General features: G+C 56.6%; 60 protein-coding genes (2 of these 60 only partly in view). 13 read left to right on the forward strand and 47 right to left on the reverse strand.

Annotation, left to right across the window (positions count from 1 at the left end; genetic code table 11):
• Positions 1–358, reverse strand: partial view of an MFS transporter gene (locus DBY73_RS11680; RefSeq protein ID WP_112011301.1) — the 5' end (the start) only. It extends 845 nt beyond the left edge of the window; the window shows 358 of its 1,203 coding nt (coding positions 1–358); the start codon lies at positions 356–358; its stop codon lies off the left edge, out of view.
• Positions 359–523: 165 nt separating this feature from the next.
• Between DBY73_RS11680 and ushA the strand changes: the two genes are divergently transcribed.
• Positions 524–2,176: a bifunctional UDP-sugar hydrolase/5'-nucleotidase UshA gene (gene ushA, locus DBY73_RS11685; RefSeq protein WP_112011302.1), complete on the forward strand. Its 1,653-nt coding sequence runs from the start codon at positions 524–526 to the stop codon at positions 2,174–2,176.
• 110 nt (positions 2,177–2,286) lie between these two features.
• Here the strand turns inward: ushA and ybaK are convergent, their stop codons facing one another.
• The 25 genes from ybaK to DBY73_RS11810 form a co-directional block, all read right to left on the reverse strand.
• A complete protein-coding gene (gene ybaK / locus DBY73_RS11690; RefSeq protein ID WP_112011303.1) occupies positions 2,287–2,766 on the reverse strand; it encodes a Cys-tRNA(Pro)/Cys-tRNA(Cys) deacylase YbaK in 480 nt (159 codons plus the stop codon).
• Positions 2,767–2,966: 200 nt separating this feature from the next.
• Positions 2,967–3,761 (reverse strand): TraB/GumN family protein, encoded by a 795-nt coding sequence (locus DBY73_RS11695; RefSeq protein ID WP_112011304.1) that lies wholly within the window; start codon positions 3,759–3,761, stop codon positions 2,967–2,969.
• Between the two features lie 50 nt (positions 3,762–3,811).
• The gene (gene copA, locus DBY73_RS11700) at positions 3,812–6,310 is read right to left on the reverse strand and encodes a copper-exporting P-type ATPase CopA (protein ID WP_112011305.1); all 2,499 of its coding nucleotides are present in this window, start codon (positions 6,308–6,310) and stop codon (positions 3,812–3,814) included.
• Positions 6,311–7,963: 1,653 nt separating this feature from the next.
• Positions 7,964–9,688, reverse strand: coding sequence for a hypothetical protein (locus DBY73_RS11705; RefSeq protein WP_112011306.1), 1,725 nt, complete (start codon positions 9,686–9,688; stop codon positions 7,964–7,966).
• A gap of 3 nt (positions 9,689–9,691) precedes the next feature.
• A complete protein-coding gene (locus tag DBY73_RS11710; protein WP_112011307.1) occupies positions 9,692–10,234 on the reverse strand; it encodes a hypothetical protein in 543 nt (180 codons plus the stop codon).
• A complete protein-coding gene (locus DBY73_RS11715; RefSeq protein ID WP_112011308.1) occupies positions 10,206–10,928 on the reverse strand; it encodes a hypothetical protein in 723 nt (240 codons plus the stop codon). Before DBY73_RS11715 ends, DBY73_RS11710 begins: the two co-directional genes overlap by 29 nt.
• Positions 10,918–11,502 (reverse strand): tail fiber assembly protein, encoded by a 585-nt coding sequence (locus DBY73_RS11720; RefSeq protein ID WP_112011309.1) that lies wholly within the window; start codon positions 11,500–11,502, stop codon positions 10,918–10,920. The genes DBY73_RS11715 and DBY73_RS11720 overlap by 11 nt, the downstream gene beginning before the upstream one ends.
• Positions 11,502–13,181 carry a phage tail protein gene (locus DBY73_RS11725; protein WP_112011310.1) on the reverse strand — a complete coding sequence of 560 codons (1,680 nt, stop codon included), beginning with the start codon at positions 13,179–13,181 and terminating at the stop codon, positions 11,502–11,504. The genes DBY73_RS11720 and DBY73_RS11725 overlap by 1 nt, the downstream gene beginning before the upstream one ends.
• Before the next feature lie 10 nt (positions 13,182–13,191).
• Positions 13,192–13,785: a phage tail protein gene (locus DBY73_RS11730; protein ID WP_112011311.1), complete on the reverse strand. Its 594-nt coding sequence runs from the start codon at positions 13,783–13,785 to the stop codon at positions 13,192–13,194.
• On the reverse strand, positions 13,778–14,962 hold the full coding sequence (locus tag DBY73_RS11735; protein ID WP_112011312.1) for a baseplate J/gp47 family protein: 1,185 nt from the start codon (positions 14,960–14,962) through the stop codon (positions 13,778–13,780). The genes DBY73_RS11730 and DBY73_RS11735 overlap by 8 nt, the downstream gene beginning before the upstream one ends.
• A complete protein-coding gene (locus tag DBY73_RS11740) occupies positions 14,955–15,290 on the reverse strand; it encodes a DUF2590 family protein (RefSeq protein WP_112011313.1) in 336 nt (111 codons plus the stop codon). The genes DBY73_RS11735 and DBY73_RS11740 overlap by 8 nt, the downstream gene beginning before the upstream one ends.
• Positions 15,287–17,362 carry a phage tail tape measure protein gene (locus DBY73_RS11745; protein ID WP_112011314.1) on the reverse strand — a complete coding sequence of 692 codons (2,076 nt, stop codon included), beginning with the start codon at positions 17,360–17,362 and terminating at the stop codon, positions 15,287–15,289. Before DBY73_RS11745 ends, DBY73_RS11740 begins: the two co-directional genes overlap by 4 nt.
• 1 nt (position 17,363) lies before the next feature.
• Positions 17,364–17,543 (reverse strand): hypothetical protein, encoded by a 180-nt coding sequence (locus DBY73_RS11750; RefSeq protein WP_112011315.1) that lies wholly within the window; start codon positions 17,541–17,543, stop codon positions 17,364–17,366.
• Between the two features lie 8 nt (positions 17,544–17,551).
• Complete coding sequence (locus tag DBY73_RS11755) at positions 17,552–17,821, reverse strand: putative phage tail assembly chaperone (RefSeq protein WP_112011316.1); 270 nt, start codon at positions 17,819–17,821, stop codon at positions 17,552–17,554.
• Positions 17,822–17,923: 102 nt separating this feature from the next.
• Complete coding sequence (locus DBY73_RS11760) at positions 17,924–18,307, reverse strand: hypothetical protein (protein ID WP_112011317.1); 384 nt, start codon at positions 18,305–18,307, stop codon at positions 17,924–17,926.
• Complete coding sequence (locus tag DBY73_RS11765; RefSeq protein WP_112011318.1) at positions 18,307–18,645, reverse strand: M15 family metallopeptidase; 339 nt, start codon at positions 18,643–18,645, stop codon at positions 18,307–18,309. Before DBY73_RS11765 ends, DBY73_RS11760 begins: the two co-directional genes overlap by 1 nt.
• Positions 18,632–18,943, reverse strand: coding sequence for a holin (locus DBY73_RS11770; protein ID WP_112011319.1), 312 nt, complete (start codon positions 18,941–18,943; stop codon positions 18,632–18,634). The genes DBY73_RS11765 and DBY73_RS11770 overlap by 14 nt, the downstream gene beginning before the upstream one ends.
• Positions 18,944–18,947: 4 nt before the next feature.
• Positions 18,948–19,403, reverse strand: a complete 456-nt coding sequence (locus DBY73_RS11775; RefSeq protein ID WP_112011320.1) for a phage protein — start codon at positions 19,401–19,403, stop codon at positions 18,948–18,950.
• The gene (locus DBY73_RS11780; RefSeq protein WP_112011321.1) at positions 19,400–20,548 is read right to left on the reverse strand and encodes a DUF2586 domain-containing protein; all 1,149 of its coding nucleotides are present in this window, start codon (positions 20,546–20,548) and stop codon (positions 19,400–19,402) included. The genes DBY73_RS11775 and DBY73_RS11780 overlap by 4 nt, the downstream gene beginning before the upstream one ends.
• A gap of 2 nt (positions 20,549–20,550) precedes the next feature.
• Entirely contained in the window at positions 20,551–21,207 is a 657-nt protein-coding gene (locus DBY73_RS11785) for a hypothetical protein (RefSeq protein WP_146745764.1), read from the reverse strand.
• A gap of 35 nt (positions 21,208–21,242) precedes the next feature.
• Positions 21,243–21,719, reverse strand: coding sequence for a phage tail protein (locus DBY73_RS11790; protein ID WP_112011323.1), 477 nt, complete (start codon positions 21,717–21,719; stop codon positions 21,243–21,245).
• Positions 21,716–22,189, reverse strand: a complete 474-nt coding sequence (locus tag DBY73_RS11795) for a head completion/stabilization protein (protein ID WP_112011324.1) — start codon at positions 22,187–22,189, stop codon at positions 21,716–21,718. The genes DBY73_RS11790 and DBY73_RS11795 overlap by 4 nt, the downstream gene beginning before the upstream one ends.
• A 102-nt stretch (positions 22,190–22,291) precedes the next feature.
• Positions 22,292–22,996, reverse strand: coding sequence for a phage terminase small subunit (gene gpM / locus DBY73_RS11800; RefSeq protein ID WP_112011325.1), 705 nt, complete (start codon positions 22,994–22,996; stop codon positions 22,292–22,294).
• A gap of 2 nt (positions 22,997–22,998) precedes the next feature.
• Positions 22,999–24,021, reverse strand: a complete 1,023-nt coding sequence (locus DBY73_RS11805) for a phage major capsid protein, P2 family (RefSeq protein ID WP_112011326.1) — start codon at positions 24,019–24,021, stop codon at positions 22,999–23,001.
• A gap of 28 nt (positions 24,022–24,049) precedes the next feature.
• On the reverse strand, positions 24,050–25,111 hold the full coding sequence (locus DBY73_RS11810) for a GPO family capsid scaffolding protein (protein ID WP_112011327.1): 1,062 nt from the start codon (positions 25,109–25,111) through the stop codon (positions 24,050–24,052).
• Positions 25,112–25,286: 175 nt separating this feature from the next.
• Here DBY73_RS11810 and DBY73_RS11815 point away from each other — a divergent pair, with 175 nt between their 5' ends.
• Genes DBY73_RS11815 through DBY73_RS11825 form a run of 3 tightly spaced genes read left to right on the forward strand, consistent with a single transcriptional unit; the run spans position 25,287 to position 28,488 of the window.
• Positions 25,287–27,104, forward strand: coding sequence for a terminase family protein (locus DBY73_RS11815; protein WP_112011329.1), 1,818 nt, complete (start codon positions 25,287–25,289; stop codon positions 27,102–27,104).
• Positions 27,101–28,165 (forward strand): phage portal protein, encoded by a 1,065-nt coding sequence (locus DBY73_RS11820; RefSeq protein ID WP_112011331.1) that lies wholly within the window; start codon positions 27,101–27,103, stop codon positions 28,163–28,165. Before DBY73_RS11815 ends, DBY73_RS11820 begins: the two co-directional genes overlap by 4 nt.
• Before the next feature lie 56 nt (positions 28,166–28,221).
• Positions 28,222–28,488 (forward strand): ogr/Delta-like zinc finger family protein, encoded by a 267-nt coding sequence (locus tag DBY73_RS11825; protein ID WP_112011379.1) that lies wholly within the window; start codon positions 28,222–28,224, stop codon positions 28,486–28,488.
• Between the two features lie 28 nt (positions 28,489–28,516).
• On the opposite strand, the gene DBY73_RS11830 is transcribed toward DBY73_RS11825, so the two are convergent.
• From DBY73_RS11830 to DBY73_RS11865, 8 genes are all read right to left on the reverse strand, one after another.
• A complete protein-coding gene (locus tag DBY73_RS11830; RefSeq protein WP_112011332.1) occupies positions 28,517–29,209 on the reverse strand; it encodes a DNA adenine methylase in 693 nt (230 codons plus the stop codon).
• 211 nt (positions 29,210–29,420) lie between these two features.
• A complete protein-coding gene (locus tag DBY73_RS11835; protein WP_112011333.1) occupies positions 29,421–32,075 on the reverse strand; it encodes a replication endonuclease in 2,655 nt (884 codons plus the stop codon).
• Positions 32,068–32,991, reverse strand: coding sequence for a DNA cytosine methyltransferase (locus DBY73_RS11840; RefSeq protein WP_112011335.1), 924 nt, complete (start codon positions 32,989–32,991; stop codon positions 32,068–32,070). Before DBY73_RS11840 ends, DBY73_RS11835 begins: the two co-directional genes overlap by 8 nt.
• Complete coding sequence (locus DBY73_RS11845) at positions 32,988–33,215, reverse strand: hypothetical protein (RefSeq protein ID WP_112011336.1); 228 nt, start codon at positions 33,213–33,215, stop codon at positions 32,988–32,990. The genes DBY73_RS11840 and DBY73_RS11845 overlap by 4 nt, the downstream gene beginning before the upstream one ends.
• Positions 33,215–34,189, reverse strand: coding sequence for a Dam family site-specific DNA-(adenine-N6)-methyltransferase (locus DBY73_RS11850; protein WP_112011338.1), 975 nt, complete (start codon positions 34,187–34,189; stop codon positions 33,215–33,217). Before DBY73_RS11850 ends, DBY73_RS11845 begins: the two co-directional genes overlap by 1 nt.
• Positions 34,190–34,258: 69 nt before the next feature.
• Complete coding sequence (locus DBY73_RS11855) at positions 34,259–34,642, reverse strand: hypothetical protein (RefSeq protein ID WP_181573231.1); 384 nt, start codon at positions 34,640–34,642, stop codon at positions 34,259–34,261.
• A gap of 22 nt (positions 34,643–34,664) precedes the next feature.
• Positions 34,665–34,886 (reverse strand): phage filamentation protein Fil family protein, encoded by a 222-nt coding sequence (locus DBY73_RS11860; RefSeq protein WP_112011341.1) that lies wholly within the window; start codon positions 34,884–34,886, stop codon positions 34,665–34,667.
• A 14-nt stretch (positions 34,887–34,900) separates the two neighbouring features.
• On the reverse strand, positions 34,901–35,377 hold the full coding sequence (locus DBY73_RS11865) for a hypothetical protein (RefSeq protein WP_258458467.1): 477 nt from the start codon (positions 35,375–35,377) through the stop codon (positions 34,901–34,903).
• A 122-nt stretch (positions 35,378–35,499) separates the two neighbouring features.
• Between DBY73_RS11865 and DBY73_RS11870 the strand changes: the two genes are divergently transcribed.
• The 3 genes from DBY73_RS11870 to cueR all read left to right on the forward strand — a co-directional run bounded on the left by DBY73_RS11870 (position 35,500) and on the right by cueR (position 37,388).
• The gene (locus DBY73_RS11870) at positions 35,500–35,799 is read left to right on the forward strand and encodes a helix-turn-helix transcriptional regulator (protein WP_072203328.1); all 300 of its coding nucleotides are present in this window, start codon (positions 35,500–35,502) and stop codon (positions 35,797–35,799) included.
• Positions 35,800–35,868: 69 nt separating this feature from the next.
• The gene (locus DBY73_RS11875) at positions 35,869–36,891 is read left to right on the forward strand and encodes a tyrosine-type recombinase/integrase (protein ID WP_112011342.1); all 1,023 of its coding nucleotides are present in this window, start codon (positions 35,869–35,871) and stop codon (positions 36,889–36,891) included.
• An 86-nt stretch (positions 36,892–36,977) separates the two neighbouring features.
• Positions 36,978–37,388, forward strand: coding sequence for a Cu(I)-responsive transcriptional regulator (cueR, locus tag DBY73_RS11880; RefSeq protein WP_112011344.1), 411 nt, complete (start codon positions 36,978–36,980; stop codon positions 37,386–37,388).
• Here the strand turns inward: cueR and DBY73_RS11885 are convergent.
• On the reverse strand, positions 37,385–37,837 hold the full coding sequence (locus DBY73_RS11885; RefSeq protein ID WP_112011346.1) for an NfeD family protein: 453 nt from the start codon (positions 37,835–37,837) through the stop codon (positions 37,385–37,387). The genes cueR and DBY73_RS11885 overlap by 4 nt on opposite strands.
• A complete protein-coding gene (locus DBY73_RS11890) occupies positions 37,834–38,748 on the reverse strand; it encodes an SPFH domain-containing protein (protein ID WP_112011348.1) in 915 nt (304 codons plus the stop codon). The genes DBY73_RS11885 and DBY73_RS11890 overlap by 4 nt, the downstream gene beginning before the upstream one ends.
• Positions 38,749–38,883: 135 nt before the next feature.
• On the opposite strand from DBY73_RS11890, the gene fetA reads away from it, so the two are divergent.
• Positions 38,884–39,555: an iron ABC transporter ATP-binding protein FetA gene (gene fetA / locus DBY73_RS11895; RefSeq protein ID WP_112011350.1), complete on the forward strand. Its 672-nt coding sequence runs from the start codon at positions 38,884–38,886 to the stop codon at positions 39,553–39,555.
• Entirely contained in the window at positions 39,548–40,330 is a 783-nt protein-coding gene (gene fetB, locus DBY73_RS11900; protein ID WP_112011351.1) for an iron export ABC transporter permease subunit FetB, read from the forward strand. The genes fetA and fetB overlap by 8 nt, the downstream gene beginning before the upstream one ends.
• A 70-nt stretch (positions 40,331–40,400) precedes the next feature.
• On the opposite strand, the gene DBY73_RS11905 is transcribed toward fetB, so the two are convergent.
• From DBY73_RS11905 to tesA, 3 genes are read right to left on the reverse strand one after another with little or no spacing between them, the layout of a single operon-like run.
• On the reverse strand, positions 40,401–41,255 hold the full coding sequence (locus tag DBY73_RS11905; protein WP_112011352.1) for a co-chaperone YbbN: 855 nt from the start codon (positions 41,253–41,255) through the stop codon (positions 40,401–40,403).
• Between the two features lie 59 nt (positions 41,256–41,314).
• A complete protein-coding gene (locus tag DBY73_RS11910; RefSeq protein WP_112011353.1) occupies positions 41,315–42,124 on the reverse strand; it encodes an SDR family oxidoreductase in 810 nt (269 codons plus the stop codon).
• The gene (gene tesA / locus DBY73_RS11915; RefSeq protein ID WP_112011354.1) at positions 42,105–42,737 is read right to left on the reverse strand and encodes a multifunctional acyl-CoA thioesterase I/protease I/lysophospholipase L1; all 633 of its coding nucleotides are present in this window, start codon (positions 42,735–42,737) and stop codon (positions 42,105–42,107) included. The genes DBY73_RS11910 and tesA overlap by 20 nt, the downstream gene beginning before the upstream one ends.
• Between tesA and ybbA the strand changes: the two genes are divergently transcribed.
• The 3 genes from ybbA to DBY73_RS11930 all read left to right on the forward strand — a co-directional run bounded on the left by ybbA (position 42,708) and on the right by DBY73_RS11930 (position 47,133).
• On the forward strand, positions 42,708–43,394 hold the full coding sequence (ybbA, locus tag DBY73_RS11920) for a putative ABC transporter ATP-binding protein YbbA (RefSeq protein ID WP_112011355.1): 687 nt from the start codon (positions 42,708–42,710) through the stop codon (positions 43,392–43,394). The genes tesA and ybbA overlap by 30 nt on opposite strands.
• Positions 43,391–45,805, forward strand: coding sequence for a putative ABC transporter permease subunit YbbP (gene ybbP, locus DBY73_RS11925; protein WP_112011356.1), 2,415 nt, complete (start codon positions 43,391–43,393; stop codon positions 45,803–45,805). Before ybbA ends, ybbP begins: the two co-directional genes overlap by 4 nt.
• 182 nt (positions 45,806–45,987) lie before the next feature.
• Complete coding sequence (locus DBY73_RS11930; protein ID WP_112011357.1) at positions 45,988–47,133, forward strand: autotransporter domain-containing protein; 1,146 nt, start codon at positions 45,988–45,990, stop codon at positions 47,131–47,133.
• Between the two features lie 108 nt (positions 47,134–47,241).
• Here DBY73_RS11930 and mnmH read toward each other — a convergent pair whose 3' ends face one another.
• From mnmH to ppiB, 5 genes are all read right to left on the reverse strand, one after another.
• Entirely contained in the window at positions 47,242–48,312 is a 1,071-nt protein-coding gene (gene mnmH, locus DBY73_RS11935; RefSeq protein WP_112011358.1) for a tRNA 2-selenouridine(34) synthase MnmH, read from the reverse strand.
• Positions 48,313–48,395: 83 nt separating this feature from the next.
• A complete protein-coding gene (gene purK, locus DBY73_RS11940) occupies positions 48,396–49,463 on the reverse strand; it encodes a 5-(carboxyamino)imidazole ribonucleotide synthase (protein WP_112011359.1) in 1,068 nt (355 codons plus the stop codon).
• Entirely contained in the window at positions 49,460–49,969 is a 510-nt protein-coding gene (purE, locus tag DBY73_RS11945) for a 5-(carboxyamino)imidazole ribonucleotide mutase (RefSeq protein WP_112011360.1), read from the reverse strand. The genes purK and purE overlap by 4 nt, the downstream gene beginning before the upstream one ends.
• 118 nt (positions 49,970–50,087) lie before the next feature.
• A complete protein-coding gene (lpxH, locus tag DBY73_RS11955) occupies positions 50,088–50,810 on the reverse strand; it encodes a UDP-2,3-diacylglucosamine diphosphatase (protein ID WP_112011361.1) in 723 nt (240 codons plus the stop codon).
• 3 nt (positions 50,811–50,813) lie between these two features.
• Entirely contained in the window at positions 50,814–51,308 is a 495-nt protein-coding gene (ppiB, locus tag DBY73_RS11960; RefSeq protein WP_000256009.1) for a peptidylprolyl isomerase B, read from the reverse strand.
• 174 nt (positions 51,309–51,482) lie between these two features.
• On the opposite strand from ppiB, the gene cysS reads away from it, so the two are divergent.
• Entirely contained in the window at positions 51,483–52,868 is a 1,386-nt protein-coding gene (cysS, locus tag DBY73_RS11965) for a cysteine--tRNA ligase (protein WP_112011362.1), read from the forward strand.
• A gap of 90 nt (positions 52,869–52,958) precedes the next feature.
• Here cysS and DBY73_RS11970 read toward each other — a convergent pair whose 3' ends face one another.
• The 3 genes from DBY73_RS11970 to DBY73_RS11980 all read right to left on the reverse strand — a co-directional run.
• Complete coding sequence (locus DBY73_RS11970; RefSeq protein WP_112011363.1) at positions 52,959–53,486, reverse strand: metal-dependent hydrolase; 528 nt, start codon at positions 53,484–53,486, stop codon at positions 52,959–52,961.
• A gap of 73 nt (positions 53,487–53,559) precedes the next feature.
• Positions 53,560–54,576, reverse strand: a complete 1,017-nt coding sequence (malI, locus tag DBY73_RS11975) for a Mal regulon transcriptional regulator MalI (protein WP_112011364.1) — start codon at positions 54,574–54,576, stop codon at positions 53,560–53,562.
• Positions 54,577–54,660: 84 nt separating this feature from the next.
• A protein-coding gene (locus DBY73_RS11980; protein ID WP_112011365.1) for a PTS transporter subunit EIIC crosses the window boundary here: on the reverse strand, positions 54,661–54,878 show its final stretch. The gene runs 1,282 nt beyond the window's last position; only the last 218 of its 1,500 coding nucleotides appear in the window; the start codon falls outside the window, past its right edge; its stop codon occupies positions 54,661–54,663.

A 54,878-nucleotide genomic window follows, 5' to 3' on the forward strand; every position in this document is an offset into this window, starting at 1 on the left:
CGGTGCCCACCAGCGCTGCCGCCACCAGCACGGCTTCGAAGCTGCCCGCCATCGCCAGCAGCACCAGCCCGCTTAGGGTGAAGCACATGCCAATCGGCAGCGACCACGGCATCGGATATTTATCCGTCCAGTAGCCCACCACCGGCTGCAGCAGCGAGGAGGCGAGCTGGAAGGTAAGGGTGATCATGCCGATCTGCACGAAGGTTAATGAAAACTCTGACTGCAGCAGCGGATAGATCGCCAGTATTAACGACTGGATCATATCGTTGAGCAGATGAGAGAGACTGATTGCGCCTAATACCTTAAAAGAGGTGCGCGACGTTGGCGGCGACGCCGGGGTTGATTCGCTGATTGCCATAAATACCACGTTGTTTTGTTATTAGAAGTGCAGGGAGTCATTATTATCCGACTAACATACCCGTCCGTGACTTTTGATGAAAGTCGCAATTCTGAAAACATATTTGTCTATTCTTATTACTCATTGTAATTTTTGCGTTTGTTTACGGGTCAGGGAGAGAGAGAGATGAAATTAATGAAGCGTGGCGTTGCGCTGGCGCTGTTCGCCGCATGGGGCATGGCAAGCCTGCCGGCGCAGGCCTACGAGCAAGATAAAACCTATAAAATTACTATCCTGCATACCAACGACCACCACGGCCATTTCTGGCGCAGCGAATATGGCGAATACGGTTTGGCGGCGCAGAAAACGCTGGTGGACGGTATTCGCAAAGAGGTTGCAGCGCAGGGCGGCAGCGTGCTGCTGCTTTCAGGCGGCGATATTAATACCGGCGTGCCGGAATCGGATTTACAGGACGCGGAGCCGGACTTCCGCGGCATGAATTTAATTGGCTACGACGCGATGGCCGTCGGCAACCACGAGTTTGATAATCCGCTCTCCGTTTTGCGCCAGCAGGAAAAGTGGTCCAAATTCCCGTTCCTCTCCGCCAATATTTACCAGAAAAGCACCGGCGAACGTCTGTTTAAACCCTGGGCGCTGTTTAAGCGTCAGGATCTGAAAATCGCGGTGATCGGCTTAACCACCGACGATACGGCGAAAATCGGCAATCCTGAATTCTTTACCGATATCGAGTTCCGCAAACCGGCAGATGAAGCGAAGCTGGTGATTCAGGAATTGCAGCAGAACGAGAAGCCGGACGTGATTATTGCCACCACGCACATGGGTCATTACGACAACGGCGAGCATGGATCAAACGCGCCGGGCGACGTGGAGATGGCGCGCAGCCTGCCTGCGGGTTCGCTGGCGATGATTGTAGGCGGTCACTCGCAGGACCCGGTGTGTATGGCCTCTGAGAATAAAAAGCAGGTGGACTACGTGCCGGGCACGCCGTGCGCGCCGGATCGTCAGAACGGCATCTGGATCGTTCAGGCGCACGAGTGGGGTAAATACGTTGGCCGCGCGGACTTTGAGTTCCGCAACGGCGAGATGAAGCTGGTGCACTATCAGCTCATCCCGGTCAACCTGAAGAAAAAAGTCACCTACCCGGACGGGAAAAGCGAGCGCGTGCTGTACACCCCGGAAATTGCCGAGAACCAGCAGATGCTCTCCCTGCTGACGCCGTTCCAGAGCAAGGGCAAAGCGCAGCTGGACGTGAAGATCGGCACGCTCAACGGCCGTCTCGAAGGGGACCGCAGCAAGGTGCGGTTCGTTCAGACCAACATGGGCCGCCTGGTGCTGGCCGCGCAAATCGCCCGCACCAACGCCGACTTTGGCGTGATGAGCGGCGGCGGCATTCGAGACTCCATTGAAGGCGGGAACATTACCTATAAAGACGTGCTGAAGGTGCAGCCGTTCGGCAATATTGTGGTGTATGCCGACATGAGCGGAAAAGAGGTGATTGAGTACCTGACCGCCGTGGCGCAGATGAAGCCGGACTCCGGGGCCTATCCGCAGTTTGCCAACGTCAGCTTTGTCGCGAAAGATGGGCAGCTTAACGATCTTAAAATCAAGGGCGAGCCGGTCGATCCTGCCAAAACGTACCGCATGGCGACGTTAAGCTTTAACGCCACCGGCGGCGACGGCTATCCGCACATCGATAACAAACCGGGATACGTCAATACCGGCTTCATCGATGCGGAAGTGCTGAAGCAGTATATTCAGCAAAATTCGCCGATTGACGTAAATGCCTATGAGCCGAAAGGCGAGGTGAGCTGGCAGTAGTGGTGTGCGGCCTGATGCCCTCAGCCCACAGGGAGAGGGCGCGAACACAAAAAAACGGTAACGTCTGTTACCGTTTTGCTTTTACCTCGCAGCGCCACCGGGCAATTTTCTCAATCCCTGCGCGCAATATCCGCGAACGTCGCATCCAGCATTTTCGCCAGATCGCTCGCCGCCAGCTCAATATCCAGCCCGCGCTTGCCGCCTGAGATGTAGATGGTGTCAAACCCCTGCGACGGGGCATCAATCAGCGTCGGCAGGCGTTTTTTCTGCCCGAGCGGGCTGATCCCGCCGACCAGATAGCCGGTCGTGCGCTGCGCTACCATCGGGTCCGCCATATCGACTTTTTTCGCGCCCAGCGCCTTTGCCACTTTTTTCAGATCCAGCTGTCCGGCGACGGGCGTTACCGCAACGGCGAGGTGTTTCATATCACCGTTGACCGCGACCAGCAGCGTTTTATATACCTGGTCCGCGTTCAGACCCAGCTTGCGCACCACTTCGTCACCAAAGTTGGTCTCGTGCGGATCGTGATCGTAGGTGTGGATCGTGAAGGGAATCTTGTTTTTTTCGAGTAATTTAACGGCGGGAGTCATAGCTATCCTTCTTACGACAGACAATTCATGCTGACAGCATACGCCTGACGTTTGTCTAAAAAATAGCACCATCTTGCGCATATAGTATTGGCAGTGATGGTCACTTTGAGCGACAATCGGCTCAACCGAAGGTCTCCTTCGGCATAATAAAAACGATGAAATTCCTCTTTGACGGGCCAATAGAGATATTGGCCATTTTTTTATTTCAGCAGCGACGGCAAGTTTCCTTCTCCGTACAAATGCAGCGCCCCAACCGCCACCACGTATCGCCCGGCCGGCAGAGCATGCAGCATCTCTCGCCAGGCCCGATTGCGCGCGTTCATCAGCACATCATACAGCGACTCGCTGAACGTTGACGGGAGCAAGAACTTTCCGTCCGACGGCGGCGCGTCCAGCCACCAGCCAATCATCGTTTGCAGCAGCCGGGCGTTGGTGTGCCAGTGGGTCAGCGTATCGTCCAGCAGCATTTTGCCATCGTCCGGCAGCTGGCGCAGGAGCGCTATCTGGCTGTCCGTTCCTTCCAGCTCAATGATGGGAAGACTGCGCGCCCTTGCCACATTCAGCAGCTGGTAATCTATGCCGTAATCACCGCGCAGACCGAGACGCTGCGCCTGCGTTGCCTGTAATACCATCGCAATTTGCCACAGCGGCAGGGCGTCTATCATGGTGAGCGAGACGCCCGTCTCATCCGCGACGCGCGTCAGTTCCGCAAGCCGGGTTTCATCAAGGCGTTCCGCCAGGGGAAGGGCGCTCTCAAGACCGGCAAACGGCGACTCGTGGCCAGAGATATCCGCCTCAACGACCAGCGCATCGGCGTGCTTCAACAGTTTAATCAGGCCGGGCGGCAGGGGGGACATATCCTGCGTACCCATGTGAATACTGCCGACCAGGTGCAGGTGTTGCCCGGCGGGGAGCGTAATATCCAGGCCGGGCCAGGCGTAACGGCGGGGGAACAGGGCGCGAAACGATGTTTTTATACGATGAAACAGACCCATACGCGCTCCATGATCGGAAAAGTTCATGCTAGCGCGTACGGGTACAAGGTTCAATCCTTCGGTCTAAACCGCAGCAGCCGGTTGGCGTTGCTCACCACGGTGATGGAGGAGAGCGCCATCGCCGCGCCCGCCACGACCGGATTCAGCAGGGTGCCGGTGAGCGGCCACAGGATCCCGGCGGCAATCGGAATGCCGAGGGAGTTGTAGATAAACGCCCCGAGCAGGTTCTGCTTCATGTTGCGCAGCGTGGCTTTTGAAATCGCCAGCGCGTCCGCCACGCCCATCAGGCTGTGGCGCATCAGCGTGATGGCCGCCGTTTCAATGGCGACGTCGCTGCCGCCGCCCATCGCAATCCCCACGTCCGCCTGAGCCAGCGCGGGCGCGTCGTTGATGCCGTCGCCAACCATGGCGACCTGACGCCCCTGGCCCTGCAGCCGCTTAATCGCGTCCGCCTTGCCGTCCGGCAGCACCCCCGCAATCACCTCGTCAATGCCCGCCTCTTTGGCGATGGCGTTGGCGGTGGTCGGGTTATCCCCGGTCAGCATCACCAGGCGATAGCCCGCGCGGTGCAGGCGCTCAAGCGCGTCGACGCTGTCCTGGCGCAGCGGGTCGCGAACGGCAAGCAGCGCGGCGGCTTTGCCGTCAACCGCGAGCAGAACCGGCGTAGCGCCCCGGGACGCCTGGGCCGTCAGTTCGCCGTCGAGCGCGGAGGTATCGATGCCGTTTTCATTCAGCAGCGCCTGGTTGCCCAGCAGCAGCGCATGGCCTTCGGCGTCACCGCTTACGCCAAGCCCGCGCAGGGTACGGAAGTTGGTCACCTCCGGCAGGGCCGCATCACCCGCTTTGTCGAGAACAGCGCGCGCCAGCGGATGGCTGGAGCCTTGCTCCAGCGCGGCGGCGAGGCGCAGCGCGTCGGCGTCTGATAAGCCAACGGCAGTCACGGACACGACCTGCGGCTTGCCTTCCGTCAGCGTGCCGGTTTTATCAAACACCAGCGTATCGAGCGTGCTGGCGCGCTGCAGGGCGTCGGCGTCGCGCACCAGCACGCCGAACTCGGCGGCGCGACCCACGCCGGAAATAATCGACATCGGCGTCGCCAGGCCAAGCGCGCACGGGCAGGCGATGATCAGCACCGTGGTGGCAATCACCAGCGTGTAGACAATCTGCGGCGCCGGGCCGAAGACGTACCAAATCGCGGCGCTCAGCAGGGCGATCCCCACGACCACGGGCACAAAAATGGCGGAGATTTTATCGGCAAGCTGGCCAATTTCCGGCTTGCTGCTCTGCGCCTGGCGCACCATGCGGATAATGCGCGACAGCGTAGTGTGGCTGCCGACCGCGCTGGCGCGGAACAGCACGCTGCCGTCCTGGACGACCGTCCCGGCATGAACCGCATCGCCCTGCGATTTTTGCTGCGGAATCGGCTCTCCGGTGAGCATCGCTTCGTCCAGCCAGGCTTCACCCTGGGTTATTTCACCGTCCACCGGGACGCGGTCGCCGGTGGTCAGGCGCAGCGTCATGCCGGGCTGAACGTCAGACAGCGGCACGCTTTTTTCACCGTCGTCGGTGACCACGCGCGCGGTTGGCGGGGTTAAATCGAGCAGTCTTTCCAGCGCTTTTGAGGAGCGCTGGCGCGCGCGCGCTTCCAGCATATGGCCTAAGTTAATCAGGCCGATAATCATCGCGCTCGCTTCATAATAAAGATGGCGCGCTTCCATCGGGAACCACTGCGGCCAGACGTTAACGCTCATCGAATAGAGCCACGCTGCGCCCGTGCCGAGCGCAACGAGAGTGTCCATCGTCGCGGTGCGGTTTTTCAGGCTTTTCCAGGCGCTGGTGTAAAAATGCCCGCCCGCGAAGACCATCACGCCGAGCGTGATCAAGCCAATCACCAGCCACAGCGTGCGGTTGTCGTCGGTGACCATCATGTTGTCACCGATCATGCCCCACACCATCACCGGAATACCGACCAGCAGGGCGACAATCGCCTGCCAGCGGAAGCGCTTCATGGTGGCGATGGCGGTTTCCTGCTGGCGCTCGCGGCGCTTGAGGTCGTCCTCAATCGCTTCTGCGCCGTAGCCGGCTTTTTCTACCGCCTGTACCAAATCCGCGGCGGAGGCGTTGCCCATCACCAGCGCAGTGCGCTCCGCTAGATTCACCCGTGCCTGCGCGACGCCCGGTACGGCCTGCAAGGCGTTCTGTACCCGGGAGACGCAGCTGGCGCAGCTCATGCCGTTGATCAGCAGCTGTTGGCTGTCATCAATATCATCCGCTGCCGGAAGCTCAGTGGTGGCCGCTGTCAGTGCTTCCGACGGGAGTGATGACTCTGCCAGCGGTTTAGCCTTTGGGTGGCTCAGCTCCGCCCCGTAACCCGCCTGCTTAACGGTATCGATCAGCGCATCCGCGCTGGCGCTGCCGGTAACCACGGCGCTATCGACAGTGACTTCAGCGCTTTCCACGTCTGGGCGCTGTTCCAGGCTTTCTTTTACCCGTTTGACGCAGTGGCCGCAGGAGAGGCCGTCCAGCGTCAGGTTGATAATGTGAGACATAACAAAACTCCCGTATAATATTCTGGTCAGTTGTTGACCGGAGTAACGCTTTTCGCTAACTGTTATAAAGGTTAAACCTTCCATCAAGGGGAAGGTCAAGCTTTTAAATTGCTGATTGAAAGGGATTTTTAAAATCAGCGTCCACATAGCGTCCACACTTCGACAAAAGTGTCCACATTACAAAGACAAAGCCTCGCAACGTAGCGGGGCTTTCTTATGCCATAAGAAAAAGAAAACTGCCGACTTTGCTTTTGCCAATAATAAAAATGCAAAAAAGGCCGCTGGTCTATGATAGCCCCAGCGGCCTTATTTACGTTTCCAGCGCCTTAGTTACAGAATGCGCGGATCAACTCTAGCAGCGCTAGTAACGCCCTGAGAGTGATGATTGCAATATCAATGAATGCTTTCACCCGTTTGCTCCTTGTTATAGGAGCACGATCTACCGACTTTCACCCTTAGGTTGCCTGTCCAGCCAGTTCCCGTCATTTGTTAGTTGATTGGTATCGTGCGCCAAGCCCAGGCACCGAATTGGCACTACCCGCATCGGCCAGGACTTACTTAAAAACAACAAAGTTTAAAAAAGATTTCCCACAAGCCAGTGTAAATCTTCATGGGCTTTTAACGCATCACCGCTAACGAGGCGATTATAAGGCGATTATTGTAGGTTTCAATCTGTTATCGGTAAGGGGGGAGATTTAAGGACAAAAAAAAACCCAACTAGTGAGGTTGGGTTTTTCTTAGTTATCATCGCTATCTAGTGTTGATAGCAGCACGATACCAATCAACTAACGGTATTAGTCTAATACTATTCCCACCCGATCACAACCTGTCACGCCGTACTGACCTGATAAACGCAAAGTGGCATTTGTCGCACCGTTCGTCATCCAGCGGGAATAACCTTTCCAGAAGTGTACGCCGGACCTTGCAGTCCTGGCAAAATCTTAAACCCAATACTTTCATGATGTTGGCCCGTCGTTATTTTTACGGTAACCCTATTGCCTGTGGCGTTGTTCGTCCAATTGCTTTCATAGATCAATTATCTGCAATTGATCGTCGCTACCGATCAAGCGAAGCGACGGAAAGGCCAGCACATGCCCCAGTTTTGAGAGACGCGCACCCGCCAACCATCGCAGATCCTTTTCTCAAAATTGCGTAACGTTTTGCAAAACGAAAGCGGGGCCGAAATGCTCCCAAAGCCTTGCGCCTCAAGGCTTCGCGGCCATCCTGAAAAAATTACCCTGAACGCTGGCGCTCATATTTGATCGTGGCGGAAAGTAAAACGATCCTTTTAAAAACATCATGTTAACCAATCGGTTAGGTGATACCGGCGCGGCAACTTTTGCAAAGTGCTGCAAATCCTTGCGCGGTGTGCAAACGCCAGAAGACCGCAGAAGCCCAGCAGCGGCGCGGGCTGGCGGGGTGCTTTGCGCAAAAATTCTTTTGCAAAATTTTTACGATCCAAATACCGCAGGCGGGTGCGGTGTAGCGCCGTTTCCGTCTCGGATCCGCTTCCGTCTGCGCTCTGTCGCTTCGTCTCTGGGGCGTGGTTGAGCGAATGCAAAAAAGGCCGAACGTTGTCGGCCTGTCGTTTTTGCTCTTGATGTGGGGCGTTCTGCGGCGTCTGGTGATGGGGTGGTTTTCGCCTGCTTTTCGTCAGGCAATCAAAGGGCTGTACTTCGCTTTTAAATTGCTCGCTTTAGTAGCCGTTCCGGTGAACTGCGATGCCTGGCCGCTGGCCCCAACACTTGGGTGCGTGTGGGCCGCGCATATCTGCGCCAGTTCGCGGACAACGTCCAGGGTATCGGTCAGCAACGTCAGGACGTTGATTTCCTCACTGCCCAGCTTAACGGATGCTCCGATCAACTGCTGCGCAGCTGCAATGCTTTTTTTAATGCCGGTGATTTTCTCTGTAAGCGCTCCGCCAATAGTGAGATCGACTTCACCCTTGATGTTGTCTTCCAGCATGCCGCCGACGTCACGTCTGACGTTCTGGCCAACACTGACAGAATTGTCCTTGCTGCAGGTCACTGTCAGGTTGCCGGACGTGCCGACGCAGTAATCCCCTTCGCTTACATGTACAACCGCACCGGCCAGAAGTGTGACCGGCCCCAGGACCGTGGTTTTATCCGTCGCCTGGATTGTCGTTTCACGGGCTACCAGCTTGCGGCGTTCATCATCGGCGGTCACTTCACGCGTCATTGACGTCTCGCTAATCGTCTGGTCAGTCTGGCGAATCCAGTCACCGGCCACGGTCACGCGCTGCGATACACCGTCGCGCTGTTGCTGCAACTGTTCGCCAGGCTTCACCGATGGCAGGTTATGCCCCTGCGGCATGATTTGGCGGACAAACGGTTTATCCTGGCGGCCCTCAACGAAGCCAACTTCAACCAGCGTGCCAGCAGGCGGAAACTGGAACATACCCGACTCACTGCCCGCCATTGGAACCGGTAGCGGCACAGCCGTGTAAACCGGAGTGTTGGCGGCGGGGTTGCCGTCCTCATCCAGCAATTGCAGATCCACGGCATAGCGGGGCCGGAAAGGATCTGCAATATTGCCCCCGGTAACGTCTTCGCTGGGCGCTTCAACTCTCGCCATTTTTGGCAAATGCAACCCGGAAGCCAGTTCTGGAAAGGCGCTTTCAATCTGTCGCTGGACGGGTGATTTTTGCAGTGGTTTACCGGTGGCCTTATTGCGGGGCAACCAGGTGATGGTCATATCGTCGTTAGTTAGCTGGACCTGGCTTAAACGCTGCCCGTTTACCTCCGCTCCCGGTCGCAGGCTCTGGATCATTGGCACAACCATTGAATTACCGGCAGCGGATGCCTGGCTAAATTCGTGCGGGATATCCACCGGCTTTCCGGCAAAAAGGCTATCCGCAGCCGCGCCGGTGAATACCGCACCGTCCGGCAACTGATACCAGACATAATCTTTAATTGAGAACGCACGGCCCAGACTCGCCAAAAGCTGATAGCCGGTTCCGCTGTGGGTAAAGTGGGGAATTGGCTTATCAGCGTAAGCCGCGCCCGCAGGTGGGGCGACGTTCAGCCCGCTTTGCTCCGTTATCCAGTCAGTGATCTGGCGTAACGTTGGATGCTGGAAAGAACATGGCCACAGCTTATCGAACACGCCGACAAGCTCACGAACGAATAAACGGCATGTGCCATTATCCGCGGGCTGCGAACGTTCAACATAGCCAGTAAACCAGCGCAGGACCAACCCGTCATAGCCAACATCAAGGCGCACCATTTTTCCGGTGTAATCCGTTTCGGTGCTGGCCGTGATGAATCCACGCCCGCAGGCGTTTAACTCCAGCACGATATTACAGTCAACAAGATGGACCGGGTCACTTGAAAGGAAAAGGCGTTTTATTGGCTTCATGGCTTACCCCAGCGCATCGTTAACAGGTTTCAGGACCTTTTCTTCAAACCAACTCATTTTGTCGGCTGGCTCGTCGGCAGCGGAAGCGCCGCCACCGCCCGCCGCGCCGGTTTGCTTGGTGCTGGCCGTGGCGTTGCCTTTTCGCGCCTGGCGCTTTTCAGGCACGCTATTTTTTTCACGCAACGTAAAACTCACCTGCCAGGCGAGACGGTCTTCCTGTGGCACGGCATCAATCTGGCCGGTGAATGTGGCTTCGCGGAAATTGATTGCGGTCGCTGTAGCATTGGCTACGCGGTAGGTTTTTAATGCTCCGCTTGTTTCGGTTGCAGAAGCTAACTGGAAAAGACGCTGTAAAACTGCCTCGTCGTCAAAGGTAACCAGCCCAGAAACGCGCAATTCTTTGGCTTTGATGCCCTGTTCAGAATTGGTCGTGCTCGATGTCTGGCCCGACTGGTCTTTTTCCTGAAATTGCATTGAAGGGGAAACAAGCATGTTTTGCATGGCGATCCCTTCACCATCAAGTGCGAGTAATGCGGCCTGGCTCATTTATCATTTTTCCCAAATCAGCAAGTGAATCGCCAATAAATAACATTGCTGCGGTGTGCACGGCAGTGGCCTGCGGAATGCCTTTTAACAACTCTATGGCCGCAGCCCGATAATTGCCGGTGTAACTGAACGACCATATTTTTGCGCTGGCTCCCTTCAGTTCATCCATTGACTGGCTAACCGAAGAAAGCAGCTGCGCGCGCGACTTCATGAAATCAATTATCTGGCTTTTTAACCCATCGGTTGTGGTGCTTACTGCGGCAGCAAGTTGCGCATCAGCAATACGCTGCGCATTTAAAGCAAGCCGGTTTGTCGCGACGGACAAAGGCGCGGCGACCGGCAGAGAACTGACTTTCGGCGGCAACTGCATTTTTACTGCGCTCAGTTCGGCGGCCGCAGCGGCCATGCGGCTAACTTGTGTAAATGCCGGGGCAGGGAAGACCGTTGCAAGCTGGCTCAGGGCTTTCATAAATGCATCATGCGTTGTCTCGGCGATCATCATCACGATGACATCGCCGCTTCCACCGGTGCTTGTTAATTTACCTGCGAGATAACCCAGCGCATTAGCCGGACTAAGATAGCCACCAGAATCAGCGGACTGACCCAAACCATAAACCCATGGGTGTGCTGGAACGATGGAGCACGTTATTGCACCAATCGCATCGGTAAAGGCCAGGCGAGAATCACGCCACATTATCAGGCTCCTCCGGCCAGATAATTTCATCACCGGTAATTTCAACACGACTCAGCAGGACGCGATATTTTTTCCACTCAGTCAGCAGGATGGATTCTTTTTCCGTTGCCATTCCCAGATCAATCGCATCCTGAAACAGTGAAATCTGTTCGCTGGCCCTGGCGAGTAGTGAAGCTTTTGTACTTATCGCAGCCTCATGCATCGCAGATTGTTCGGCTTCAACATCTTTGACCCAGGCTTTGCCGTTCCATTTTTGAAACTCACCGGCAGGTGTTTTTTTCGTAAAGAGGTCTGGCAAGGGCCCCAACTCAAGAATTAAAAAACTTTCGCCGGTTTCAGTGCTGTAAACCGTTTCGCCGCGATGGTCTTCAACCAAAGACCATGACTGTGATTCATCAGAAAACACAGCGACTTTCCCTTTGGTCGTTTTTGGCGGCGCAATGCTGGTGCAATCAGCAGGCAGCCCGGTGAAAGGGGGAATATATGCATCACCTTCCCCAATAAATTCTCGCGTGTCTGCGCGCAGGTTATAAACCCTGATAGTCCGGGCCTCTTCATTCATTTCAAATTCCATCAGGCAAGCCTCACTAAATAGTTGAATGCAATGTTTTTAACGGTCGTTTCGGCATTACCTGCCGCAGAAACAGTAATGTTGTGAGTGTGCGATCCCAGAGCGACAGAATGGGCGTGCGCCCCCATGACGACGGAATGACCATGCGCTCCTATGGCTACGGTGTGCGTATGCGCTCCGATAGCAACGGTATGCGTATGCGCACCGGCTGAACTGGTATTGACGTTGCTGTAGCTGTCCAGCTCGTAATAAGTACCCGCAGACCCTTTTCGCCCCTGGTAACCAGGCAGATTCATTTTCTGGAACGTGTGGGTATGAGCACCGGCTGAACTGGTTGTTTTTGTCCCATAGTCAAACGATGAGGATGTCTTCGTGCCCAAATCGGTGTTTGTTGTGGCCTTTGTTCCCAGGTCTGTGGATGTTGTCGTTTTTGTTCCGAGGTCAGTTGCCGCAGCCGTGGCTGTGTGGGTGTGTGACTTGTTGCCGTCCTGCTCATAGGAAAGAACGTTACGGCCCGATGCTGGCTTGCCTTTAATCGTCCAGTTACGCATGTCAGGAATAACGCCTGACGGATAGGCGACGGCCAGCAAAGGATAGGCGGCCTTATCAAAAGATTGCCCCTGCATAATGGCATAACCTGTTGGCGTTACGTCTGACGGCCAGGGGATTGGTGCGCCCACAAGATAAAATCGTGGGTCATCACCCGCAGCAACCGCTCCGGCAGACATTCCTACATCCAGCAGCGCAGCGCCTTTTAACTCCAGCGCTTTGCGCGCTTCTGGCTTTGAGGCGAGATCACTCAGATTTAACGAGCGCTGTACAAACTTGCTGCCTAAATCTGGAATGGACTGTGCCACAGGCCGCAAGTCAGTGATTGCGCCCTTGTCATCAATGCTGGCAAGCGCGAATACAAAGTGTTTCTCGCCGTTTTCAATATAATCAGCCTGCTCTGCCGCGACAGTGATTTTACTTTTTACCGCCCATTCGCTGGTAAGCGTTCCCGACCATGAAACATCGAGCCAGATTTTCGTAGGCATAGCCGGAACTGAAATATTCAGGCTGGCGGCAAGTTCGGTCCTCAACCCTGCAACATAACCCGCCCCCTTTGTCACATAAAACTGGGTTCCCGTTTTGGCAACCAGATAGCCCGCACCAAAGAACGCGGCCTCGCCATAGATATCAATGTTTTCCCGGCGCTGGCGTTCGTCCATAGAGGCCAGGCGCGCGGTAAAATCAATCTGCCAGGTTTCAGCAGGCGTAGTGATCTCGGTAGCTGATTGCGCGCCGCTGTATTCCATGAGCATGGAGCGAACCAGCACGTTCCCTTGTTGGCCGCTGGCATTTTTAATTTTGCGCTGGGTCGGGGCATGAATAATCATCGCAACTGTGCTGGTCGCTTTGTTTATCAGACCGATCCAGTTGAAATCGAAGTCGCCGACGTTTGCGCCCAGCGTCACGGAATAAACAACTGAATCAGCATTTACCACGCCGGTTTTACTCACGGCCTGCCGATATACAATTTTATCTGCTGCGGGCAACCCTTCGGTGTTGTCAATCGGCTTTTCAACGTCCAGATCGGGAATATAAGCAAAAATAAACTCGTCCAGCACCACAGGCTTATTATCCACGGCCTGCTGTGCTTTCCAGTTAACAAATGCCTGTGTAATGACGGCTTGTGACATTTTCCCCTCTCTACTTCAAACTGGCGCTAAAAGTCGCGCTAAATTCGTTTTTTACATCACCCAGCGTTGCGGGCCAGCAAACATATTCGCCCTGATACCAGCCGATATTGATATGAACCGCCAGTGAGGTGATGACCTCAAATCGATAACGGCGGCAAGTGCGGCCATACTTGCGGATAATTTCCAGCAGCAAATCGCTGTTATCCGCAATCTGGCTATCCGTCACTCTGACCGTTATGACATCCCAGTCCATCCCGTCCTGTCGCTCCAGCAGTTCGACATATCCGATCCCCAGGCGCTCAAATATGGCAATAAATCCTGCAACCTCGCCCGCCTGCTGCGCGTTTACGAATGCATAGCTAACGCGCTTGCGAAACAGGTTTAACGGCTCGCCTTTAAAACGGGTGATATCGCGTTCCCAGGCAATCAGGTTGAGTAGTGGCTCGGCGCATGTGAGCGGGTCAAACTGCCTAAGAGGCCAGGTGATCCATTCATACACCTGCAACCAGAATTTCACACAGGCGCGCAGCAGCCGCGCAGGATCGCCACGGTCCATCCATGACGGCAACTTCAACCCGGCCAGCAGCCTGGCAAATTCAGTCATTCGTGATCTCCACGGTAAGAGACGCCAGGCGCGGAACCGATAATTCACTGACAATATCGGTGAGCGAAAAACTCAGTGAATCAACTATCGGAAAAGCTTTGTGAATTTCCCGGCCCAGATTTGAAAAGGAGTAGCGCGAATACGGCCACGTCTTTTTCACGTCGTAATTGGCGTTTTCACGAAATGCACAGCGGATCAAATCTGTAACGCCGGTTTCTAAAAGTGCCAGGGCTTCCGGCTCCATGTTTTCCATGCTTTCCACATATACTTTGACCGCCAGCGCGTGGCTGGTTTCTGGTATGGCAAAACACTGTAAATCATCGCCGTGGCCGTGGTGGCCCTTGCTGTTAACGTAATCATTAACTGCATCAATAAAGGGTTGCGATGCTTCGCCGCTGTCCAGTAGCAAATAGGCATTTGCCGTACCAGGCCCGCGCGGGCCGTCATGCAAAAAGAATATGCGGTCAATACTCAGCCCAATAACACCAGCAATCATGCTGCGATAAACGGCGTCGGTATGGTAATTGCCCACCAGGTTAAACTGGTTTCGTACGCGGTCCCGAAGTTCGTCGTCGCTTTCCTCGTCTGCGCCAGGCGTGATTAACCAGTCGTCTTCATTCACGGCGCTGGCTATACCAGCTACGGCTACAGGCAAAATGCGGTAATAGCCCGGCGCCAGGTTATAGCCTGTTCCAGTGCCGGTCGCCGTGACGGCAACAAGTCCGCTTTCAGTGCCTGCGCTCAGGGTTGTGTCTTCATTCACTGCGAGCACATAAACCACCCCGTTGATACGCTCGGTCTGGATCAGCGTTCCAGCCGGAATGGCAATTTCATCTGCCGCATTCTCTTTGTAAAACCGCAGCACGCCAACGGCGGCGCTGGCTGGCTTTGCCTCAACGTTCACAGCCCAGGCGAGCAAACGCAGCATTGGCCCGGTGGCAGTCGCAACGAACATATTTCGCAGGACGATATTGATCAGCGCCTCGCGGAGCCACATCACCGGCGTGGTCACAATCGTTGATATCAGCCTCCAGAATGGGGACATTCTTGATGTGTTGGTAACGAACCCCTCCTCCTGCACGGTGCGCCTGAAGGCGGCGGTGATTTCCTCTTTGGAGGACGGCATTCCGCTGTCATTCAACACCTGCTCAAAATCAACGTCGGGCTTGTCAGTCATAATTCACCTCTGTACCAACGCTGCCGAAGTCGTAGGTTTCAGCAGTAACATAAAGCCGTGAAAGGCTCTCCTCTGTGATAACAATTGTTCCGGGGACCAGGCGTTCATCACTTTCAACCAGCAGTGATAGCTGGGTCAGCGCGTCACCGCGCATCGTCGGACTTCGCTCACCGATCAGACGCGTAGTGATGCCGCTTTCCAGAATGCTGTGGATGATGTCCTGGGTGATGCTGTCGCGGTTATTGCACCGCTGCGGCTCGTTCCCGCTGTCCAGGGTGAAATCACCCTCGGTAATCAAGAGGTCGATGTATAACGGTTCGGTACTCATCCGGCGTTAAGCTCCTGCCATTCGGCCAACTGGGTTGGAGTGATTCCATTCGGGGCGGTGATGTAGGTATCGCCCCACGTCTTACGGCTATCAACAACGGTTTTACTGTCAGATTTAACCTTGCCCATCAGGCCGCCGCGCGGGATATCCGCATTGATTTTGTTACCCGTCAGCAAGGACGGAGCGTTCATTTTTGGCGGTGCTGCAGAACCACTTTCTGACGTTGTTTTCAGGTCGATGTTGACGCCGGGGATTTTATTTAGCTTCTCAACGATCCAGTTATAGGTAGACGCAAAGGTATTTTTTAGAGCGTCAAAAAGCTTGCTGAATACGTCACCGATTGTCTGTGCAAATCCTTCAAAAGCGGCCATGGGAGAAAGGCCTGCAAAGAACGCTACTACCGCGCCCCAGCCATCGGTAATGGATTGCCAGACCTGCGCGAATACCTGGCCCACCTGCGCGGCGACATCCATCACCCAGGCAAAGGCCGCAGTGTTCATTACAGCCGCTTTCAGTTCTTCCCAGTGGTTTACGACATACCAGACGCCTAATCCCAGCAGCGCCAGCGCGGCAATAATTAGGGTGATCGGGCTTGTCAAAAACTGCATTGCAGCCCCGGCAAACATGGTCGCCGCCCCATACACCCGCATGGCAACGGCTCCGGCTTTTAACACGATATTCCAGGCAGCCAGCGCGACGCGGCAAACACCGGTCCACAGCGCAAGCAGCTTTGACTGGACCCACAACGCGGCCAGCCCGATGCGGGTTGTAAGTAAAGACGGGCGCATCATGTTTAGCGTCCATATAAGGGCTTTCCATGCGCCGCCCAGCACTTTTGCGATTGCGCTTAAACCCACCATCGTGAATCCAAATACGCCCATCACGATGTTTGTTGCCGCACCGGCAAGACCAAAGGACAACACGCCCAGCGTGATGTAACCCAGCCAGCGAGCGATGTTAGGGAACATTTCCAGCCAGCGGGCAAACTTTGCGCCCACGGCGGCAACGCGATTCATCAACGGCGTGAGTATGGGGATCAGCGTATTACCCAGGGCCACGCGCATGGCGTAGAACGTTGCTACGATACGTTCCCACGGTTTCGCCATACGTTCGGCCATTTCCTGGGCGCGTTTCATACCGTCATTGCGGCCCAGTTCCGTGATACTACGGTTTAGATTAGCCTGCTGGCCGTACAGCTTTTTGATGACATCAGCGCCACCACCAAAAGCGGCGTCCAGCGCCTGCTGCGCCTTGACATTCCCCTCAATGCTTGCCCCGTATTTGTTCTGCAATTTCTGGAGAATATCGCCCATTGGCAACATCTTCCCGGTGGCGTCAACAAAGCTCATTCCCAACTTTTCAGCGGCGGCCGGCGCGCTTCTTAAAAACTGCTCATAGATGCCGCTTGCCTCAGTTCCCAGGGTTTTGGACAACGATCCCAGCACCGCGAACTGCTCATCCATACTCACGCCGAAGTCAGACCCGGCGTTTTTGGTTCCCTCAATAAGCTCCTGCATGGTCTGCATTTTCACGCCGAAGTTTTGCACCATGTAGGCCGTTTTTCCGGCCAGTTCTTCGGCAAAGCGGACATGCCCCAGGCTGGACAGTTCCGTATTGAACCGGGATGCCATCGCACCAATATATTCACCAGCCTCCTCGCCGCTGGCTTTCACGCCTGCCGCCAGGGTATTGGCCGCGATTGTCACGCGGGGCAGGTCCAGATCGGAAAGGCCCGCCATTGCGCCCTTCATTGCATAGCTTGAGTTCACTACATCAACCGCGCCTTTTCCGTAGCGCATGCTGAATTTAAGGGCTTCGCTGGACAGTTTTTTGAGCGCATCTTCGGCCACACCTTTGGAACCTACTTCCGCCAGCGCTGCATTCATTTCGTACGCCGGACCCACTACGCCCGCAATGGACTGGGCAACACCCCAGACCGCCGCAGCACCGATTCCAATTCGTGCAAAAGACGCCTGCGATTTTTCGGCAAAGCCAGTCAGCGAGGACTGGGCCGTTTTTAACGGCCGTGTCAGCTTATCAATAAGGCTCAACGTAAAATCCAGGTGGCTCATATCAGGTTCCGTTTAGGGCAATGGCGATACCTTCCGCCGTCTTATTCGCCCTTGTTTTGGCGAAATATTCGTCCAGCCAAAGGGCGCGCGCGATGCTTTCTTCGTCGTCAGGTTCATGCGGGAGGTAGTAGCGGCGGAGGGCAAGATATTGCTCCAGCCCGTTCGTGCGTATCGCCGCCACCCGCGCCGCTAGTTTTTTACTTCGATCTCAAGCTTTGGTGAGTAAATCTCGTTAACCTTTTCGACGATCTGCATTTCGCAGCCTGGGTAATCTTCCATCAGCTTGCTCAGGGCATCCTTTGACTCAGCATCAACAATGCGCCCCAGGTAGGTCGCCATAGGGGCAACCTTATTGGTCATGGTCATTTCGTTAATCAGGTTGTTGTAGGCGGTTTTGTTGGGCTCAAAGCTCAGGCTCACACCCGCCACAGTCATGACAATTTTTTTAGACTTACTCATTTTGTTACTTCCCTTCGTTGTCGGATGATGCCCACCAGGGCGTTATGTCGTGCGGCGCATTCGGTGTAAATTTGCCGATAGGCTGTTAATGCCGCGTCAAAATCAGTGCCTGTCGGCCCTGCCAGCCTCGGCAGGTTTACCGGGCAAAGAGTCAGATGGTTTTCCTGATAAGGTTCGCTCTGTGCTGGCCGCCAGTTCGTTGAACAACCGGACGTAATCATCAGAAGCACACACATTGTTAAAAACCGGCTTAATGGTTTCTGTGCGGATAACCCGTTCCGTGTGGATCTCATTGGCTTTTAACTCCGCGATTTTCTTTTCCAGCGCTTCACCGGACCGCCGCGTGATCTCCACGACAATCTGGCGCGTTTCTTCTGTCGCCTTACTGGCGGCCAGTTGCAGCTTTGCGTTGTGCCAGTCGTGCGCCTGCCAGCCCGCTGACATGGCAGCAGTCAGGATCAGGACCAACCCCAGCAAGTTACGCATCAGCGGACCCCGTTATGCTCAAGTGAAAAATGATTGCCGTCCGGCCTGCTGAACCGACCACCCCATGCGCCGCCGATGGACTCCCAGTATTCTCCCAGCGGGAGATAGGCAGCGCTGTCGGTCTGGTATTCCCCATTGATAAACAGGTTAAAATCCACGGCCAGGCGCTGGGTATGCAGGCTGTTTGCAATGCCGCTGCCTTTTTTGGCGTTAAGCGCGGCCTGCTCTGGCGTGCGGTAGGCTTCGCCAAATGTCAGGCGATAGCCTTTTTCCTCCGCGAAGTGGATCAGATTTGCGATCATCACGGTGAAAAGCTGCTGTTTTTCACTCAGTTTCATGGCTTTTGCTTCCCCATCGTTTCATGAAGTATTCCGCGAGGCGCTTTAAACCCGCCTCAATAAAGGCGCTCCCCAGAATGCCCAGGGCGCAGGCAATGCCCACGACAACCAGTTCCGGCATATCGGGGAATTTCAGTAGTGGGATTGCGGCAAGCGGGGCCACCGCCGCCCCCAGAATCATCCGCCCGACCAGGAGGCGGGTTGTGATCTGCTCACTGCTGACCATCAGCTGCCCCAGGCCGATCACGGCCCCAATCAGCAGCAGCTTTGCCAGCAGTGACGTTTCTCCGTTTGGCATGTTGTTAACCTTTCAGGTCGCGCGTGTCGCGGGCTGACAGGTACGGAACGCCGTCAATCGCCACAAAGTCGGGGCTGGTTACCATGAATTTAATTTTCTTCGTGGTCTTACTGGCCTCGTTGGGGTTGATGTTGACGATGTCAGACAGCGCAGGAACGCAGCCGAACACCTCGATTTTTTCTTCGTCGTCTCCGGCATTGGCATAGAACAAAAAGTCTTTTGCCGGAATGCCACGCCAGGAACCGGCAGCACGGGCCACAGCGGTGAACTTTTTAAAGTTCTGCGAATCGACCTCGATTTCCACGTCCGCCGAAACGGACCCTTTTGTGTGGCCATTCGGCACGCCGCGAGTTTGTGCCACGGCGCTGTTATCGGTAATGGTTACGGTAGCGTTTTCAACGTGAATCATGACCGCGTCATAGTTCACATCAAACGAACCGCCGCTAATGCGCTCGGTCATTGGTTGCTCTCCTGTGAGGTGTCCAGTTCGATGCTGACGCCGATTTCTTTCGCGCTCTCATACGGGCGGACAATCAAATAAATTTGCACCGCAACACTGCTGGTCCAGGTGATGGTGATATCGCCGTCTTTTGGCGGTTTCACTTCGCCGGGAAACTCGACCCCGTTGATCTGCGTTGCAATTGACATTTCGCGCAGCGGCTTGCCGAAGTAAGTCTCATGCGCCGCGATGCTTCCCGGCGTGCTGTTCAGCGAGCGATCTGCGATTTTTGGAATGGCGCGCAACCGGACGCGGCGGGAAGCTTTATCCACCACGCGGACATTTTCGATCACCTGATAATCGCCGCCTTCGACGTCCAGCGTTCTTCCGTCAGCCCAATAAATCCCGTCGTAGTCGTGATACCACATTGGCACGCTGTAGCGGTTTGCCTGCAATCCCTGCAGCACGGCCAGATCTAACTTTTCACCCGTCCCATCTTCTGGCAGATCATCGCGACCCAGCGCAGTGACCGCCCCAGTGGCAACGCGGGCCGGACTATCGGCAATGGTTACGGCACGGTTACACAGGCGCCCCGCGAGGACTCCCGGTTCATTGCCCCAAAGACGCGGCACAAGCTGAACGCCTGGCGACGCGATCCCTTCCTGCAATTCGGCCATTCGTGATTGGTAATCCGCCCACGATTCCCCCTCAGACGGGCCGCCTACAGCAATGGCGAACCAGACAAAGCGCCCGAATTTGGCCTGCAACGTTTCCCGCATTTCGGTAGCGCGGTTGATCGTGGCTTTTTGGGTAGCGTCAAACGCCAGCGTAATCCCCTCAACCGATGCGACGGACTGGGCAGCCGTAACGGCATTCATCCATGCATCATCCTCGTTGTAGTCGTCGTCCGATGGGTCTGGCTCCGGCATAACATGCACATACGCGAACCAGTTCTGACCGGCGTTATTCGCGGCTGCGGCGACGATGCGTTTTAACAGGCTGTCTTTTTCGCCCAACGCTTTATCCAGATCGCTATCGGCGCTAATCGACTGTGTTTTATTAGTGTTGGTGTCGCCATAACCCACAAACAGGACGACGCGTTCGACGTCGTTCGTTGTACCGTTGTAGCGGTTTTTCTGACTAACTGTGACTGTCGGCCAGGTCATTTTTACCCCCTGATATCCTGCGCGTTGACGTCCCAGCCGAAGCCGATTGCCTGCATTTGCCGCGCTATGATTTGGTTAAATTCATCGTTACTGACCCCCAGGAAAACGCGCCCCGGAATGTCTATGGTCCATGTGCGTTTGGCCGGTGTGCCTTTCAGCTTGCGGATAACCAGCCCGGCTTGCGCCATGCTCATGGTTTCCATGATTTGTTTGCTGGACGGTTTCACCCAGCGCTTGCCCTTGCGGACCCTGTACCCCAGCGCCCGTAGCCGCTTTGCCTGACGCGGCAGCGCTGGCTGATTCGCCTGCGGTTTACGCGGGGCGTTACTCGCTTTCATCTGGATCCGCGCACCGTCCTGCTGGACCGCGCCGACCAGGCCCGCCGCGACGGGCTTATTTCCGTTGCGGTAATTGCCGCCTTTCAGATAGATGCGCACACCCTGAATTTCGGGCATTTCCCGGACGGCCAGCAGCCTGGGCAATCCCTTTAGCATCTTCCCTTTGCCGCGCTTACGCGGTGTCCACGGGGTACCGTCCGGGGCCGCCTGCTGGCGCTGGTGACGTTTAGCCGCTGCGATAACCCCCAGCTTTGCCACGCGCCATAAAAGGCGCTGCCGCTTGCGTGGAGGGAGATCGGCCTGGGCCAGCTTTTCGCGCATCAGCTTTAGCTGTTGCTGGTTTAGCTCGCCACGGATCACGACGCGTCACCGGTCTGGACAATAATTTCGGCTTCCTCCGCGACCCAGATTTCCGGGTTGACGATATCCCACGATTTATCCCTGAACGGGATAGGGCCGCCTGCCACTTCACGGATGATCACCGGGTCAGCCAGTCCGACGACCACATCAAGGATGCAGGTTCCCTCGTCGTCGAACTCCGGGTCCACGGTCGGATCGGCTAATTTCAGTTCGTCGCGCAGCTCGTTGGCGTGCTCATCCACCCAGGCCAGCACCAGGGCATAAATTAGGCCCGGCGAATACTTGCGAAACGGGAAGTTATCCCACGACAAGCGGGCGCTATACGTCAGCACGCCGATGCGGCGTTGATTATTCCCCATCGCTTTCGCACTGCGCACCAGTTCGCAATCATCCATCGAACTGGAAAACATCTGCATGGCATCGCGTGGCAGATTTGCCGTAATAAACGCCGTCAGGCTCTCAAGCTGGCTCATATCAGATGTACCCCTACGCGTGGCTGTTGAAGCATGTTGCGCATCACGTTGGCCGCTTCGGCCAGCAGATTGGCGCGGGTGTCCAGACTTTCCTGTCCTGGATGCGACTCTCGTCGCCCGATGGTGGCAAACTCGCCCAGCAAGTCGGCTTTGGCGCGGGCATAGACCGCTTTTTTGTACTGGGCCGTTAACTGGTTTTCGTTCGCCAGCTTCGCCCCCGGTACGTCGGCGGCCCGTTCGCATCCTTTCCCGTTCCAGTAGGTTACGACGTCCGCCAGTGTTGTGTTTACTTCCGCAATAGCTGCCAGCAGTGCAACGCCTGCGGTGTCTGGCGGCAGGTCTGCTGGCAGGGTGCGCGACATCTGAAATTCACCCAGATCCAAATCAGGCCAGAACGCCACGCCGTTGGTAATAGCGGTCGGCGTGACCGTTAACGGCTTGCCGCTGATACTGAAACTTGGGCCACTCATCGTTTACACCTTGCTTGCAATAGAAACGGGCTAACGGGATCCATAGCCAACAACCCAATGGGTTGATGCCTCCCCCGCGCCCGTCCCGGCTTGCGGGAGTCGTTATTGTTTTGTCAGGCCGTTAATCCGGGCGCGAATCTTGTCGCGTGCGGTCCTGACGCCTGAGTTATTGTTAAAGGCGTGCGCCTGGGCCAGCAGGGCATCGGCCTGTTCAAGCGTGTCCACATCATCCACGGCAGTGGCGCGCGGGCGGCCCCGTTCGTCGCGCAGCAGGTAAAGCCCCGCGAACTTGAACCATTTCGCGTTAATGTCTTCGTGCAAACGCCACTTTTCGCGGATGTTTTCAAACGTGCGGCTGAAATACGGCTCGATGCTGTGACCGGCCTCCGCCTGGAGCGTTGCCCACTCCAGCACCGTATCGGCCACAAAGGCGGGCATGGTACTTTTGAAGTTTTCCGGCATCGCCTGATTTTGAGTGATAGCCACGTCGGCCCAGTCCAGCGCCTGGCTCATTTCCCCCGTGTCGAACAACCAGATCACGCAGTAGACCAGGGCCGGATTTGCGAAGCGGGCATCACCGGCAAGATAGGACTCAACGGTCGGCATCCAGCGCGGCAACAACACATCGCGTTTAAATTCGATGCGGTCTTCGGTGCGCGGCAGGCTGCGGAGTTGCTCCACATCTTTTGCCAGTTCCAGCATTTGCAGGTGGAAGCTGACCGGCGACGAAGCCAGGGCTTCGCGTTTATCCAGCGCCTTTGCGGCCTTAATGCGTGCGCGGTGTTTCTGACACGGGGACATAGCCATATTTATTCGCCCCCTTCTGGTGCTGGCGCGTCAGTTGCCAGGGTAATTTTGTCGTAGGCGGCGTAAAGCTCGTCATGCTCGACGGCGTACCCTTCCATGCGCAGGTAGTTATTTTCAAAGCGCTTGCGGTCGTCGTTCCATTCGGCCTTACGCTTACGGGTTCCCTGCTGGGTGTAGATATGCAGGTTGTCCAGCGTGGTGACGATCAGGCGACCAGACGGCATAAACGGCGGGGTGTACACGGTACGGCCAGCGATCTGACGGCCAATCAACTGCGCCGCAACTTTCTCAGTCGGGCGATCAATCTTATTCATCAGCGTGGTGACGTCTGCGCCGATAAGGTCAGCGGATGCCAGCACAACCAGACGCGGATCATTGCGATATGGCTCATAAATGCAGGTGTGCACCAGATCGGTAACCGCTGCATCCAGCCCCATAAAATCAGCATTCGCGCCGCCGATAGTGACGTCGCCGGTGATGATTTGCTCGGCTGCACGGTCCTTAACAATTTTATGCCAGCCGATGTTGACGTCTTCGCCGTTCGGGTTAGCGTTCGGGTCGGTGTCTTCTGCAACGCTTACACCGTTGAACGCCACGCGCAGCATATCCAGTGCAAATTGTTCATTGCTGTTCGCCTGGATGCGCTGGAAGAACTCGTCTTCACTGCCCGCGTTAGCCCAGGTCACAAGCAGGGAATAGGACAAATAAGAACCGGAATCCGTTTCGACCAGCTTATATTCATTTCCACCCACGCCCATCGCACGCGAGAAGCGACCATCTTTTTTGCGGCCCGTGTAGATACCCACCTGGCCGGTTGTTACTACCTGGCCGGTGATCTGGTCCACGTCCAGCACGTTAGGCAGCAGGCGCAGAAATTCAGAACTTGCCAGCAGCGCATCACGCAACTTGGTTTCTTTAGGTGGTGTCAGCGAGAAGAATCGCGACGTATCCGGCTGGCCGTTGGCTTTCGCCAGGCCTGCGGCGTACTTACGCAACATCTGCTCTGCTTTTGGGGTTAATTGCATTTCGTTTTATTCCTGGAAAGAAAATTGATTAACAGAAGTCAAACGGCTTGTTGCTGCCGCCTGGCGCATTATTCGGGCGCTGCGTACCGCCGCTTTCCATCGCAGACAGCTTCGTCATGACAGCGGTCAGTTGCGTGGTCAGCGTGTCCATCTGATTACCGCCAGACTGGCGACGCGCTGAAAACTCACGGCGACGGCTGCGGCGCGGGCGTTTGGATGGGGTCACGCTGAACGCTTTCATTGCTTTAGCCAGGTTGGCTTTTGCAACGCTGAACTCCGCCGCTTTGACTTCGTCTTCCGGGTTCTCTGCCACTTCCTCGGCAAGATCGGCAACTTCTGCCGCAGCTTCGGCGATATCTGCGGCAATATCTGCCACTTCGTCGGCGGCCTGTTCTGGCGTGTCGACGTTATCAGCGTCGCCGTTAGCGGCCTCTTTACCGCTTTTGACTAAATCCAGCAGTTGCTGGACGAGGGCTTTTAACTCTTCCATTTTTTGTTCCTCGCCCTCATTGGGCTTGTCGGTGTTAGGTTCTGGTGTTGGCGTGAACTCTTTACGGGCCGAAAATAATCTCGACCAGAAAGAATCTTTTTTTTCTGGCTTGCCTGCCTGCAAATTACCCAGGCTGAAAGTTTCCAGGCTTCCGCGCTCGCCGTCCTTTTCTTCCCCAGCGAGAATAAATTTAAGCCTTTCAGTTCCGAGGCTCGCGGGAATATCCGTAACAGCCAGCCCGAAAAGATAATCGCGTCCGCTTCCGCCAAAATCCGGGATAAACTCAGCAGACGTAAAAAGTTTTTGCTCCATTCGGTTGGCATCAATAAGAAACTGATTTGGGATTAACTGGGCATATAATTTGGTGACGTCACCTTCCGTCTCAACTTTCAGCGCGTCCACAGTACCCAGATTGCAGGTAAACTCACGCTCCCCAATACCATTTTGCGGATGATGCGGCCAAATCATGGCGGTGTAAGTTTTCGGAGTATAAGTCTCTGCCGCGTCAATTAACCATTGCGCTTCAATGGTCCGACCGTCCACGGCCTGCCCCGATGTGGCGATACATAGCCAATCAGTTCGGTAACTGGGTTGCGTCATAACTGACCTTTAATAATGAAATGAATAATACAATTCGTTTGTGATGGTCAGTATTGCCAATTATTAATAATGTCGCGACCGCTTTATTTCTTATGCATTCGGTTATAAATGGATAACCACTTTTTGCCGATATTTAATTATCAGTCTGGTTAAATAATCCCGTCATAATAGCCTCATGGCTAAATATTCCGATGAATTAAAAGAAGCGGCCCGTACGCTATACATTAAAAGCTGGTCGCCGAAAGATATTGCGCAGGAATTGAATATTCCACCGCGCACCATTTACCACTGGGCTGACGTCGGCGAGTGGGCATCACTGCTGCCCGTCGAATCAGTGGAAAACGTCATCGCCCGCCGCATCGACCAGCTTTCCCGCCGTGAGAAAAAAACGGCGCTGGAACTGGAAGAACTCCGCGATCTGATTGCCCATCACGTAAAGCTCATGGCGCAGCGCAACAAGCACGCCGAAAAGCTGGCTGAGATTCAGGCCAAAAAAGCATCCTATGACGGGGAAGGCTACTGTCTCAGCAGCGCAGGCGGGGAACCAGGGGAACGGAAAGGAAAGCGCCGGTATAAGAAAAACGACGTTTCAGGGCTGACGCCTGAAATGCTCGACACCTGGGCGCGGGAACATCTTTTCGAATATCAGCTACATTGCCGCGAGCACAAAGGCGAAGACTGGCGCTTTATCCTTAAAAGCCGTCAGGTCGGCATGACCTACTATTTTGCATGGGAAGCCTTTGAAGACGCTGTCATCAGCGGTGATAACCAGGTGTTTTTCTCTGCCTCCCGCGCACAGTCGGAAATCTTCCGCGAATACATCGTCCAGATTGCGCAGAACCATTTCGGCATCACGCTGACCGGCAAAAATATCCGCCTCAGTAACGGCGCAATCCTGCGCTTTCTGTCCACGAACGCCAGCACCGCGCAGGGCTTTAACGGCCACCTGTACGGTGATGAAGTCTTCTGGATCCCGAAATTCACGCGCCTGCATGAAGTTGCCAGCGCAATGGCAACGCACAACAAATTCAGGACGACCTACTTTTCTACGCCCAGTGCCAAAACGCACCAGGCGTACCCGGTATGGACCGGCGACGAGTGGCGCGGTGATGATGCGAAGCGCAAAGGAATTGAGTTTCCCAAGGAAAGCGCCATGCGCCAGGGCATCATCTGCCCGGATGGGATATGGCGTTACATCATCACGATGGAAGACGCCGTCAAAGGCGGCCTGGGAGAACGTGTTGATATTGAACGGCTGCGCAACAAATACAACCCGACAGCGTTCGCCATGCTTTACATGTGCCAGTTTGTTGACAGTAAAGACGCGGTCTTCAAATTCTCGGCGCTGGTTGGCTGTGAAGTGGATAGCGCCACTTGGGGGGATTATGACCCTACCGCCGCGCGGCCATTCGGTAACCGTGAAGTGTGGGCGGGTTTCGACCCGTCGCGCTCCGGCGACAACTCCACCTTTGTGATTGTCGCGCCCCCTATTCACGATGGTGAACGCTTCCGCGTGCTGGCCTGCTGGCAATGGCAGGGCTTTAACTTTAGCTGGCAGGCTGACCAGATACGACAGCTTATGCGCCGGTTCAATATTACCTACATCGGGATCGACACAACCGGCATCGGGAAAGGAGTGTATGATCTGGTCAGCAAGTTTGCCCCGCGTGAGGCGAACGCCATTCTTTACAGCGTTGAAAGTAAAAACCGCCTGGTAATGAAGATGATCGACGTCGTGGAACGTAAGCGCATTGAATGGGCGAAAGACGCCATAGACGAAACCAACAAAGAGCGCGTCGAAATCCCGGCGTCGTTTATGGCTATCCGGCGCACCACAACTAACAGCGGCAACGCGTTAACGTTCGTTGCCGAACGTTCCGACGCAACCGGCCACGCGGATGTTTTTTTCGCTATCTCGCACGCCGTAATTAACGAACCTATCGATCACGAATTTGACCGCCCATCGACCTGGGCTTTTGGGAAAGCAGCATGACGACTAAGAAACAGCGGAAAGCGAAAAAATTCAGGGCTGCAACCGGCAGCAACGTTGAAACATTCACGCCCGGACGCGGCAGCGTGATCACCTTTGGCGAACCAGAACCCATCCTGACGACCGGCACCGATTATCACAACATCTGGTATGACAACGAGGCAGATCACTGGCGGCTCCCGATTGACCGGCTGGCGCTGGCTCAGTTGCCAAACCTTAACGGCCAGCATGGTGGCGTATTGTATGCGCGGCGCAACATGGTTGCCGGTGGCTATATCGGCGGCGGCCTGACGCCTGACCAGGTAGAACAAGCGGTCTTTGATTATCTGCTGTTTGGCGACGTCGCAATCCTGAAAATTCGCAATGTATTCGGGGAGGTGATCGACCTGCTGCCGCTGCCGTCGCTTTATCTGCGCTGCCGTAAAGACGGAACGTTCGCCGTTCTCCAGGAAGGGCCAGCGCTGATTTATGACCCGGAAGACATTGTCTTCTTTAAAATGTATGACCCGCGTCAGCAGGTCTATGGCCTGCCGGATTATATCGGCGGGATCCATTCCGTTTTACTTAACAGCGAAGCGACCATCTTCCGCCGTCGCTACTACAACAACGGTGCGCATATGGGCTTTATTCTGTATACCAGCGACCCAAATTTAACACTGGAAATGGAAAACGAAATCAAAGACAAGATTGCGCAGTCCAAAGGGCTGGGCAACTTCCGCAACATGTTTATCAACATCCCGAAAGGCGACCCGGACGGGGTCAAAATCCTGCCCGTGGGGGAAGTCAGCGCAAAGGATGAGTTTGCCAACATCAAAGGGATCACCGCCCAGGATATCTTTACCGCTCACCGCTTCCCCGCAGGGCTGGCGGGCATCATCCCGACTAACGGCGCGGTGATGGGCAACCCAGAAACCGCCCGCACGACCTACCGGAAAGACGAAGTTATCCCGCTACAACGTAAATTTATGAATGGGGTTAACAACGACCCGGAGATCCCGCCGCGCTTACACCTTAATTTTGACGTTGAAATCCCGTTAATCACCGCCGATAAGGGCGAAAAATGAACGTAATTAGTTTAAAATCATCCCCATTGTTAGCAATGGCGTGCGGGGTGGTGAACATGCGAGTTTTTAAAATAAAATGTCCTGAATGCGGCGAACCGGCCATCATTCGTAAATCTGACTGGAAAGATAAAAAACTGGCGGATTTATACTGCGCGTGCACCGAAGTAGAATGCGGCCACACGTTTGTGTTTAACGCCTCGTTTTCTCACACTCTCAGCCCCAGCGGGCTGACCGGTAACAAGCTGGTCAAATTCCTGATTGACCGGCTCAAGCCAGAAGAACGCCAGTTCGCGCTGGACCTGCTCAACGGCCAGACCGCATAAAAGAAGCCCGCATCAAGCGGGCTTTTTTTTATTCGACTTCACAAAGGGCCGTCATGATCGCCAGCCGTTCAGCAGGAGGCAAGGCGGCGAACTTATCCCGCCAGCGTGCGACCTTTCGTTTTATTCTGGCCCTGTCGTTGTAATCTTTACCAGCAAAGGCGTGCGAATATGCTTTCCCCTCTGGATAGTTCATCCAGATTTTTTCCGTTCGCACTCCGCCGCGTGTCATCGCCTGAAATTCTTTGCTGCGCCAGCCTGTTAACCGTTCGTCATAAAGCTGCGATGGGTAGCCGGAAAGAATAACGGAAACATTTTGCGGCAGGCTGCCCAGGCACGACAATAACCGCTCATGATCTGCAACCGAATATTCATAGCGATAGCGGGCCCGACTAGTGCGCGTTTCCGGCAGATACGGCGGATCGGCGTAAACCAGCACACGGCCAGCACTGGTAAAATCAAAAAAGCCCTCCAGAAAGCTAACCGCATCACCATGATGAAAATGAATATCTGGAGGAGTTAACCCTTTTTCTTTCCAGCGCGACTTGGTCAACAATAAGGCTTCCTCATTCTTATCAATGCCTACCGTTTGCCCTGCTGGCGGCTTGAAGAACATCACCGCGCCGCTGCCCAGGTGCGTTTCAATGTAAGTATCGTGCGGCGGCATTTCCGCAATGATTTTTTGATAGACGCCGCTGGCGGCCTTGCTTCCCAGATATGTCATGTAAATCTCCTGACGACACTGTCATTTTTAACCTGCAGCACGGTCAAAAACGACCGTACTCGATGCGAATGGCCAGCACTGTCATAAGTGGCTCTGACCTTTGGTACCGGACCGTCATTGTTGACAGTGCAGTACCCGCGGGCTCTTTGCCGCCCGCCCCGCAGAATCACGCCGACCACAGCAACAAGTTGCAGCGGCCCGCGCGATTTACTTATAGCTTTGGTGGCTGACTCTTAGCGGCGGCCACCATCTTTCTGTATTCACCGACCGGATCGAACCGCAACCGCGACACATCAACGCCGTGGTTATCTCGCAGCCGTTCCCATAATTTGTTTACTGTGCTGGATTCGTCGTGTTGCTGACGCGTGATTAACTTGCCGTCTGAACTGGCGCGATAAACCTGCCCGTTAATTTCCAGCCTGCTGCCTTTCAGCAGTGAAATTGCCTGGGCTTCGGAGATATCCAGCGCATAAAGGGAGGCATCCGCCAGTAAACTGGCAACCGCTGGCGCAAGTGCGGCACGTCTGGCGCTTTCCTCAGCCGATTTTGCGTTGATTTTCTCTACTGCAGCCCGCCACGCGACGTCCAGTTCACTGCCAGGGTCATAAGGTGAATCATTTTTGACCCTCCTTACCGGCGTTTCCCGCAACCGGCGAACCAGCTTGCGCCGTGTGGCCGCATCCATATTTTCAAAATCGACCATTTCTTCCTCTGAATCTTCTGTCATTTCCTCCACGTCAGCTGGCACAGTCATTTCTGACCCTGCTGAAGCACCACCCTGGGGGGAAAAAACGGTGTTTTTTTCGTCTTCCGTAGAGTTATTGACAGAACTCCAAGCGTCGCCGGGTGGCGACGGCAAAAGGTCAACCCCCAAACCGGGGCCGGTTTGGGCCCCAGTGGTGGCTTTGGATTTGGCGCGGATTGTCCACTTGACCAGGCGCGTGCAAATGCGCGACTGCTCCCCCAGCCGTGGCGACCAGACGCCAAAGACCTTATCCGGGATCTCACAGTAGGCATTCATTTCATCGGCTGGCTTATAGGCGAGGCGGACGACATAGTTTTCACGCGGGATCAACACACCGCCCTGGCGCAAAATGTATGTAGCGAAGCAACCCACATCGGCAGCAGCGCAAACCGCATCCATTTCTGGATCGGCCAGCATTGCCGCGCCACGCTTGAAGGTATTCGCAATTTTGCGCTGGTTGGTTAGCTGGTTGCTCAGTTTGCGCAGTTCGCGATAAACGGACACAGGAGGCTGGCCCAGCGGCTGAAACTGGCGGATGCGGTGAAGCGATGCCCAGGCCATTGCATATTTGGCCGTTTCATTTAGCGGCTTACCCGTCTCATCGTCCAGCTCACCGGCCAGCGCGTGGCCGTCGATATTTTTGGAAATGTATTTCGCGATATAGGCCGTTGCTGACCCTTTGCGCGGGTCCATTTTTTTGGACTTGAAGCGAGCGCCGGTATTGCGGCCCAGTTCGGCGCGGTCTTCTTTGGTGAAGTATTCGCGCAATATTGCGACCGTGGCTTTTACTTCCGCCTGCGGCATGAATAACAGGGCGTGCCAGTGCGGCGTCCCGTCGTGGTGTGGCTCTGCGACACGGAAACCATAAGGGCGCAAATCTTCACGTTTCAGTTTGGCGGTTGCGCGGTTCCAGACGCGGCATAGATACCGCTGCGCCTGGGCAACGGTGGTGTGATTCCACTTGCCGTTATGGTGACCTGATTCGACGTTACTGTGATATTTGGACGGGCAAGTGATGGTCAGGAAGACGCCCACATCGCCACGACTCTGGGCCACAAGCTCAACGCCAGCCATACGCGCCATAAGCTCATGGCGGCGTATAGCCGGATTGGACGTGGACTTGTTTATCATATCTTCAAGTGATGAAACGTTGCCGTCTTCGTCGACAAGCTCATGGCTCTTGAAAAACTCGCGGCTTTTACGGCGCTGTTCCTGCCATTCAATCAGGCTTGAGGCGCTTACATAGGCGTGGGCCTTGCGGTGAACCGCACCGATTGCACGCAACTGGTTTTCGCGCCAGTCGCAGCGAAGACGCCAGATTTTACGGCCCCACCACTCAGGGGAGCACATTTTTAGAATGGCGGTAAAAATCCGTTCACGTTCCCACGGTGCGGTCCATGCAGGAGGGACAACGCGGAGGGCCAGCATTTCGCGGCCCAGATGGCAATATATCCAGTCCAGTTCTTCAACGCTCATGCCCTCGGCGGTCAGGCCCAAAGCGGCGCATTCGGTTTCAAGCATTTCAGCCAGACGGTTGGCAATTTCATGAGCGGCGCTTAACGCCTCCCGCTTTGTGAAATCCGCAAGGCGTTGCCAGCGGCCATGCCAGTAGGCGGCCAGTTCGCTGTTAACGTTTGTCGAAACTCCTTGCTTGCTGCGCACGATATCAAGACGCAGTAATGATTTTTTCACGGTTCCCATAAGAAAATCATTAATGTGTCGGGCTTCACGGTTGGCACGCAGCCAGTCGATTTTTTTGCGCCAGACTTCGCGGATAAAGAACGGCTCAGACAACAAACGGGCCTCCACACCTTCCGGCGTGCTGGCCCATGCGGCTGCGGCGGCCTTTGCGGCGGCCATATCGTTTCTGACGATCTCTTGATGTACTGAAAACGGCAGGCCGTGCGGCTCGTATTTGTCCAGCGCATGGATCAGCGCTTCACGATTGCGAACCTCTGCCGGGTTATAACCGGCGCGTTTGATAAGCCGGTCAATATGCTTTTCAACGGCAGGATGATGCGCCACAGCCCCGGCGAGCGGGGCGAGCTTTGCAGATTCAAAGGTAAACGCCCCGATAGCGGGGCGGGGCTTGTTCCACTCCCATGCGAAGACGTCAGACACCGGACGCCCCCATCATGTAAGCTTTTATGAACGCCGTTGCCGCTTCAGCGTTGACGGCGTTTCCGTAGGCGCGGATTTTTCCCACTCTTGCGGAATCCCCATCAACCAGCGGGATAAGTTCGGGTTCAACTGGCCGCCACTTTTCATCCCTGCAAAACAGCCAGTCAGCAGATCCCCAGAAGCCGTTAACCGGGCCGCATCCGCTATCTGGGCTACCACGTCCAGTGTGTCCGTGGATAATTTCCCGTTGCGCATCCTTCCGCCCTGATACCCCCCCTTGTGATCTCTTGCCGCTGGTGTCGGCCACCCCGCCAGACAGGCGAAGTCCTGCAAGTTCGACTGGCGACCAGCAAGTTTTCGTGCAATCACTTTCTCCGCGTCCTGGTAGGCATTTTTCGTATTGCTTGCGGTCGGCGTCGGCCACCCAGTAAGCCCTGTCCCGGATATGCGGTGCGCCGACGCTCGCAGACGGAAACGCGCACGCCCCGAAGGCATAACCCATTCCTTCCACGTCAGCTTGTACAAGGTCGATCCAGTCGTTTGCGTCAGCGCTCGCAGATTGCTCGCCAAAGATAACGAGAGGGCGGCACTGCCCAGCCAGCCAATGCATGGCGGGCCATAAGTGCCGCTCGTCAGCAAACCCTTCTCCTTTGCCTGCCGCGCTGAAAGGCTGGCATGGACAAGACCCTGTCCAGACTGGGCGGGAGTCCGGCCAGCCAGCACGGCGCAGGGCATATGACCAAATACCAATCCCTGCGAAGAAATGGACTTGAGTAAATCCGCGCAAGTCGTTTGGTGTGACATCTTCAATGCTCCGTTCGTCAACAATGCCGGGGGCGATAAGACCGGCAGCAATAAGGTTGCGTAGCCATTGGGCTGCAAATGGATCAATTTCGTTGTAATAGGCGACTGTCATTTTTTGCTCTCCACGTTGTACTTTTCGTGGGTCAGCAATGACCAGACCTTGCCGCCGTCCTTACTTAATAAACGCCAGCGGCAACCCAGACGGATCACCAGGTAATGGTGTGGCCGTATGCGGGAATAATTTTTCCGGCCTCTCGCGTACTGGCTTAATTCAGCGGTTGCACGCTTGCTTACGCCCAGCGGGGCGGCGCATGAAATCTGCAAACGGGTAGCCATCAAAACACCTCGACATCTTTTGCGGGATCGAAGCCTATCCAAGGTGAATATCCGGCACACGGGCCGCAATCAGGGCAGCAACCACCACCGGCACGCCCGCAGGCGTCGCACACTTTGAGGACGCCGATCACCTCGCTGGCGGCTCCCCTGGTAATGGCGTTCACGCTAACCGAACGGTTAACGCTGATTTCCTGGAATTTGAAAGCGCTGTAAATATCACGGGTGGCGGGGGTATCACTGTTTGACAGGATCACCGGCGAACCAGTCAGGCGGTTGGCAGCCAGCAGGGCAGCAGCTAACTGGCGGTGTTGCTTCTCACCAAACGGGGCGGTGTGGTACTGGGTAAAATTGGCTGTTTCGCTAGCTGGAAGGTACGGCGGATCGCAGTAGATAACGGCATCGCTGCCAATCATGATTTTTAATGTGCTCTGGTAGTCGCAACAAACGAAAACGGCTTTCGTGTCGTTGGCCTTTTCAGAGAACAAGCGGATCTGTTCTTCGGGGAAGTATGGCGGGGTTTTATGCTTTCCAAATGGAACGTTATATCCGCCCTGGCGGTTGTAGCGCACAACGCCGTTATAGCCATGGCGATTCAGATAAATGAATTGCGCAGCGCGAAGAACCTTGCCCGCGTCCGGGCCGTTTTCGAAAACCTCACGCGAAGAAAGATTATCTCTGGCACGGGCGTTGAAATCATCCCGGACCCACTGATAACCGTCTTTATCGCCATACACCTTAAACAACGGGCGGGCCGCGTTAATGACCGCATCCGGCCAGCGCGTTATCTGGCGGTAAAGGTTTATCAGGTCGGGATTAATATCACCCAGGATATAACGGCGATATTCAGTATTGAGGAAAACAGAGGCACCGCCGACGAACGGTTCAACCAGGCAATCCGCCTTTGGTAGTACAGGCAGCAGATCGGGAATTACGCGGCTTTTACCACCAGGCCATTTCACAAGCGAACGAATCATTTTATTTTCTCCAGGGTGCAAGAAGCCCGACGCGTTAGCGCCTGTTTCTTTTTTGTGGTCAGTTATTTGTTAATTGGTTGGTTTGTCTGGCTCTGGCGGCTTGTCACGTAAAGCCTGCATTTCAGCGCGGGGCGCGGCGTAGTCCTCAAATTCCCACGGCATTGACGCCGCGAACTTTGAAAGGCGCTTAATCCCCATCATCAGGCAGGTTTGTTCCGCTTCGGTCAGATCTGCAAAAGCTAAATTCAGGTGGCGGCGGGTCAGTTGTGGTAAACCGGCCACGCGGCTGGCCGCATCATTCGCCAGGATGAAAACCACTTTCTTGCGAGTTTCATCCAGGCGATTGAAGCGGGTTGCCGTATCGTTCACGCGGTTGGCGTTTAAACTGGCTTGCAGTCGGGCACGTTGTTCCAGAAAACGGCGGCGCCCTGGTTGCTGTCCTGCTTTATCCATGAACATATCCACCTCACCAGAACTAAGCGAAGATACCCATCAGGCGGGCGAACCAGCGGCGTTTATTGCGCGGGCGAGACATAAAAGGCAAACGTGACTGTTTGATGAATTGCACGTCGGCTGCCTTTGGCTGGAAGAAGCGGCCGTCCGGGGTTTCAATCCAGCCACGGGAGTGGGCGCGGTGCGTTATCTGCTGGCCTTTAGTTAACAGGCTGGCGAACGAGGGGCATTGCGTCATATCCATAATGATCTCCTTACTCAAACACATGGACGTGGACGCAATACATTCATTGCGCTGCGGCTGGTACGCTTGTGGGCTTGATGCGTGCTCCCAGTTATACGGCGATAGGTTTTCTTATCGCTCATAAGGCGATCAATGTAGTGCCTTTCTTCTGGGGTAATAAGCGCCCGGCAATGTGCGACGGCGGCCCAATACTCTTGCAGCATGATGAAACGCTTAGGACGTTTCGAACCGGGCATACCTTCACGGTGAACTGGCAGTTGCGCGCGATCCATCAGGTTGCGAACGCTCTTTAAGGTCCGGCCAGTCAGATAAGCAAACTCGACCGGCGTAACGAAAATCTGTTTTTGCAGTTCTTCGTTATTCATATCCCGGATGCTTTCAGCCTGCGTGCTGGTCATTTTGCAAGTGCGGGCAATGCGGGCGTTGTCCAGCGGGAATTGACGTAAATGTTGAGATCCCGCGTTTAATTCGATTTCTCGTGATTGTGTCATTTGTTAGACTCCTAAGTTAACCATTTATGAGGCTTGTTAAGCTCATTTGTGGCTTACATGACATTGTCTCAACTTGAGGTAAATGTCTCGTATGTGGGTAACTATATGGAGATCTCGTAATCGTGTCAATTTCCCAAGGTGAAAAACTATCCCTGATCCGTGACTCTGAACGACTAACTAAACAACAACTGGTTGATTTAGTAGGGCTTAACTACACGACTTATCACGGATATGAACGTAATAAATCCAAAATGACTTTGGAGGCAGCAGTGAAAATCTTTGGACACCCCAGATTTAACAAATATCAAGACTGGTTTATGTATGACCGGATCGACCCAAGCCGGGGCCAGATCGCACCGGCTCTCGCACACTATGGGCAAGAAACAACGCAATCAGACCCATCCGGGAAACAGACTGGCTAACGTTATATAAACATTACATTTTCACTATTTGTTACCAGGATAGTGAACTGACAATCGGAGGGTCTTCTTATGTCCGTTAAGAAACTCGAAGATGGTCGCTATGAAGTGGATGTAAGGCCGCGCGGGCGCGATGGAAAACGCATTCGGCGGAAGTTTGACAGAAAGGCAGAAGCGCACGCATTTGAGCGCAGTATCATCGCCAAATTTCAGAATCATGATTATCTGAACAAACCGGCAGACAAACGGAAGTTAAGCGAGTTTATCGCGCTTTGGTGGCAGCTGATCGGCCGCAATAAGAACTACGCAAATCGTAGGCTTAGTGCGGTGAATTGTATCTGTCTTGATATGGGCGATCCCATGCTTTACCAGCTTGATGCGCGGTGCATTATTGATTACCGGGCATATCGGCTGGAGCAGGGAATCAAGGCTTCAACGATAAACCATGACCTTTTCGCGTTGAGTGGGATTTTCAAGTCAATGGCTGAAATAGATGAGTTTCACGGTGAAAACCCTGTCACATCGGTTAAGGCCTTGAAGGAACCCAAAACGGAAATGTCATATCTCACCCAGTCCGAAGTGGATCGGCTGCTTTCGCTATGTTCAGGTGATTACTACCGCATTGCCATTCTGCTGCTGGCTACTGGCGCAAGATGGGGGGAGGCATATAGCCTGAAAGCCGAAAACATTGTCGGTAACAGAGTCATGTTTACCCTGACAAAGAACGGCGAAAGGCGCGTTGTGCCGATATCGGATGATATTGCCAGGATAATCAAAGACAGGGAATCAGGGCGGCTTTTCCGTGTCAGTTATAAAACGTTCCGTTTAAGGATGAAAGAAGCGAAGCCCAACTTGCCAGACGGGCAGGCGGCCCATGCTTTGCGCCATACATTCGCAACGCATTTCATGATGAAAGGGGGCAACATAATTGCCTTGCAGCGAATTTTGGGGCATGCGGATATTTCTCAAACGATGGTTTACGCACACTTCGCGCCTGATTATTTAATGGACGCGGTGAGCTATAATCCCCTCAGCGGAATGTCCACATTGTGTCCACAGATTGGAGGCAAAGCGGGGGATTTGAGGGCTAGTTAAGTCTGTAAAATACTGATTCGGCGCAGTACCTTACGGGGCTGCGCCTGTCAGAATCCCACCATCAAGGGGAAGGTCAAGGGGGAAATGTGAATATCAGCGATGTTGCCAAAAAAACCGGGTTAACCAGTAAAGCGATCCGCTTTTATGAAGAGAAGGGGCTGGTAACGCCGCCGCTGCGCAGCGAAAACGGCTACCGCAGCTATACGCAGCGGCACCTCGACGAACTGACGCTGCTGCGCCAGGCGCGGCAGGTCGGGTTTAACCTTGAAGAGTGCGGCGAGCTGGTGAACCTGTTTAACGATCCGAAGCGCCACAGCGCCGACGTGAAAAAGCGCACGCTGGAAAAGGTGGCGGAGATTGAACGCCATATCATCGAACTGCAGTCGATGCGCGAACAGCTGCTACAGCTGGCAGATTCCTGCCCGGGAGATGACAGCGCCGACTGCCCGATTATCGACAACCTTTCCGGCTGCTGTCACCGCAAGGCCAACGCCTAGCAGGCCCTAACCCGCAGCGTAATCCCTTCGACCGCCACGACCTCAACCTGCGTTCCGGCAGCGAGGTCCTCACCGGCAACAACCGGCCATGAGCTGTCGCCCACGCGCATGTGACCACGACCGTTCACCAGCGTGGTGTCCAGCGTAAAGCGCTGGCCGATAATCTGCTGGCCGCGCTGGTTAAGCCGGGCGTCTGCGGGCTTTTGCGCCTTCACCTGGCGGCTCAGCCAGCGCCACCACAGCCAGGCGGCGGCCAGGGTTAACACGGCAAACAGCGCGCCCTGCCACGCCCAGCCGAAGGGCAGCAGCCAGATAACCAGGCCCGTGATCACCGCGGCGATGCCGCTCCACAGTAAATAGCCGTTACCACCGAGCATCTCGGCGGCGAGCAGGAGGCCGCCAAGGCTCAGCCAAAAGGCGTGCGGATGCGCGACGATAAGCTCAATCATTTTCTACGCTCGTTGCCGCTGTCTTTTATCAGCTCGGCGATCCCGGCGATAGATCCCATCAGGCTGCTGGCATCCAGCGGCATCATCACCACTTTGCTGTTATTGGCAGAGCCAATCTCCTTCAGCGCGTCGGTATATTTCTGCGCCACAAAGTAGTTCACCGCCTGGATATCACCGGAGGCAATTGCCTCGGAGACCATCTGGGTGGCGCGGGCTTCCGCTTCCGCTGAACGTTCACGCGCTTCTGCCTGCAGGAACGCCGACTGGCGCTCGCCCTCGGCCTTCAGGATCTGCGACTGCTTTTCCCCTTCCGCCTTGAGGATCTCGGCCTGGCGCACGCCTTCGGCTTCAAGAATGTACGCGCGCTTGGTTCGCTCGGCCTTCATCTGCGCGTTCATGGAGGCAATCAGCTCTGCCGGTGGGCGTACGTCGCGGATCTCAATGCGCGTGACCTTGATGCCCCACGGATTGGTGGCCTCATCAACGATGTGCAGCAGGCGGGTGTTGATGCTGTCGCGCTGGGAGAGCATCTCGTCCAGCTCCATCGAGCCGAGCACGGTGCGGATGTTGGTCATGGTCAGGTTCACAATCGCCAGCTCCAGGTTGCTGACCTCGTACGCGGCCTTCGGCGCGTCGATCACCTGAATAAAGCAGACCGCATCGATGGTGACGTTGGCGTTGTCTTTGGAAATCACTTCCTGAGACGGGATATCCAGCACCTGCTCCATCATGTTGATCTTACGACCAATCCTGTCCATGAACGGCACAATCAGGCTCAGGCCCGGTTGCAGGGTGTTGGTGTAGCGCCCGAAGCGCTCGACGGTCCACTGGTATCCCTGCGGCACGATTTTGACTCCGGCACCGACGATAACCAGCACCACAAAGATAAGGACCGGAACAACGATGAGCATAAAAACCTCCTGTTTTGCATGCTTCTGCGAAAATAAGTGACCGTTTGTTGAGTGTAAGTATACGAGGAAAGTCGCCTTACAATCACTAATCGCCGTAGACTACTGCTAATTATTGGGATGAGGACAGGAAATACTATGAAGGACAATAACGCGGTTTTAACAATCGCGGATATCGGCTACCGCGTGGGTGAAACCACAATCCTTGAAAACGTTAATTTTACCGTCTCCCCGGGCGAGTTTCGGCTGATTACCGGGCCGTCCGGCTGCGGAAAAAGCACGCTGCTGAAAATTATAGCCTCGCTGCTAAGCCCAACGTCGGGCGCGCTTTTTTTCGAGGGAAAGGATGTTGCCACGCTCTCTCCTGAAGCGTATCGCCAGCAGGTCTCGTATTCGGTGCAAACGCCGACCCTTTTTGGCGACACGGTGTACGACAACCTGATATTCCCCTGGCAGATCCGCAACAAGACGCCTGAACCCGAGCGGCTTTCCGCCGATCTGGCGCGCTTTGGCCTGCCGCAGGAGACGCTGACCAAATCCATCTCTGAACTTTCGGGCGGCGAAAAGCAGCGCATCTCGCTGATCCGCAACCTGCAGTTTTTGCCCCGCGTTCTGCTGCTGGATGAAATTACCAGCGCGCTGGACGAGATAAACAAGCGCAACGTGAATGACATTATTCATCGCTACGCGAAAGAGCAAAATATTGCCGTGCTGTGGGTTACGCACGATTCAAACGAAATAGAACACGCGGACGACGTGATAACGCTGCGGGCGCACGGTCGCAGCCAGCAGGAGGCACATCATGGGTGAACATAATATTACCAACGAATCGCTGGCGTTTTCGATGGTGCTGGTACTGGTTGCGATTGTCGTCAGCAACCGGGAAAAGCTGGGGCTGGAGAAGGATATCATCTGGAGCATCTGCCGCGCGGTGATCCAGCTGGTGATCGTGGGCTACGTCCTCAAATACATCTTTAACGTTGACCACGCGGTACTCACGCTGCTGATGGTGCTGTTCATCTGCTTCAACGCGGCGTGGAATGCGAAAAAGCGCAGCAAGTATATTGATAAGGCCTTTACCTCTTCATTTATCGCGATTACTGCCGGTACGGCGCTGACGCTGGCGGTACTGGTCTTCTCCGGCTCAATTGCGTTCACGCCGATGCAGGTGATCCCGATTTCCGGGATGATTGCGGGCAATGCGATGGTGGCGGTCGGGCTGTGCTACAACAATCTTGGGCAGCGCTTTAGCAGCGAACAGCAGCAGATTCAGGAGAAGCTCAGCCTGGGCGCCACGCCGAAGATGGCTTCCGCAAGGCTGATACGCGACAGCATTCGCTCGTCGCTGATCCCAACGGTAGATTCCGCAAAAACGGTGGGGCTGGTAAGCCTGCCGGGGATGATGTCGGGGCTGATTTTTGCCGGGATCGACCCGGTGAAGGCGATCAAGTATCAAATTATGGTCACGTTTATGCTGCTGTCTACGGCAAGCCTGTCGACCATTATTGCCTGCTACTTAACGTATCGGAAGTTTTACAACGCGCGCCATCAGCTGGTGGTGACGCAGTTGAAGAACGAGCGGTGAATGTGCCGGGCGGCACCGCCGACTCGCGTTTTGTAGGCCCGGTAAGCGCGAGCGCCACCGGGCGCTTTCATCAGTAAAGCAGAGCGTAAAGCTGGCGACGGTACTTCGACGCCAGCGCATCACCCGTTCCCAGCGCGGCCAGAATCTCCTGGAACATCTTGCGCGCCTGGCCGTCCGCGGCTGCCAGATCCGTTTTCAAATGGCCAAACAGCAGCTCCAGCGCCTCTTCGTTGCGCCCTACCTGATGCAGCTGCAGCGCCAGCTGGCTGGCCAACGCGGCGTCGGCCGGGTTGTCGGCAACCTGCTGCGAAAGCTGCTGAATCTCCGGCGTATCTGCCGCCTGCTTGAGCAGGTCAATCTGCGCCACCAGGCCCTGATAGCGGGTGTCCTGATCCTGCATTGGGATGGTTTTCAGCACGGCTTCTGCCTCTTCTGAGCGGTGCAGGGCAATCTGCGTTTCCGCCAGCAGCAGGCCAATCTGGCTGTCCTGGTTGGACAGCTGCCACGCCTCTTTCAGCAGCGGCAGCGCCTCGTCGTACTTGCCTTCCTGCATCAGCGCCATGGCTTCCTGCGCCTTCAGCTCTTCTTCGCGCGGCAGCACTTTATCCAGCAGGGCGCGGATCGCCTCCTCAGGCTGCGGCCCCTGGAAGCCGTCAACGGGCTGACCGTTCTGGAACAGATAGACGGTCGGAATGGCGCGCAGGCCAAACTGCGAGGCCACCATCTGCTCGGCGTCGCAGTCCAGTTTTGCCAGAAGGAACTGGCCGTTGTACTGCGCGGCAAGGCGCTCGAGTACGGGCGTTAGCTCAAGGCAGTGCTGGCTGCGCTCAGACCAGAAGTAGAACAGCACCGGTTTTGTCATCGACTGTTCGAGCGTCTGGTGCAGGTTTGCTTCGTTAATGTTTACGATATTCTGTGCGGACATGCGGCCTTCTCTGTTTATCGGTTTGTTCTATACATGGGGATGCGCGACGAGGCTTCAACTCAGCCCTGCAAAATTTTGTCCATCACGCGGCCCGGCAGCAGGCGCTTGAGCAGACTCACCGCGTGGGTGACAAGCGTCACCGGATAGCGCAGTTTCGGACGCTCGCTCTCAAAAGCATGGCGCACTTTAGCGACGACGGCGTCGGGCCCGAGGGTAAACCGGGCGGCAATGCCGGGGTTCTCGACCGGTTTATCCGCCTGCGTCTGGTTAACGTTTTCGGTAAAGCGGGTGCGAATGGGGCCGGGCTCAATCAGGCTCACCTTGATTCCGCTGTGGCGCAGCTCCATGCGCAGGGCGTCGGACCAGGCCTCCAGCGCATATTTGCTTGCCGCGTACGCGCCGCGTCCCGGCGTGGAGATCAGGCCCATGACCGAGGAGGTCATGACGATACGGCCCTCGCCGTGGGGCAGCATGGCGGGCAGCAGGCGCATCGTGAGCTGATGAACGCCGAAGAAATTGGCGGAAAACTGTTGCTCAAGCTGGTCGCGGGACAAGGTTTGCAGCGGGCCGTACACGCCGTAGCCGGCGTTATTAAACAGCCCGTACAGACGGTTGTCGGTCAGGGCAATAACCTCATCGGCGGCGCGTTCAATGCTCTCCGGAGAGTCCAGATCGAGCTGCACGCCGGTTAAGCCCATGCCGTTCATGCGGGCGACATCTTCGGGCTTGCGGCAGGCCGCCAGCACCCAAAATCCCTGGCGCTTCAGCTCAAGGGCGCTTTCAAGACCAATACCGCTGGAACATCCTGTAATTAAGACCGATTTTTGCATAACTTTACCTGTCATGAACTCAGCTTTTTGACGAGTCATGGTTAACTAAAGGAGCGAGCCGCGTTGCCATCCAGTCGGCAATAAACGGCTGCGCGTCGCGATTGGGGTGGATCCCGTCGTCCTGCATCCACTGAGGCTTCAGATAAACCTCTTCCATGAAAAACGGCAGCAGGGGAATATCGAACTCTTTTGCAAGCTTCGGGTAGATTGCGCTAAAGGCTTCATTATAGCGGCGTCCGTAGTTAGCGGGCAGGCGAATTTGCATCAGCAGCGGCTGCGCGTCAGCGGCTTTGATGCTTTGTAAAATGGTGCGCAGCGTTTGTTCGGTTTGCTGAGGCTGGAAGCCGCGCAGGCCGTCGTTGCCGCCGAGTTCGACCAGCACCCAGCGCGGCTGGTGCTGCTTGAGCAGCGCTGGCAGGCGCGCCAGCCCCTGCTGCGACGTATCGCCGCTGATGCTGCCGTTTACCACCGCCGGTTTGGTCTGCCATTTATCGCTGAGCAGAGCGGGCCAGGCGGCATTCGCCGCCATGCGATAGCCTGCGCTCAGGCTATCGCCGAGAACAAGTAACGTGTCCGCTGCCGCCGCGCGGAAGGTCATCAGCATCAAAAACAGGAAGGGCAAATGCCAGCGGAAAACAGTGTTGAAGTTCATCATCTTAAGAAGTCCGTCGGTCAGGGGGAGCACGAGCTTTCCATCCTTACCGGAGTTGAACTCGTTGTCAAACGCGCCGAAACCATCGCGCTGATCGGGGAGTCGGGGTCCGGCAAGTCCACGCTGCTGGCGATTTTAGCCGGGCTGGACGACGGCAGCAGCGGCGAGGTGCACCTGGTGGGCCAGCCGCTGCACGCCCTGGACGAAGAGGCGCGCGCCGCGCTGCGCGCTCGACATATCGGTTTCGTCTTTCAGTCCTTCATGCTCATTCCCACGCTCAACGCGCTGGAAAACGTCGAGCTGCCGGGCCTGCTGCGCGGCGAACATACCCGCCAGAGCCGCGATCACGCCAAAGCGCTTCTGGAACAGCTGGGGCTGGGAAAACGCCTCGATCATCTTCCGGCGCAGCTTTCCGGCGGAGAACAGCAGCGCGTGGCCCTGGCGCGCGCGTTTAACGGCCGCCCCGAAGTGCTGTTTGCCGACGAGCCGACCGGCAACCTGGACCGTAAAACCGGGGACAAAATTGCCGACCTGCTGTTTTCGCTCAACCGCGAACACGGCACCACGCTGATTCTGGTCACGCACGATCCGCAGCTGGCGGCGCGCTGCGACCGACGCCTGCGCCTGGTGAACGGTGTTCTTCAGGAGGAAGCATGATTGCCCGCTGGTTCTGGCGCGAATGGCGCTCGCCCTCGCTGCTGATCGTCTGGCTGGCGCTGAGCCTGGCGGTGGCGTGCGTGCTGGCGCTCGGCAGCGTAAGCGACCGCATGGAAAAAGGCTTAAGCCAGCAGAGCCGCGAATTTATGGCGGGCGACCGCACGCTGCAAAGCTCCCGCGCAATCTCCCCGGCCTGGGTAGAGGAAGCGCGCAGGCTGGGGCTGAAGGTGGGGGAGCAAATCACCTTCCAGACCATGACCTTCGCGGGGGATACGCCACAGCTGGCCAGCGTTAAGGCCGTCGATGGCATTTACCCGATGTACGGCGAGCTGCAGACCAGCCCGCCGGGCCTGAAGCCGCGGCCCGGCACGGTGCTGCTGGCCCCGCGCCTGATGGCGCTGCTTAATTTAAAAGCGGGCGACAGCATCGACGTTGGCGACGCCACGCTGAAAATTGCCGGGGAGGTGGTGCAGGAGCCTGATTCCGGCTTCAATCCGTTCCAGCTTGCTCCGCGCCTGCTGATGAACACGGCGGACGTGGCAAAGACCAATGCCGTTCAGCCGGGAAGCCGCGTCACCTGGCGCTACAAGTTTGGCGGCGCGCCCGAGCAGCTGGCGGCGTATGAAAAGTGGCTGCTGCCGCAGCTTAAGCCGGAGCACCGCTGGTTCGGGCTTGAGCAGGACGAGGGGGCGCTGGGCAAATCCCTTGAGCGCTCCCAGCAGTTCCTGCTGCTTTCGGCGCTGTTAACCCTGCTGCTGGCCGTGGCGGCCGTCGCCGTGGCGATGGGGCACTACTGCCGCAGCCGCTACGATCTGGTGGCGATCCTCAAAACCCTCGGCGCGGGCAGGGCGCAGCTGCGCAGGCTGATCGTCGGCCAGTGGCTGATGGTGCTTGCCCTGTCTGCCGTGACCGGCGGCGCAATAGGCCTGCTGTTTGAAAAGCTGCTGATGGTGCTGCTGAAACCGGTATTGCCCGCCGCGTTACCGCCGGCAAGCCTCTGGCCGTGGCTGTGGGCCATCGGTGCGATGACGGTGATATCGCTGCTGGTGGGGCTGCGTCCTTACCGGCTGCTGCTGGCGACCCAGCCCCTGCGCGTGCTGCGCCGCGACGCGGTGGCTAACGTCTGGCCGCTGAAGTTCTATCTTCCGGTCATCATCGCGGTGGCGGTGGGCCTGCTGGCCTGGCTGATGGGCGGCAGTACGCTGCTGTGGGCCGTTCTGGCGGGGGCCGTTGTGCTGGCTCTGCTGTGCGGCGCGGTGGGCTGGATGCTGCTTAAGCTCCTGAAGACATTAACGGTTAAATCCCTGCCGATCCGGCTGGCGGTGAACCGTCTGCTGCACCAGCCGTGGTCAACCCTGAGCCAGCTTTCGGCATTTTCGCTGTCGTTTATGCTGCTGGCGCTGCTGCTGGTGCTGCGCGGCGATCTGCTGGACCGCTGGCAGCAGCAGCTTCCGCCGGAGAGCCCGAACTATTTTCTGATCAACATTGCCCCGGAGCAGGTCACGCCGCTGAAGGCGTTCCTTGCCGAGCATATGATTGTCCCGGAATCGTTCTACCCGATCGTTCGCGCGCGGCTGACGCAGATTAACGGCCAGCCGACGGAGGGGAATAAGGACGAAGCGCTTAACCGTGAGCTGAACCTGACGTGGCAGGACGCGCGCCCGGACCATAATCCGATTACCGCCGGGAGCTGGCCGCCGAAGGCGGGCGAGGTCTCGATGGAAGAGGGGCTGGCGAAACGCCTGAACGTGGGGCTGGGGGATAGCGTGACCTTCACCGGCGACACCCAGGACTTCAGCGCTAAGGTGACGAGCCTGCGCAAGGTCGACTGGGAAAGCCTTCGCCCGAACTTCTTCTTTATCTTCCCGCCCGGCGCGCTGGACGGTCAGCCGCAGAGCTGGCTGACGAGCTTCCGCTGGGAGAACGGCAACGGCATGCTGACGCAGCTTAACCGCGAGTTTCCAACGGTCAGCCTGCTGGATATTGGCGCGATCCTGAAGCAGGTAGGACACGTGCTGGAGCAGGTGAGCCGCGCGCTGGAGGTGATGGTGGTGTTGGTGACGATCTGCGGCCTGCTGCTGCTGCTGGCGCAGGTGCAGGTCGGCATGCGTCAGCGCCACCAGGAGCTGGTGGTCTACCGCACGCTGGGAGCCAGCAGGCGCCTGCTGCGCACTACGCTCTGGAGCGAGTTTGCCCTGCTGGGGCTGGTGGCCGGTCTGGTTGCTGCCGTGGGCGCGGAAACCGCGCTGGCGGTGCTGCAAACTAAGGTCTTCGACTTCCCGTGGCAGCCCGATCTGCGACTGTGGCTGACGCTGCCCGTCGGCGGCGCGGTATTACTGTCGCTGTGCGGCGGCTGGCTTGGCACGCGGCTGCTTAAGGGCAAGGCGCTGTTCCGCCAGTTCGCGAGTTAGTTTACGGTCGTGATGATTACGCACCGGTTTATATGCTGGTGCGTAATCCCCTGGTAGCACAAAACGATAATACCCGGACGTTTAGTAGCACAAATCATTAAAAACCTGCCGACACAGCCCCTTTATTTCCAGTTAATATTCACCAGCTAAATATTTAGCAGCGTGTCTATCAAGGAAAAATAATGACTATAAAAACAACAGCGCTGGCAGCAGCCATTGGCGCAGCGGTGGCATTAACGTCTTTCGCTTCTCAGGCGGAAATCACTATCCTGAAACAAGATCCACAGGCGGGTAACCCGCTGAGCCGTCTGAACTTCACCGTGGGCGGCAGCATCCGTCCACAGTTTCAGAACATGACCGGCGACGATGGTAAAAACGGCTATAAGCGTAACGGCTTCGACGGCGGCACCCGTTTCCGCTTCGCGGCGGATTACTACCTGTTTGATGACATCAGCTGGATCAGCTATTACGAGCTGGGCGTGAACATTCCTGCTCAGTTCAACTGGGACAACCACTACGCCGACGGCGCGCACGATACCAGCCGCCGCATGCTTTACACCGGCCTGAAGAGCGATACCTGGGGTACGCTGACCTTCGGCCAGCAAAACAGCGTCTACTATGACGTGGTAGGTGCAAAAACCGATATCTGGGACTACGACATGATCGGCCAGGCGCCGGGTAACGGGATCAACGGCGACTACGACGGTTCCTACCGTTCACGCCAGATGCTGAAATACAAGAAAACCGTAGGCGATGCGGACATCTATGCTTCCTACCTGTTTGAAGACAGCGAATACCTGCCGGGCAACGGCCTGCGCTACAAGCGTAAAGGCGGCGGCTCGCTGGGTCTGGATTACCATCTGACCACCGACCTGACCTGGGGCGCAGCCTGGAACTACACCCGCGCGGATATGCGTAACCCGCAAAACGGCGACAGCAAATCCTACGATCAGAACATCCTGGGTACGGCCCTGAGCTGGACGCCGGATAACTGGACCTTCTCCGCAGGCGGCGGCTGGTATCAGAACTTCCTGACCACCAAAAAAGTCTCTACGGATAACTACTTCGCGGGCGACGCGTGGGGTATTGAATACTTCGCAGGGTATAAATTCCCAATCGGTCAGTACGCGGTGAAATCTATCCAGCCTTACTTCATGGGCGATCGCATCGAGTACGTGAACGGTCGTAACTACCAGCGCATCGACAACGGCGTGGGTATCAGCTTCCAGCTGGACTACGGCTTCCGCGTGGATTACGAACACGTGTTCACCTCAAGCACCGACAACCTGGGCGATATGAACCTGGTGCGTCTGCGCTACGACTTCTAAGGTCGTTTTGCCGGAGGCGGCCTGAGGCCCTCACCCTGACCCTCTCCCATGGGGAGAGGGAACAAGCATTCAAAACGGCAACCTGGTTGCCGTTTTGCTTTTACTTCGCTAGCGCTCAAGCCACTCGGCAATGTCTTCGAACGTTCCGCGAAAAACGATTTTCTCCGCTTTCTTTTCAAGCTGATAGCGGTACATCGGGTCGTAATAATCGTTCAGCAGCGGCGCAAGCCAGCTGAAGTGCGCCTCGGTGCTGCCTGAACGCTGCTGTTCCGCCAGCGCGGCATCGAGAAGTGCCGTGAACTCCGCAAAGCGCTGCAGCCCCAGGCGGCGGCGAATGGCATACAGGCCGTGGTGCAGGTATTCGCTGTACTCCTTCCAGCCCGCTTCTTCACCGTATGCGGCGGCAAAATCGGCCCACATGTGGTCGAAATACTCTTCGCGCAGGCGCTCAAGACGAACATTAAACGGGTCTTCGACGACGGCGATAGGGGCTTCAACCATGCGATCCCGCAGGCACTCCGGCAGGTGGTTAGAGCCAATCATCCTGCCTTCATCCTCCAGCACCCAGCGCGCCGCGTCTTTTTTCAACAGCTCAACCGCAAGGTGGTTTTCGAAGCTTGCCTGAGAGCGCTGCGGCGTGAGCGTGCGGCCAAACGACGAGCCGCGGTGGTGCGCCAGCCCCTCGAGATCCACGCCCTGCGCGTGCTGCTTCACCAGCAGCGTTTTGCCGCTGCCGGTACAGCCGCCGATCAGCACCATCGGCTTTTGCACCTGTTCAGCGGTAGCCTGAATCGCCGTCTGGCGCAGGGCTTTATAACCGCCCGCGACCAGCGGGTACTCCACGCCAGCCTCTTTGAGCCAGGCCTGCGTAATGTGCGAGCGCTGCCCGCCGCGCGCGCAGCAGAGATAGCCCCCGGGATTAGCAAGGCAGGCCTCGCGCCAGGCGGTGATTCTCGCCTCGCGGATATTTCCCTTCACCAGGCTATGGCCGAGTGCGAGCGCCGCCTCGGGCCCCTGGCGCTTGTAGCAGGTCCCCACGGCGGCGCGTTCGTCGTCGTTCATTAAGGGCAGGTTGATTGCGGCGGGCATCGCGCCCTGGGCAAATTCGATCGGCGCGCGAACGTCGATTAAAGGGGTATCGGACGCGAGGATCGCGCGATAGTCCGTTCCATCGTTCATGGTTATTCCAGAAGAAAACTGAGCAGCAATGGGCGGGATTGTACGCCGGGGAAGGGGAAGGTCAACTCCCCGGCGGGGGATACTTACTTCAGTTTTGACTGCGCCCAGACAATGCCGCTGGCATATTCTGGCGGCAGCAGCGGGACGATCGCTTCCAGCGTGGCGCTCAGACGATCGTTGTCGACGTCGTTCAGGTTCAGGTGGCCCACCTTCCGGCCGGGACGCACCTCTTTGTCGTACCAGTGCAGATGCACCAGCGGCAGCTTCAGCCAGTCGACGTTCAGATCGGTGCCGATCAGGTTGATCATCACCGACGGGCTGTTCACCACCGGCTGCGGCATCGGCAGGCCGGTAATGGCGCGCAGGTGCAGCTCAAACTGGCTGATGGACGCGCCGTTTTGCGTCCAGTGGCCGCTGTTGTGCACGCGCGGCGCCAGCTCGTTGATCAGCAGGCCGGACGGGGTGACGAAGCACTCCATCGCCATCACGCCCACGTAGCCCAGCTCGTGCATGATGGCCGAGAGCATCTCTTCCGCCTGCGCCTGCTGGGCGGCATTGGCCTGCGGGAACGCCACGCTGGTGCGCAGAATGCCGTCCTGGTGCAGGTTATGGGTCAGCGGATAAAACACGGTGCTGCCGTCGTGGGCGCGTGCCCCTACCAGCGACACTTCGCCGCTAAAGTTGATGCCCTGCTCAACGATGCACTCGCCGTAGCACTCATCCGGCAGCTGGTTGGTTTCATCGGCGCGCAGCCGCCACTGGCCGCGACCGTCGTAGCCGCCGACGCGGCGCTTAACGATTGCCAGATCGCCGAGCATGGCGAAGACGTCGTTCCACTCGCCTTTATCCGAGAGCAATTGCCACGGCGCGGTGGCGAGCCCGAGCCTGTCGAACAGCTGCTTTTGCGTCAGGCGGTCGGCGATAATCGGGAACACGTCGCGGTTCACGAAGGCGCTGTGGCGCGCCAGCTCGCGGGTCAGGGCGGTCTCCGGCCAGCGCTCAATCTCGGCGGTGATCACGCTCTGGTGGAAGGGAACGGCTTCCGGTTCGGCGTCCAGCCCCACGGGCCAGACGGCAATCCCCAGCGGCTCGCCGGCCTGGCGCAGCATGCGGCCCAGCTGGCCGTTACCCAGTACGCAGACCTGCTTCATGCCGCACCCCGCGGGTCCGGGTTGTCCAGCACCTCGTCGGTCTGAGCTTTGCGCCAGTCCGCCAGGCGCTGGCGCAAGCCTTTGTCGTGGGTAGCCAGAATCTGCGCGGCCAGCAGGGCGGCGTTGGCCGCGCCCGCTTTGCCAATCGCCAGCGTGCCGACCGGAATGCCGCGCGGCATCTGAACGATGGAGTAAAGGCTATCGACGCCGCTCAGCGCGGCGCTTTGTACCGGTACGCCCAGCACCGGCACCAGGGTTTTTGCGGCAATCATGCCCGGCAGGTGTGCTGCGCCGCCCGCACCGGCAATAATCACCTCATAGCCGTTCTCTTCGGCGCCTTCGGCGAAGCTGAACAGCTTATCGGGAGTACGGTGTGCGGAGACCACTTCAACGTGGTGCGGAACGTCCAGGATTTCGAAGATTTCGGCGGCGAACTGCATGGTGGCCCAGTCGCTTTTGGACCCCATCACGATGGCGACACGCGCCGGATTATTGCGGGAAGACATGCGTCTTAAAACTCCTGTGGTGCGAAACACACTGCTTTCGAGGGCACAGAGAATAGCATGGAATATCGGCAAGGAAAACGGTTGCGCGGCTAAAGACGCCGCAAAGTCGTACGGATATTTAGAACGGAAAAGCGATAAGTTCGACGCCGCCAGGCGTGACTTTCACCATCGATCCTTCGCTGTGCCAGGCGCCTAATACCACGCGATGGGCGGGTTCGCCGCTAGCGATAAGTTCGTGGACGTCAGGACGGTGGGTATGGCCGTGGATCAGCCACTGGACGCGGTGCTTTTCCATCACGTCGACAACCGCCTGCGGGTTAACGTCCATGATGGTCATCGATTTGCTGCTGTTGGCGGCCCTGCTGCCCGCGCGCATTCTGGCGGCGATGCGGCTGCGGATAAACAGCGGCAGGGCGAGGAACAGCCTTTGGATCCACGGCGTGTGGACCTTGGCGCGAAACGCCTGGTAGCCGACGTCATCCGTACACAGCGTGTCGCCGTGCATGATCAGAACCTTGCGGCCGTAGAGGTCGAGCACCTGTTCTTCCGGCAGCAGCGTCATGCCGCTTTCGCGGGCGTAGCGCCTGCCGATCAGGAAATCACGGTTGCCGTGAATGAAATAGCAGGGAACGCCGGACTCAACCAGCGCCTTAATGGCGGAGGCCATTTCACGGTGCAGCGGGTTGGGGTCGTCGTCGCCAATCCAGGCTTCAAAGAGGTCGCCGAGGATATACAGCGCGTCGGCGCTTTTCGCTTCACCGCGTAAAAAACGCAGAAAACCGGCGGTAATCGCCGGTTCTTCCGTTTGCAGATGCAGATCCGCAATAAAGAGTGTCGCCACGAATTACTCGCTGACGGTCACGCTTGTAATCACAACGTCTTCTTTTGGAACGTCCTGATGCATGCCGCTGCGGCCGGTGGAAACGGCTTTGATCTTATCAACCACGTCCATCCCTTCAACCACTTCTGCGAATACGCAGTAGCCCCAGCCCTGCAGGCTTTCGCCGGAGAAGTTCAGGAAGTCGTTATCGGCCACGTTGATGAAGAACTGGGCGGTCGCGGAGTGTGGCGCCTGAGTACGGGCCATTGCCAGCGTGCCACGGGTATTTTTCAGGCCGTTGTTCGCTTCGTTTTTGATCGCTTCTTTTGTCTCTTTCTGGCGCATGCCAGGTTCGAAACCGCCGCCCTGGATCATAAAGCCGTTGATCACGCGGTGGAAAATGGTGTTGTTGTAGAAACCTTCGCGGCAGTAGTCCAGGAAGTTTTTAACTGTTTCAGGCGCTTTGTCATCAAAGGTTTTGATTACGATATCGCCATGATTAGTGTGGAAAGTAACCATTTTTGCATCCTGTTCCGTTATTGTGGTGCATCGACCCGCGTTCGGGTCACATATAGGGGCCTGTTATAGCATAACCGCAGGACGCGATCACCTTGCATTGTGTGCTGCTTCGACGATGAATAATGGGTATGATAGAAAAGTTACTATCCACACACGTCTCACATGGAATCTTCGATGTTAAAAATTTTTAATACAATGACGCGCCAAAAAGAGGAATTTAAACCTATCCATGCCGGGGAAGTCGGCATGTACGTGTGTGGAATCACGGTTTACGATCTCTGTCATATCGGCCATGGCCGTACCTTTGTCTCTTTTGACGTGGTGTCGCGCTACCTGCGTTTTCTGGGCTATAAACTGAAATACGTGCGCAACATCACCGATATCGACGACAAAATCATCAAGCGTGCCAACGAAAACGGCGAAAGCTTCGTGGCGCTGGTCGATCGCATGATCGTCGAGATGCACAAGGACTTTGACGCCCTGAACATTCTGCGCCCGGACAGCGAGCCGCGCGCGACGCACCACATCCACGAAATTATCGAGATCACCGAAAAGCTGATCGAACGCGGTCACGCCTACGTGGCGGAAAACGGCGACGTAATGTTCTCCGTGCCAACGGACCCGACCTACGGCTCGCTGTCCCGTCAGGATCTGGAGCAGCTCCAGGCCGGCGCGCGCGTGGACGTGGTCGACGTGAAGCGTAACCCGATGGACTTCGTGCTGTGGAAGATGTCGAAAGAGGGTGAACCAAGCTGGCCGTCCCCGTGGGGCGAAGGGCGTCCGGGATGGCACATTGAGTGCTCCGCGATGAACTGCAAGCAGCTGGGCAAACACTTCGACATTCACGGCGGCGGTTCGGATCTGATGTTCCCGCACCACGAAAACGAAATTGCCCAGTCCACCTGCGCCCACGGCGGCGAATACGTGAACTACTGGATGCACTCCGGCATGGTGATGGTTGACCGCGAGAAGATGTCAAAATCGCTGGGCAACTTCTTTACCGTGCGCGACGTGCTGAAGTACTACGACGCGGAAACCGTACGCTACTTCCTGATGTCCGGCCACTATCGCAGCCAGCTGAACTACAGCGAAGAGAACCTCAAGCAGGCCCGCTCGGCGCTGGAGCGCCTGTACACCGCGCTGCGCGGCACCGACAAATCCGTTGCGCCTGCGGGCGGCGAGGCGTTCGAAGCGCGCTTCATTGAGGTGATGAACGATGACTTCAACACCCCGGAAGCGTACTCCGTGCTGTTCGACATGGCGCGCGAGGTCAACCGCCTGAAGTCAGAAGATATGGCCGCGGCCAACGCGCTGGCGTCGCATCTGCGCAAGCTCTCTTCCGTGCTCGGCCTGCTGGAGCAGGAGCCGGAGGCGTTCCTGCAGGGCGGCGCGCAGGCGGACGACGGCGAAGTGGCGGAGATTGAAGCGTTGATCAAGGCGCGCCTGGAGGCGCGTCAGGTGAAAGACTGGGCGGCGGCGGACGCGGCGCGTAACCGTCTGACTGAGATGGGTATTATTCTGGAAGACGGCCCGCAGGGAACGACCTGGCGCCGTAAGTAATTTCCACCCTCACCCTAACCCTCTCCCTAAGGGAGAGGGGATCGTTCGGTTGTCTCCCTCTCCCCGTGGGAGAGGGCCGGGGTGAGGGCATCAGCGCGCGCGTTTTCTCCACCACAGCAACCCCATCAGCACTACCCCCGGTAGCCACACCCACTGCAGTTCCGAGATAATTACCTGATGCCCGTACGGCGTAGCGTAGCGCGACAGCGCAAACGGCGCGACCTTGATCACCTGCCACGGCGCGAAGAACCGTTCATCCGACCACGGCCACAGCCAGCCGACGCCTTTCCCGCCCGTGGTGATCGAATCCAGCAGGCTGTGCGACAGCAGCGAGACGGTTAAAAACAGCCAGCACCGCGTCAGGCTGGCCCTGAACCATCGTCGGCCAATCAGCACGCAGAGTATCGGCACCACAAAGGCGAACAGCAGGGAGTGGGTAAAACCGCGATGGCCGAAAATATTTCCGTAGGCGACGCCGAATTTAAACGCCAGCACGTCGGCGTCCGGCAGCATCGCGAGCATGACACTGGCAAACAGCAGGCGGGAAGGGATGACTTTAGTTCCCAGGCCTAAGCCCAGGCAAAGAGGTACAGCGGCGTGAGTGATAACGGTAGGCATTGCAATTATTCCCGGCAAATCATGGAAATATAGCAGCGAATTCGCCCCAGCAAACCTGCGCCGAATTCTGAATTTACGCCGACTCGCGCGCGATAAGCTGCCCGGAAAGGGTAATGCGCTGCGTTTGCAGATCCGGCTCTTTCAGCCTGCGGATCATCAGCCCGGCGGCCTGACGCCCGGTCTCTTCGCTGGCGGAGGAGACGTAGGTAAACGACGGCGAAGTCAGGTTAACGTGCAGCATATCCTCAAAGCCCACCAGCGCGACCTGCTGGGTTAAAAATACGTCTTTCCCCACGGTACGCCCCACCTGATGAATACCCGAGAGAGAACCAATTATCGCGTCCGGCGAATGGCAGAGCAGGGCGGTAATGGTGTTGTTCTTTTCCAGCAGATGGCGGGTGGCGAAGCCGGCGGCCATCGTGTCATCGCTGCAGGCGGGGGAATAGTCGTCGCGCCAGATCAGGCCGTTTTGCGTCATCGCGCTGCGAAAGCCGAGCAGGCGCTGCTCGCGGATCAGGCAGCCCTCGCGCCCGCCGATGTAGGCGATGTTGCGGTGCCCGCGCTCGATCAGGTAGCGCGCGGCCAGGTTTGCCGCCTGGCGGTTGTCGCGCATCACCAGGTTGCATTTCTCATCAAGCAGCGACTGCGAAACCGCGACCAGCGGCAGCGGACACTGGCGGATCTGCTCCGGCAGCGCCGAGGTGCGGGTGTCCGAGGCCAGATAAATTACGCCCGCCACGCCCTGCTGCTTGAAGGAGAGCAGGCAGCGCTCAAGGTGCTCGCCGTCGTTCAGCGGCTGGCCGAGGAACACCATGTACCCCTGTTTTTCCAGCTCCTGAACGATGCTCGCCATCACCTTGATGGAAAAGCTGTCGCTGAAATCACGCAGGATCAGGCCGATCAGGTTAGAGGTGTTGGCGCGAAGGTTTGCGGCGGCCACGTTGTGCACATAGCCCAGCGTCGTGATGGCATCATTGACCTTGCCGATGGTGGCCTCAGAGATTTTCCCCTTCTGGCGCAGCACCAGCGAGACGGTAGAGACCGACACGCCCGCATGCTTTGCCACATCAATGATGCTGACTTTCTTCAAAACCGCTCCCTGAAATTCACTGATTATCAGCCAGATAAGACAACGTCTCCCAGCGTACAGGAGACGTGTCGTCCCGGCATCTTATTATTTGCCGATCATCGTGGACATGGTCTGGGCGATAAACTGTGCTCTGGCACCGAAAATCACCTGAATGCCGGTGTCACCGACGAAGACCACGCCGCGCGCACCGAGCCCGTTCAGGCCGTCTTTGTCTACCGCATCGCTCTTCGCCACTTCCAGACGCAGGCGGGTAATGCAGGAACCGACGGAGTCGATGTTCTGCGCGCCGCCCAGCAGGCCGA

It is taken from the genome of Enterobacter sp. RIT418 (genome assembly GCF_003057745.1).
Taxonomy (GTDB): Bacteria; Pseudomonadota; Gammaproteobacteria; order Enterobacterales; family Enterobacteriaceae; genus Enterobacter.

What these genes read in the sequence shown, in the direction of transcription:
- ushA (WP_112011302.1), top strand. Translation starts at nt 524, where the DNA reads ATGAAATTAATGAAGCGTGGCGTTGCGCTGGCGCTGTTCGCCGCATGG.
- ybaK (WP_112011303.1), bottom strand. Translation starts at nt 2,766, where the DNA reads ATGACTCCCGCCGTTAAATTACTCGAAAAAAACAAGATTCCCTTCACG.
- DBY73_RS11695 (WP_112011304.1), bottom strand. Translation starts at nt 3,761, where the DNA reads ATGGGTCTGTTTCATCGTATAAAAACATCGTTTCGCGCCCTGTTCCCC.
- copA (WP_112011305.1), bottom strand. Translation starts at nt 6,310, where the DNA reads ATGTCTCACATTATCAACCTGACGCTGGACGGCCTCTCCTGCGGCCAC.
- DBY73_RS11705 (WP_112011306.1), bottom strand. Translation starts at nt 9,688, where the DNA reads ATGAAGCCAATAAAACGCCTTTTCCTTTCAAGTGACCCGGTCCATCTT.
- DBY73_RS11710 (WP_112011307.1), bottom strand. Translation starts at nt 10,234, where the DNA reads ATGAGCCAGGCCGCATTACTCGCACTTGATGGTGAAGGGATCGCCATG.
- DBY73_RS11715 (WP_112011308.1), bottom strand. Translation starts at nt 10,928, where the DNA reads ATGTGGCGTGATTCTCGCCTGGCCTTTACCGATGCGATTGGTGCAATA.
- DBY73_RS11720 (WP_112011309.1), bottom strand. Translation starts at nt 11,502, where the DNA reads ATGGAATTTGAAATGAATGAAGAGGCCCGGACTATCAGGGTTTATAAC.
- DBY73_RS11725 (WP_112011310.1), bottom strand. Translation starts at nt 13,181, where the DNA reads ATGTCACAAGCCGTCATTACACAGGCATTTGTTAACTGGAAAGCACAG.
- DBY73_RS11730 (WP_112011311.1), bottom strand. Translation starts at nt 13,785, where the DNA reads ATGACTGAATTTGCCAGGCTGCTGGCCGGGTTGAAGTTGCCGTCATGG.
- DBY73_RS11735 (WP_112011312.1), bottom strand. Translation starts at nt 14,962, where the DNA reads ATGACTGACAAGCCCGACGTTGATTTTGAGCAGGTGTTGAATGACAGC.
- DBY73_RS11740 (WP_112011313.1), bottom strand. Translation starts at nt 15,290, where the DNA reads ATGAGTACCGAACCGTTATACATCGACCTCTTGATTACCGAGGGTGAT.
- DBY73_RS11745 (WP_112011314.1), bottom strand. Translation starts at nt 17,362, where the DNA reads ATGAGCCACCTGGATTTTACGTTGAGCCTTATTGATAAGCTGACACGG.
- DBY73_RS11755 (WP_112011316.1), bottom strand. Translation starts at nt 17,821, where the DNA reads ATGAGTAAGTCTAAAAAAATTGTCATGACTGTGGCGGGTGTGAGCCTG.
- DBY73_RS11760 (WP_112011317.1), bottom strand. Translation starts at nt 18,307, where the DNA reads ATGCGTAACTTGCTGGGGTTGGTCCTGATCCTGACTGCTGCCATGTCA.
- DBY73_RS11765 (WP_112011318.1), bottom strand. Translation starts at nt 18,645, where the DNA reads ATGAAACTGAGTGAAAAACAGCAGCTTTTCACCGTGATGATCGCAAAT.
- DBY73_RS11770 (WP_112011319.1), bottom strand. Translation starts at nt 18,943, where the DNA reads ATGCCAAACGGAGAAACGTCACTGCTGGCAAAGCTGCTGCTGATTGGG.
- DBY73_RS11775 (WP_112011320.1), bottom strand. Translation starts at nt 19,403, where the DNA reads ATGACCGAGCGCATTAGCGGCGGTTCGTTTGATGTGAACTATGACGCG.
- DBY73_RS11780 (WP_112011321.1), bottom strand. Translation starts at nt 20,548, where the DNA reads ATGACCTGGCCGACAGTCACAGTTAGTCAGAAAAACCGCTACAACGGT.
- DBY73_RS11785 (WP_146745764.1), bottom strand. Translation starts at nt 21,207, where the DNA reads ATGCGCGAAAAGCTGGCCCAGGCCGATCTCCCTCCACGCAAGCGGCAG.
- DBY73_RS11790 (WP_112011323.1), bottom strand. Translation starts at nt 21,719, where the DNA reads ATGAGCCAGCTTGAGAGCCTGACGGCGTTTATTACGGCAAATCTGCCA.
- DBY73_RS11795 (WP_112011324.1), bottom strand. Translation starts at nt 22,189, where the DNA reads ATGAGTGGCCCAAGTTTCAGTATCAGCGGCAAGCCGTTAACGGTCACG.
- gpM (WP_112011325.1), bottom strand. Translation starts at nt 22,996, where the DNA reads ATGGCTATGTCCCCGTGTCAGAAACACCGCGCACGCATTAAGGCCGCA.
- DBY73_RS11805 (WP_112011326.1), bottom strand. Translation starts at nt 24,021, where the DNA reads ATGCAATTAACCCCAAAAGCAGAGCAGATGTTGCGTAAGTACGCCGCA.
- DBY73_RS11810 (WP_112011327.1), bottom strand. Translation starts at nt 25,111, where the DNA reads ATGACGCAACCCAGTTACCGAACTGATTGGCTATGTATCGCCACATCG.
- DBY73_RS11815 (WP_112011329.1), top strand. Translation starts at nt 25,287, where the DNA reads ATGGCTAAATATTCCGATGAATTAAAAGAAGCGGCCCGTACGCTATAC.
- DBY73_RS11820 (WP_112011331.1), top strand. Translation starts at nt 27,101, where the DNA reads ATGACGACTAAGAAACAGCGGAAAGCGAAAAAATTCAGGGCTGCAACC.
- DBY73_RS11825 (WP_112011379.1), top strand. Translation starts at nt 28,222, where the DNA reads ATGCGAGTTTTTAAAATAAAATGTCCTGAATGCGGCGAACCGGCCATC.
- DBY73_RS11830 (WP_112011332.1), bottom strand. Translation starts at nt 29,209, where the DNA reads ATGACATATCTGGGAAGCAAGGCCGCCAGCGGCGTCTATCAAAAAATC.
- DBY73_RS11840 (WP_112011335.1), bottom strand. Translation starts at nt 32,991, where the DNA reads ATGACAGTCGCCTATTACAACGAAATTGATCCATTTGCAGCCCAATGG.
- DBY73_RS11845 (WP_112011336.1), bottom strand. Translation starts at nt 33,215, where the DNA reads ATGGCTACCCGTTTGCAGATTTCATGCGCCGCCCCGCTGGGCGTAAGC.
- DBY73_RS11850 (WP_112011338.1), bottom strand. Translation starts at nt 34,189, where the DNA reads ATGATTCGTTCGCTTGTGAAATGGCCTGGTGGTAAAAGCCGCGTAATT.
- DBY73_RS11855 (WP_181573231.1), bottom strand. Translation starts at nt 34,642, where the DNA reads ATGGATAAAGCAGGACAGCAACCAGGGCGCCGCCGTTTTCTGGAACAA.
- DBY73_RS11860 (WP_112011341.1), bottom strand. Translation starts at nt 34,886, where the DNA reads ATGGATATGACGCAATGCCCCTCGTTCGCCAGCCTGTTAACTAAAGGC.
- DBY73_RS11865 (WP_258458467.1), bottom strand. Translation starts at nt 35,377, where the DNA reads ATGACACAATCACGAGAAATCGAATTAAACGCGGGATCTCAACATTTA.
- DBY73_RS11875 (WP_112011342.1), top strand. Translation starts at nt 35,869, where the DNA reads ATGTCCGTTAAGAAACTCGAAGATGGTCGCTATGAAGTGGATGTAAGG.
- DBY73_RS11885 (WP_112011346.1), bottom strand. Translation starts at nt 37,837, where the DNA reads ATGATTGAGCTTATCGTCGCGCATCCGCACGCCTTTTGGCTGAGCCTT.
- DBY73_RS11890 (WP_112011348.1), bottom strand. Translation starts at nt 38,748, where the DNA reads ATGCTCATCGTTGTTCCGGTCCTTATCTTTGTGGTGCTGGTTATCGTC.
- fetA (WP_112011350.1), top strand. Translation starts at nt 38,884, where the DNA reads ATGAAGGACAATAACGCGGTTTTAACAATCGCGGATATCGGCTACCGC.
- fetB (WP_112011351.1), top strand. Translation starts at nt 39,548, where the DNA reads ATGGGTGAACATAATATTACCAACGAATCGCTGGCGTTTTCGATGGTG.
- DBY73_RS11905 (WP_112011352.1), bottom strand. Translation starts at nt 41,255, where the DNA reads ATGTCCGCACAGAATATCGTAAACATTAACGAAGCAAACCTGCACCAG.
- DBY73_RS11910 (WP_112011353.1), bottom strand. Translation starts at nt 42,124, where the DNA reads ATGACTCGTCAAAAAGCTGAGTTCATGACAGGTAAAGTTATGCAAAAA.
- ybbA (WP_112011355.1), top strand. Translation starts at nt 42,708, where the DNA reads ATGCCAGCGGAAAACAGTGTTGAAGTTCATCATCTTAAGAAGTCCGTC.
- tesA (WP_112011354.1), bottom strand. Translation starts at nt 42,737, where the DNA reads ATGAACTTCAACACTGTTTTCCGCTGGCATTTGCCCTTCCTGTTTTTG.
- ybbP (WP_112011356.1), top strand. Translation starts at nt 43,391, where the DNA reads ATGATTGCCCGCTGGTTCTGGCGCGAATGGCGCTCGCCCTCGCTGCTG.
- DBY73_RS11930 (WP_112011357.1), top strand. Translation starts at nt 45,988, where the DNA reads ATGACTATAAAAACAACAGCGCTGGCAGCAGCCATTGGCGCAGCGGTG.
- mnmH (WP_112011358.1), bottom strand. Translation starts at nt 48,312, where the DNA reads ATGAACGATGGAACGGACTATCGCGCGATCCTCGCGTCCGATACCCCT.
- purK (WP_112011359.1), bottom strand. Translation starts at nt 49,463, where the DNA reads ATGAAGCAGGTCTGCGTACTGGGTAACGGCCAGCTGGGCCGCATGCTG.
- purE (WP_112011360.1), bottom strand. Translation starts at nt 49,969, where the DNA reads ATGTCTTCCCGCAATAATCCGGCGCGTGTCGCCATCGTGATGGGGTCC.
- ppiB (WP_000256009.1), bottom strand. Translation starts at nt 51,308, where the DNA reads ATGGTTACTTTCCACACTAATCATGGCGATATCGTAATCAAAACCTTT.
- cysS (WP_112011362.1), top strand. Translation starts at nt 51,483, where the DNA reads ATGTTAAAAATTTTTAATACAATGACGCGCCAAAAAGAGGAATTTAAA.
- DBY73_RS11970 (WP_112011363.1), bottom strand. Translation starts at nt 53,486, where the DNA reads ATGCCTACCGTTATCACTCACGCCGCTGTACCTCTTTGCCTGGGCTTA.